Genomic DNA, 56,822 nt, shown 5'->3' with positions numbered 1-56,822 from the left:
GCCTTGACGCGCACCGATGATCCGTGCACGGGGAACGGGTCACGCAAGGCGAGGCGCAGGCGGTCGGCGGCGCCTTCCAGTTCGGCGTCGGCCTCACCATTGCTGACGATCAGCACCGCGAACTCGTCGCCGCCCACCCTGGCCAGGGTGTCGCGCTCGCCGATGCCGCGCGACAACCGCTCCCCCACCGCGCGCAACAACTCGTCGCCGGCGGCGTGGCCGAATCGGTCGTTGACCTCCTTGAAATCGTCGAGGTCCAGGAAGATCAACACGAACTTGCCACGTGCCATCGCCTCGTCGAGGCGCTTGGCGAATAGGGTCCGGTTCGGCAGTCCGGTGAGCGGATCATGATGCACCTGATGGGCAAGCCCGCGCTGCGCCCAGAACAGCCACTGGGTCAGCGAGCGCTCGGCGCGTGTCGCGACCACCTGGCGGCTGGCCACCAACACGACCATGGCGATGGTCAGGAATGCCGCGAGCGCGGACACCTCACGATCGATGTAGAGGTGGTAGGCGAACAGCACCGCCACACCAAGAAAACCCATATAGGGCAACAGCAGGTGCGGCCAGTCCTGGCGACGCAGCACGTCGACTTCGCGCGCCGGCGTCGTCGGCAGGAACGCAAACGCGGTGAGCACCGGGCCGACGATCAGTCCGATGCCGACCCAGAGTTCGGCCTCGATGCGGTCGACCGACCGCACGTAGGCCAGCATGCGGTTGGACACGCCCATCAGCAGCAGTCCACCGGCCAGCAGCATGTAATTGGTCCGGTTGGGCCTGCCGGCGTCGTAGATCATCGCGATCAGGACGATGACGCCGATGACGCCGATCTCGGCACCGATGAAGACGACGTCGAGCACCCGCATGGCCGGGCTGGCGGCCTCGAATCTGGTGCCCAGGTCGCTCATCGCGGCCAGGATGAGGAAGGCGACCGCGGCAATCACCCCGTCGAGCACGTTGGTGACCAGCGACTGCCGGAGCGGGCTGGCCGCGGGCGCGCGAATCCCGCCGCTGGATCGCGCCAGCAGGATCACCGAGGTGAAGACCAGCACGGGTAAGGCCAGGAAGATCGCGCGGGCCAGCATCGGCGCCCAGTCGGCGACGTGCACCTGCCACAAGGCTTGGCCGAGCACCCAGGTGAACAGCGCGAGCACAAACGACACTCGCCACCAGCGTTCGAGACCATGTTCCCGGGCCGCGGTGAGCACGCCGACGACAATGGCGCCGACACCAACGCTCACCTGCAGGATCAACTCGACACGATCGGCGACGGCGGCGCCGAACGGCGCGCAGGCATTGATGGCCGCGAGGATGACGACGCCCCCGAGGACGAGGGCACATAGACGCGAGCGTCGCACCGTCACCCGTCCTCCCGTGCGTCTTGACGCGTGGGCGAACTATATCCCTGTATTGCCCGCGAACCGGGGAAATGGGATCACGACGGAAACAACGCGCCGCAACCCGGCCGCAGGCGTGGGGTTCAGCGCATTCCCTTGGCGCGGCGGCCCAATTCGCGGATCACCTCGCGGTCGGCATCGCGTTTGGCGAGGTCCTGGCGCTTGTCGCGGGCCTCTTTACCGCGGGCCAGCGCCAGTTCGACCTTCACCTTGCCATCGACGAAGTACAGCGACAGCGGCACCAAGGTGAGGTTGCCGTCGCGGATCTTGCCGACCAGTGTGTCGATCTGACGGCGGTGCAGCAGCAGCTTGCGGTTGCGTCGCGGCGCGTGGTTGGTCCAGCTGCCGTGGTGATACTCGGCGATGTGCAGGTTGCGCAGCCAGATCTCACCATCGTCGACGGTGGCGAACGCGTCGACAAGGGAGGCCTGACCTTCGCGCAGGCTCTTGACCTCGGTGCCCACCAGCACTACGCCGGCCTCGAAGGTCTCCAGGATCGAATAGTTGTGCCGGGCCTTGCGATTGGTCGCAATGACGAAGTTGTTCGCCTTCTCGGCTTTGTCCGGTTTCTTGCTCTTGGTAGCCATCTTCTATCTTCGTACGTAGAGGCGCAGCGTCACGTACGCAGTGAGCCCGGCCATCGCCACACCCACGAACAGCAGGATCGGCGAGATATAAAGTATGTCCGCGAAGTCCAGTGGCGCAATCAAATTAGCCTGGGTGAACTGCGACAGCGCCTTCTCCAGGAACAGCGACCGCACCGTGAGCAGGCCGAGCAGCGCCAGCACCACGCCGATGAACGCGGCCAGCATCGCCTCCACGAGGAACGGCAGCTGGGTGTACCAGCGTGTCGCGCCGACCAGGCGCATGATGCCGATCTCGGTCCGCCGGGTGTACGCCGCAACCTGAACCATGTTGGCGATCAACAGGATCGCGCCGATCGCCTGCACCAGTGCCACCGCGAACGCCGCGTTGGACATGCCGTCGAGCAGCGCGAACAGCCGGTCGATCAGATCCTTCTGGTTCAGCACGTTGAGCACGCCGGGCTGGCCCTGCATCGCGCTGTCGAAATCGAGGTGTTGCTCGGGGTTCTCCAGCTTCACGATGAACGAGGCCGGGAACGCGTCCTTGCTGGCCACGTCCTTGAACGCCGGGATCTTCTTGATGGCGTCCTCGTAGGCATCAGCCTGGTTCAGGTAGCGCACCGAGCGGACGTCGTCGCGCGCGTCGATCTGCGCCCGCAGCGCCTTACACGGATCCTGATCGCATGTCGGATCGTTGGCCGAGACGTCGTTGGTGAGGAAGACCTGGCTTTCCACCCGGTCCAGATAGATGTCGCGAGACTGGTCGGCGACGCGCATCACCAGCAGACCCCCACCGAACAGGCCGATGGAGATGGCCGTGGTGAGGATCATGGCCACCGTCATGGTGACGTTGCGGCGAAGTCCGGTCCAGACCTCGTTGACCAAAAAGCCGAAGCGCACTAGCGATCCATTCCGTAGACACCGCGCTGTTCGTCGCGGATGAGCCGGCCCAGTTCCAGTTCGATGACGCGCTGACGCATCGAGTCCACGATGTGGTGATCGTGCGTGGCCATCAGAACGGTGGTGCCGGTGCGATTGATCCGCTCAAGCAGATCCATGATGTCCTTGCTGGTCTCCGGGTCCAGGTTGCCGGTCGGCTCATCGGCGATCAGCAGCAGGGGCCGGTTGACGAACGCCCTGGCGATCGCGACGCGCTGCTGTTCGCCACCGGAGAGTTCGTGCGGCAACCTTGCGGCCTTGCCGGACAGACCGACCATCTCCAGCACATCGGGCACGACGCGGTTGATCACGTCACCGCGCTTGCCGATCACCTCCAGCGCGAAGGCCACGTTCTCGAAGACCGTCTTCTGCTGCAGCAGCCGGAAGTCCTGGAAGACGCAACCGATCACCTGCCGCAGCTGCGGGATGTGCCGGTCGGCGAGCTTGTTGACGTGGAACTTGGAAACCCGGATATCGCCCTTGGACGGGTGCTCCGCGCCGAGCAGCAGGCGCATGAACGTCGACTTGCCCGAGCCGGACGGCCCGATCAGGAAGACGAACTCACCCTTGTCGATTTTGAGCGAGACGTCATCCAGTGCCGGGCGGGCAGAGGATTTGTACTGCTTGCTCACTTTGTCGAGGGTGATCATCACGGCACGCCAGTGTAGCGGGATCTCGACGTGTGTCAGTTCGGGCTGGGTGCGGGCGGTGGCGGTGTCGTCCCGGGGGCGGGAGCCGGACCGGGCAGCACCGGCAGCGTGATCGGCGGCAACAGGCCACCCGGACCGTCCGGATCGATCACCGTCGTGGTGGGTTGCCCATCTGTGGTCGGCTCACCGCTCGGCGTGGCCGGGTCATCGGGTCCAGGGGTGCCCGACGTCGTCGTGGGCGATGTCGTGGTGGTCGTGGGCTCCGGCGGCTCGGTGGTCGTCGGGGTCGTGGTGCTCGGGTAGGTCGTCTGCGGGCGTTCGTAGACCTGCGTGCGCGGCACCCAGGTGTAATCCGGGTCGGGCACGAACCCCGGCGGCACGGTCTGGGTGATCGGGGGCGGCTCCGGCGGCGGTTGATAGGTCTCGTAGAGCCATGCGGTGCAGAAGAACGCGACGATCAATCCCACCGTCGAGGTGCGCATCCGCCCGCCGAACATGTAGGTCGGCCAGCGCTTGTTGTCGTCACCGGTGGACCGGGTTACCAGTTTCACTGACTGCGGACCTCCGAGTTCGCGGCCAGCGGGGTGGACTCCGGCTTGGACACGATCCCGGCCCGGGCCAGCGCCGCGATGACCAACAGGCGCAATTGCCTGCCCACCTCGAACTGCTTACCGGGCAGGGTGCGCGCCACCATCCGCAGGTTCACGGTGTCCAGTTCCAGGCTTTCCACACCCATCAGCTGGGGCCGGTCCAGCAACAGCTCGCTCATGTGCGGGTCTTTCATCGCGTTCTCGCATACCCCGTGCAGCAGCTCGTTGACCGAGTTGAGGTCGGCGGTGGTCGGCACCGGGATGTCGACCACGGCGCGCGCCCAGTCCTTGGACAGGTTGAGCGATTTCATGATCTGGCCGTTGGGGATCGTGAAGACCTCACCGTCGCTGGTGCGCAACTTGGTCACTCGCAGGGTGACGTCCTCGACGGTGCCGGTGGCGTCGTTGGAGGCACCGAGGGTCAGCGTCACCAGGTCACCGAATCCGTACTGCTTCTCGGTGATGATGAAGAACCCCGACAGCAGGTCCTGCACGATGCGCTGCGCCCCGAAACCGAGTGCCGCACCGAGCACGGCGGCGGGCGCCACCAAGGATCCGACGGGGATGGCCAGGATGTCGGTGATCTGCAGCAGCACCACCACGCAGATCAGGGCGATGGTGACCCAGGAGATGACCGACGCGACGGCCTGCCGGTGCTTGGCCGTCTCGGTGCGCACCAGCGCGTCGCTCTCCCGGAAGTCGGCGTCGATCCGGCGCGTGATCCGCTGGGCGGCCCAGTTGACGAACCGCGCGATCAGGATGGCGGCGATGACCAACATGACGATGCGCAGACCGCGGGTGATGATCCACTCGCCGATCTCGCCGCGCCAGAAGTCATGCCAGCGGTCGGCCACTGACATCGCGAGAACCGTGCCGTTAGTCGTCGTCATCTTTCCTATTGCGCCATCGGATACCGGCTTCCAGGAAACCGTCGATATCGCCGTCGAGCACCGCGGCCGGACTTCCGACCTCGTATTCGGTGCGGAGGTCTTTCACCATTTGGTAGGGGTGCAGAACATAGGACCGCATCTGGTTACCCCAGGAGCTGCCGCTGTCACTCTTGAGTGCATCCATCTCGGCGCGCTCTTCCTGGCGCTTGCGTTCCAGCAGCTTGGCCTGCAACACGCGCATTGCCGACACCTTGTTCTGCAGCTGGGACTTCTCATTCTGACAGGTGACGACGATGCCGGTCGGGATGTGGGTCAACCGGACCGCGGAGTCGGTGGTGTTGACCGACTGCCCGCCGGGACCGCTGGAGCGGTACACGTCGACGCGGATATCGCCCTCGGGGATCTCGATGTGGTCCGTGGTTTCGGTGACGGGCAACACCTCGACCTCGGCGAAGGATGTCTGGCGGCGGCCCTGGTTGTCGAAGGGGCTGATCCGCACCAGACGGTGGGTGCCCTGCTCGACCGAGAGCGTTCCGTATGCGTACGGGGCGTGCACCGCGAAGGTGGCGCTCTTGATACCGGCCTCCTCCGCGTAGGAGGTGTCGAAGACCTCGACCGGGTACTTGTGCGCCTCGGCCCACCGGATGTACATCCGCATCAGCATCTCCGCCCAATCGGCGGCGTCGACACCACCGGCGCCGGAGCGGATGTTGACCAGCGCCTCGCGCTCGTCGTACTCGCCGGACAGCAGGGTACGGACCTCCATGGCCTCGATGTCCTCGCGCAGCTTGGCCAGTTCGGCATTGGCCTCTTCCAAGGCCTCGGTGCCGCCGGCCTCCCCACCCTCCTCGGCGGCCAGTTCGTAGAGCACCGGCAGGTCCTCGACGCGCTGGCGCAGCTCCTCGACGCGGCGCAATTCGTTCTGCGCGTGCGACAGCTCGCTGGTCACTTTCTGGGCGTGGGACTGGTCGTTCCACAGGGTGGGGTCGGCGGCCTCTGCTTCGAGTGTGACGATGCGGGCGCGCAGACCCTCGACATCGAGCACCCGCTCCACGGTCGTCAACGTGGTGTCGAGGGCGGCGATATCGGCAAGACGGTCTGGATCCACGATTGTTGAGGTTACCGGTCGGCTTCGCCCGACTCGGCCCTCGATCGGTGCTGCGCAGCTAGGCTCGGGTGCGCAAACCCCCTCCGGCATCGACGCGACAGCCCCTTGCGCGACGCCGGTCAGCCTCACGAAAAGGCCATGCATGCGCCCGTACCACGTGGCGATCGTCGGCTCTGGACCGTCCGGGTTCTTTGCCGCCGCATCGTTGTTGAAAGCCGGCCAGGACGGCCGCGACTTCCGTGTCGACATGATCGAGATGCTGCCGACCCCCTGGGGGCTGGTTCGCTCCGGTGTCGCGCCGGACCATCCGAAGATCAAGTCGATCAGCGCGCAGTTCGCCAAGACCGCCGAGGATCCGCGCTTCCGTTTCTTCGGCAATGTCGGCGTCGGCGAACACGTGCACGCCGCCGAGTTGGCCGAACGCTACGACGCGGTGATCTACGCCGTCGGCGCCCAGTCCGACCGGGTGCTCGGCATCCCCGGTGAGGACCTGCCCGGCAGCGTCTCCGCGGTCGATTTCGTCGGTTGGTACAACGGGCACCCGCATTTCGAGGAGACCGAACCCGACCTCGACGTCGAGCGCGCGGTGGTGATCGGCAACGGCAACGTGGCACTCGACGTCGCGCGGATCCTGATCAGTGAGCCGCAGATACTGGCCCAGACCGATATCGCCGACCACGCACTGGATCGGCTCGGAACCAGGGCCGTGCAGGAGGTGATCGTGGTGGGCAGGCGGGGCCCGCTGCAGGCGCCGTTCACGACCATGGAGTTGCGCGAGCTCGGGCACATGGAGCAGATGGCCGAGGTGGACGTCGTCGTCGAGCGCGCCGATTTCGACGGCATCACCGAGGCGGATCTGGCGGCCGCCGACAAGACCGTGCGCACCAACATCAAGGTGCTGCGCGAATATGCCGAGCTGCAGCCGGCAGGGGCACCGCGGCGGGTGGTGTTCCGCTTCGCGACCTCACCGGTGGAGCTCCGCGGCACCGACAAGGTCGAGTCGATCGTGTTGGGCCGCAATGAACTGGTCGACGAGGGCGGCCGGGTGGTGGCCAAGGACACCGGCGAGCGCGAGGAGTTACCGGTACAGCTGGTGGTGCGCGCGGTCGGCTACCGCGGTGTCGCCGTGGACGGGCTGCCGTTCGACGAACGTTCCGGGACCATCCCGCATGAGAACGGCCGCATCGCGGGCCGCGAGCACGAGTATGTGGTCGGCTGGATCAAGCGCGGACCGTCCGGGGTGATCGGCTCGAACAAGAAGGACTCCGCCGACACCGTCGAGACGCTGTTGGCCGATCTCGGTGAGCCGCGGTTCGACGATGGGCACGCCCAGGAGCTGCATGACTGGTTGCTGTCGCGACAGCCCCGACTGGTCACCGATGCGCACTGGGAACGCATCGATGCCCACGAGCGCGCGATCGGCGAGGCGCAGCACCGGCCGCGGGTGAAGGTCGCCAACGTCGAGAAGTTGCTGGGGATAGCGCACGGCTGACGCACGCGGTGTTTCAGGCTCCCCGGGCACCCGAGCAGTACCGGGTTGAATGCTTCGGACGAGATTCTGCTGACGGTTGCGCTCAGGCCTCGACGGGGCCGTGACGACAACCTTGAGGCCGATCTCGCCCGAGGCGCTTTATCGGACTGTCAGGGCTCGGCCCGTCGAGCCGCCGTTCACTCCCCCGGCGGCGGGGTGATCTTCTCGGCGGCGATGGTGAGGATGAGCCGGGTCTCGTCGGGATTACCGCTGAAGTAGGGGTAGGGAATGCCGAGGTACTTCTGCGAGATCTCGTGGATGCTCTCGTGTCCACCCTCGGTCGTCGTGACCGCGACGCGTCCGCGGATGGCATAAAAGCGCCGGATGTCGTCGGGGTCGGCGACATTGATCGCGATCCGCGGGTCGCGGGCGAGGTTGCGGTCCTTCTGTGAGCCGCCGACGATGTTGAGCACGATGTGCTCACCGTCGGTGTGCACCCATGTCTCGGTCAACTGAGGCGCGCCGTCGGGCATCAGCGTGGCCACGAAGCAGGGGCTCGGTTTACGCAGCAGGTCGAGCAGACCCTGCGGAAGCTGTTGCGACATGGGCACTCTCAGTTGGAGTTCGGATAATTGGGCGGCGGTGGCGGCTGATTCGGCGGTGGCGGTGGCGGATACTCCGGCGGTGGCGCATCCAGCGGAGCGAAACCCCACTTGTCCGGATTCTTGGGCGAGTAGACGACGTCGATGAGCTGACCGATGGTCGGCCACTGATCGACGTCGACGACCATCCGCTGATAGACCACATGTTCGTTGACCGTGGGCCCGTTGATCACCCCGCTGATCGTGACGAACTGCTCACCGACCTCATCGGGACGCGGGCTGACACCGGTGACCAGCAGCGTGCCCGGCGCCATGTTCGCGGCGCGTCCTCCACCGAATCCGGCCCCGCCGCCACCGGCGGCGGCACGCTTTTGGATCCACGGCCGCGCTATCAGGACCAGGGCACCCACCAACAGCAGGATCATCGCGAATTCGACCACGCCACCATGGTAGGCATGCGGGCATGACCGACGTCGCCGATGATCTCGCCCTCGCCCTGCAACTCGCCGATCAGGCCGACGCCCTGACCATGGACCGGTTCGGCGCCCTGGATCTCGCCGTCGAGACGAAACCTGATCTGACACCTGTCACCGATGCCGACAAGGGAGCAGAAGAAGCGCTGCGCGCCACGCTGACCGCCGCTCGCCCCGGTGATGGCATCTTCGGCGAAGAGTTCGGCGGCGCACCGGTTTCGACGGGACGGGTGTGGGTGCTGGACCCGATCGACGGGACCAAGAACTTCGTCAGGGGGGTGCCGGTGTGGTGCACCTTGATCGCCCTGATCTCCGACAGCGTGCCGGTCGTCGGCGTCATCAGCGCGCCGGCGTTGGGCAGGCGATGGTGGGCCGCGCACGGTCTCGGCGCGCATACGTCGTTCGGCGGCGGGCAGCGGCGCATCCAGGTCTCCGGGGTCAGGGAGCTGTCCTCGGCGAGCCTGTCCTATTCGGATCTGACGACCGGTTGGGACGACCGTCGGGAGCGGTTCGTCGCGTTGACCGACGAGGTGTGGCGGGTGCGCGCCTACGGGGATTTCTGGTCCTACTGCCTGGTCGCCGAGGGCGCGGTCGACATCGCCTGCGAACCCGAGGTGAAGGTCTGGGACATCGCTCCGCTGGACATTCTGATCCGGGAGGCCGGCGGAACGTTCAGCAGCCTGGACGGAGCGGCGGGGCCGCACGGCGGCAGTGCCCTGGCCACCAACGGTCACCTGCACGAGGCGGTGCGCGCACGCCTTTCCGTGTGACGTTGATAACAGCCATACGCTATCTTACTCTGGAGTAAGATAGCGTCACGACGCACGTTGCCCCAACCACGTGAGGCTGTGATGACAAATCTCGAATCCCGACCCAAGCGCACCGGCCCGGAAAGCGCCGTCGGACTCCAGAAACACAAGCGCACCGCGACCGATATCGGGATCGCCCTGCTCACCCCGCTGATGGGCCAGGAGTTCCTGGACCGCTACGGCCTGCGCGATCCGCTCAACAAGGGTCTGCGCTACGGCGTGAAGACGGCATTCTCGGCCGCCGGCGCAGGATCCCGCCAGTTCAAGCGCATCCAGAACATCGGCGGCTCCCCCACCCGGCTGGCAGCAAAGGAGTCGGACTACTTCGATCTGACCCCCGACGACGACCAGAAGATGATCGTCGAGACGGTGGCCGAGTTCGCCGAGGAGATCCTGCGACCGGCGGCCCACGACGCCGACGCCGCGGCCAACTATCCCCCTGATCTGATCGCCAAGGCGGCCGAGATCGGCGTGACGTCGTTGAGCATCCCGGAGAGTTTCGACGGGATCGCCGAGCACCGCAGCACCGTCACCGCGGCACTGGTCGCCGAGGCCCTGGCCTACGGGGACATGGGACTGGCACTGCCCATCCTGGCTCCGGCCGGCGTCGCATCGGCCCTGACCCATTGGGGCAGCGCCGAGCAGCAGGCGACCTACCTGCCCGAGTTCGCCGGCGAGAAGGTTCCCCAAGCATGCCTGGCGATCGCCGAACCGCACGCCCTCTTCGATCCCACCGCACTGAAGACGACGGCGGTGCGGACCCCGGGCGGATACCGGCTGTCCGGGGTGAAGTCGCTGGTTCCCGCCGCGGCCGACGCCGAGCTGTTCATCATCGCGGCCGCGCTGAACGGCAAGCCCGCGCTGTTCATCGTCGAATCCTCCAGTGCGGGGGTCACGGTCGAGGCCGACCCGTCGATGGGTATCCGGGCCGCGGCGCTGGGCCGTATCGCACTCGACGACGTCGCCGTTCCGCTGCACAACCGGCTCGGCGAGGACGGCGCATCCGATCAGGACTACTCGGAAGCCATCGCGTACTCCCGGTTGGGTTGGGCCGCATTGGCTGTCGGCACCTCGCACGCGGTGCTCGATTACGTCATCCCGTACATCAAGGAGCGCGAAGCGTTCGGCGAGCCGATCGCCCACCGGCAGGCCGTCGCCTTCATGACCGCCAATATCGCCATCGAGCTCGACGGTCTGCGGCTTATCACCTGGCGCGGTGCCGCCCGGGCCGAGCAGGGACTGACCTTCGCTCGGGAAGCGGCCCTGGCCAAGCGAATTGCCACCGACAAGGGTATGCAGATCGGCCTGGACGGGGTGCAGCTGCTCGGTGGCCACGGCTACACCAAGGAACACCCGGTCGAACGCTGGTACCGCGATCTGCGGGCACTCGGCGTCGCCGAGGGTGTCGTCGTCCTGTAGCAGCCGGGTTCCCTAGAAAGGTCTTGTCATGGCAATCAATCTGGAAATGCCGCGCAAACTGCGGGCAGTCATCGAAAAGGGACATCAGGGTGCCGCCGAGATGCTGCGCCCCATCTCCCGCAAGTACGACCTCGCCGAGCACGCCTACCCGGTCGAGCTCGACACGCTGGCCACGCTGTTCGAAGGAATCTCGGCGGCCAAGACCATCTCCTTCGCAGGCGCCGATGGCGTGGGCGGCGGTGACGTCGACGGCAAGTCGAATATCAACGGCGCCAACATGTCCGCACTGGTGAACGCGCTCGAGGTGTCCTGGGGTGACGTCGCGCTACTGCTGTCGATTCCCTTCCAGGGTCTGGGCAACGCCGCGATCTCCAGTGTGGCGACCAAGGAGCAGCTCGAGCGACTCGGCAAGGTGTGGGCCGCGATGGCGATCACCGAGCCGGGCTTCGGCTCCGATTCGGCCGCGGTGACCACCACCGCGGTGCTCGACGGCGACGAGTATGTGATCAACGGCGAGAAGATCTATGTCACGGCCGGATCGCGGGCCAGCCATATCGTGGTGTGGGCAACGGTCGACAAGTCGTTGGGCCGCGCCGCGATCAAGTCGTTCATCGTTCCCCGTGAACATCCTGGCGTCACCGTCGAACGGCTCGAGCACAAGCTCGGCATCAAGGCCTCCGATACCGCGGCAATCCGCTTCGAGAATGCCCGGATCCCCAAGGAGAACCTGCTTGGTGATCCGGAAGTCAAGGTGGACAAGGGTTTCGGCGGGGTCATGGAGACCTTCGACAACACCCGGCCGATCGTGGCGGCGATGGCCGTCGGCGTGGCGCGCGCCGCGTTGGAGGAACTGCGGGTCATCCTCACCGAGGCGGGCATCGAGATCTCCTACGACAAGCCCGCACACGCCCAGAGCGCACCGGCCGCCGAGTTCCTCCGCATGGAGGCCGAGTGGGAGGCCGGCTATCTGCTGACCGTGCGGTCGGCATGGCAGGCCGACAACAAGATCCCGAACTCCAAAGAGGCCTCCATGGGTAAGGCCAAGGCCGCCCGGGTCGGCAGTGACATCACGTTGAAGGCTGTCGAGATGGCCGGCACGGTCGGTTACTCCGAACAGTCGCTGCTGGAGAAGTGGGCTCGTGACTCGAAGATCCTGGACATCTTCGAGGGCACCCAGCAGATCCAGCAACTGGTGGTGGCCCGCCGTCTGCTGGGGCTCTCCTCTGCCGAATTGAAGTAGTCCGTCTGGCAAATATGAGTAGCGCACTACTCTAAGTGGCGGCACTCAGGTCCCGCAGACTTCGAGTATGGCGATCGTTGGCGAGCGGGCGGTGGTGCTGGGAGGGAGCATCGCCGGCCTGCTCGCCGCGCGCGTCCTCGCCGAGCACTACCGGAGCGTCACCATCGTCGAACGCGATGACCTGACCGAGGACCCGGACGCCCGCCGCGGCGTATCGCATTTTCGCTACGGCCGGGTCTTGCCGCCCGCGGCCACCGTGCTACTCGCTGAACTGTTTCCGGGGTTCGAGGACGATCTCGCCGCTGAGGGTGTCCCCTCGTTACGCGGCGATACCCTCACCCGACTGCACATCCACTTCGGCGGGCACCTCCTGGCCCAGCACCGCGATATCCACCGCCCCGACGCGGCGACACTGCACTTCCCCAGTTCGGGGTTGGTCGAGCGCACCATCCGCAGGCGGGTCCAGGCCATGGGAAATGTGACCATCCTCGATGATCGACTTGTCATCGGGTTGGCCGGCACCGACGATGCATCGGGTATCACGGGTGTCGAGGTTGCGCACGGCCGGACAGCGTCCGTGCTGGACGCCGACCTCGTCGTCGATGCCACCGGCCGTGCGTCACGCACGCCCGTGCTCCTCGAACAACTGGGCTACAGCAGGCCGCCCGAAGACGATGTCATCGTCAAACTGGCCTACGCCAGCCAGCGCCTGCAGATGCCCTCCGACGCCATCCCCGAGCGGATGGTGGCGTTCTTTCCGGAACCCGAGCGACCATCGATGTGGTCACTGGTCGGCCATGAGAAGAACACCTGGACGCTCACCGTCGGCTCGGTGGCGGGCCACCCACCGCCGGCCGGCCGCCCGGAGATGCTCGCCATCGGTGATGGCCTGGTACCCGATCGGGTGCTGGCGGCGGTGCGCGCCGCGACCCCGGTCGGGGAAGCGGTGCACTTCCGGGTGCCGTCGAACAGGTGGCGTCGTTATGACAAGCTCAGGCGCTTCCCGCGTGGCCTGCTGGTGATCGGCGACGCGATCTGCAGTGTCAACCCGATCTATGGACAGGGTCTGACCTTGTCGGCCATCGAGGCGACCATCCTGCGCGATTGCCTGCGCTACGGCGACGACGATCTGGGGCGGCGGTTCTTCCGCGCGTGCACCCCGAGGTTGCGGATGGCATGGCGTATCGCGGTCGGTTCGGACCTGGCGCTGCCGGAGGTCGAGGGGCATCGCCGGCTCTGGGTGCGCGTGGCCCGGCCCTACCTGGCTGCCGTATCGGCGGCCGCCGAAATCGATCCACACGTCGCCGTGGAGCTGATCAAGGTGACCGGAATGCTGGATTCACCCAGCCAACTCATGCGGCCCGCGTTCGTGCGCCGGGTCGTACGCGCCAACCGGACTCGGCGCGGGTCGCGATCTGAGGGGAATCGCGACCCGCGCCGCACTCAGCTCGTCCAGCAGGGGCGATAAGACGGGGGTACCGGGGGGAACCCCTGGGGGGGAAAAAGGAAATCCCCCCGAGGCCGCAGGGCCTCGGGGGGATTTTCGCTTTCATTACCTGGTTCAGGCGCCCAGGACGCGCTGCAGATCAGGCTTCATGGCCTGCAGCTCCCGGCCCCAGTACGCCCAGTTGTGCGTGCCGTTGTCCGGGAAGTTGAACACACCGTTGGCGCCACCCGCGGCCAGGTAGTTGTCACGGAAGGTGATGTTGGTGCGGATGGTCAGATCCTCGAGGAAGGTTGCGGGCAGGTCGCCGCCACCGAGCTCGTTGGGCTTGCCGTTACCGCAGTAGACCCAGAGGCGGGTGTTGTTGGCCACCAGGGTCGGGATGTTGACCATCGGGTCGTTGCGCTTCCAACCGCTGTTGGGATCCTGGGTCTTACCCCACATGTCGTCGGCCTTGAAGCCGCCGGCGTCACCCATCGCGATGTTGATCAGGAACGGCCACCAGCCCTCGGAGGGGTTCAGGAAGCCCGACATGGAGGCGGCGTAGATGAACTGCTGGGGGTGCCAGGTGGCCAGGTTCAGCGCGGCCGAACCGGCCATCGACAGACCGACCGCGGCGCTGCCGGTGGGCTTGACGGCCTTGTTGGCCTGCAGGTAGGCCGGGAGCTCCTGGGTCAGGAAGGTCTCCCACTTGTAGGTGACGGTCGGACCCTTGTTACGGGCCGGTGCGTACCAGTCGGCGTAGAAGCTGGACTGGCCACCGACGGGCATGACGACCGACAGACCGGAGTCCAGGTACCACTCGAAGGCCTGGGTGTTGATGTCCCAGCCGCTGAAGTCCTCCTGCGCACGCAGGCCGTCCAGCAGGTAGACCGCGGGCGAGTTCTCGCCACCGCTCTGGAACTGGATCTTGATATCGCGGCCCATTCCGGCCGAGGGCACCATCAGGTACTCAACCGGCAGTCCGGGGCGGGAGAAGGCACCGGCGGTGGCCGTCTCACCCGCTACAGCGATCGCGCCAGGCACGACCAGCGCGGCCGCAGCTGCGGCCCCGATCCGGCGCATCCACCGGCCAACAACGTTCTGCATGTATTTCTTCCCAACTCTAATTGTTCACGGTCCCGCCCGACCCTCGGTGCTGTGTGCCCAACACCCAGAGATACCGCAGTGCTCCCTTGCACTGCGGTATCCGTGTCCGCTCGCATTGACTCCGATTGGATTGCGGAGCGGACCGAGAATTCAGTTGTCGCGACTTGCAGTAAAACATGCAGCCAGCACGTACAGAAAGTCAGGTAGTCGGCGCGCCGTCGTAGGCTGCCGGTCATGACGACCGCTCCGAAGCCGTCCGGCAGCCGCCTGACCACGGATGACTGGCTTCAGGCCGGCTACACGATCCTCGCTGAGGACGGTCTCAAATCTCTCAAAATAGATGCGCTGTGTCGACGCCTCGGCGTGACCAAGGGCAGCTTCTATTGGCACTTCCACGACATGGCGGGCTACCGGGCCGCGCTCATCGAGTCCTGGGGCGATCTGCGTGATGACGATCGGAGCCGAATCGAGACTGTCGACGAGCTGCCCCCGCGAGACCGGCTGGTCCAGATGATGGCGTCCCTGGTCAGTCCGCGGCACTGGACCCTGGAGCGGGCCATGCGCGAGTGGGCCCGCACCGACGAGGCCGTCGCCGACAGCGTGCGTGCCGCCGACCGACGCATCCTGGCCGCGGTGCGCAGAGCGTTCGAGGACCTCGGCTTCGACGCCGACGATGCAGATCTGCGCGCCAACGCCACCTTCGCCGCGGGTATCGGCTTTCTGCACCTGTTGGGCCACGCCCCCGACAGCCGATTGTCCGAGAAGAGCGAGCGGTTTCTCGACCTGATGGTGGCCCACTGACCATCTCCGTACCAAAAGGTATGGTAAGTTTTCGGCATGACGACGATCGAGGCGCGCGGCGTGATCACCGATGAGTTCGTGGCGGCTTTGGCCGAGCGCGCCGAGGAGGCCGAGACCCTGCGCCGGCTGCCCGAGGCCACGGTGGCCGACCTGACCGCCTCCGGATTCACCGAATTGTTGGTCCCAGCGGCCTACGGCGGCCTGCAGGCGCCGTTCCCGGCCCTGCTCGACCCGGTTCGCCGGATGGCCCACGGTTGCACCTCCAGCGCGTGGACCATCGGCTTCCTGACCCTGCACAACTGGATGCTCGCGCTGTTCGGCGAGCAGGCCCAGCAGGAGGCGTTCGCCGACCGCCCGTTCCTGGCCCCGGCCCCGCTCGCGCCGACCGGCCGGGGCGTTCCCGTCGACGGCGGCATCCGGCTGACCGGCCGCTGGTCCTGGGCCACCGGCGTGATGCACGCCAATTGGATCATCGTGTGCGCGCTGTGCGGGCCGGATGACGGCCTGTTCCCGGCGCTGGCACTGCTTCCGGCCGGCGATATCACCGTCGAGGACGTCTGGCACACCGACGGCATGCGGGCGACGGGCTCCAACGACGCCATGGTCACCGATGTGTTCGTGCCCGAGCACCGACTGGTGCGGGTCACCGACATCTATGCCGGCACCGCACCCGGCGCGGGACTGCACGACAGCGCCACCTACCGCTGGCCGATGGTGCCCGCCTTGGCCCTGCTGTCGGCGATGCCCGCCCTCGGCAGCGCCGAACGCGTGACCGAGACCTACGCCCAGCGCCTGGCCGAGCGCGTGCTGGCCTACGAGGGCGTCATGCAGAAGGACAAACCGATCGCACAGGCCCGCCTGGCGGGCGCACAGGTGCGCCTTCGCGCCCTGCGCGGACTGCTCGCCGACACCGTCGGCGAGATCGAGACGGTTGTGGCGGCGGGTGACAGCGTCGACAAGCCGGTTCGCGCGCAGGCCCGGTTGGCGGCGGCGCACATCGTTGCGGAGTCCAAGGCCGTGATCACCGATCTGATGGGCGCAGGCGGCGCGAGCATCCACTTCCTGTCCAGCCCCATGCAGCGTTTCAAGCGCGATGTGGACGTGCTGTCCGGCCACGTCGTCTTCGATTACGACACCGCGCGGGAGCTGGCCGGCGCCCTGAGCCTCGGCATGAAGATCCCCCGTACCTCGATGATCTAGGCAGCGGTGGTGTCCAGCATGAACACCCTCTGGATCGAGGGCAGCCCGAAGGGCGATGATGCACTGTCCTCTCAGCTTGCCGAAGCATTCCTGGAAGGCACTCGTTACCAACGCTTCTCGGTATGGGATGAGGATCTGCTGAGATTCGGCCACGATGCGGCGGTGGCCAAGTTCGCTCCACTGTTCGGCGAAAGCGTCACCGCGCAACAGCAGGACATCTGGCAGCAGGTGCTCGACGAGATCGAGCGGGTGCGCAGTTTCGACCGGCTGGTGATCTCGTCACCGATGTGGAACTGGCACATACCCCATGCGCTGAAGGCCTGGATCGACATCATCGTGCAGCCGATCGCCAGCTTCACCCTCGACGCCGGAGGGCGACATGTCGGCACCCTCGGCGACGGGAAGCCGGTGCAGCTCATCCTGACCCGTAGCAGCGCCTACGACGGACGACATCCCGAGCTGAACGATTTCCAGCGCCCGTATCTTGAGTATGTATTCGGCATGCTCGGCTACCGGGTTCAGACGCTCGTGATCGAGCCCACAACCCGCTGGACGCCCGAAGAGCGGGCACAGATGCGCACCGAGGCAATCGAATTGGCTCGCCGGGCCGGACATCACCACTGACCAGCGTCGATCGTCGCAAATCCGAGCTTCCCACCGTCGGCACGTAGCATTACCGCGACCCTCTGACACTCGGCGGACGACACGCGACGCCGATCGACGGCACCGATATGAGATAGCGACATGAGCGACGAGACATCTGCGGGCGAGGCCATCGCGCTCGCCGACCCGCAGGAGCCACCGAAGCCGCGCGCACCGGCCACCCCGGCCGGAGAGGATGGCGCGACCACTCCGGGTGGGCCCGTCATGGTTCTGGTGGGCGTGAGCGCGTTCATCACGTACAAGGTGTGGCGATATCGGCGCCGGCGGGCGCACCGCCGCTAGCGGTACGCCTGCATCCGAAGCACAGACAGCGGGATTCCTGGCCGCCGGCGATTTCGACTCCCACAGAGCCTTGCATCGGATCGAAACCAAAAGTAATGTCACTTTCAGTTTTTCCGGGTCGATATCCGAGGAGCACCATGGAATCCTTTGTCCACCTTCGTAAAGGCAAGACGCCCAAGCGTGTGCACGCCGATCTGGACGGTCTCAAAGACGATGAACTCGGCCGCGGCGGCTTTGTCGGCCGCACCGCCAACATGTACCGGCGCAACGACCCGACCGCGTACCGCACAGTGGGGCCCCTGCGCCCCACCGATGTACTGTCCTCGGAGCTCAAGCCCAGCGATGCCGCCGATGCCCACGGGGGTCCGCTGCTGATGTTCAGCAATGCCGACTGCCAGGTACTGCTGAGCCGGCGCACCGAACCGATGCCGTTCTTCGTGCGTTATGTCGATGGCGATCTGCTGCTGTTCGTGCACAAGGGCGCCGGACTGCTGGAGACCGAGTTCGGCCCACTGCGCTACCGCGAGGGCGACTGGGTCTACATCCCCAAGGCGTGCACCTTCCGGCAGGTGCCCGATGAAGAATCGACCTGGCTCATGATCCAGGCCACCGACGACTTCCGGGTGCCCCCGGCAGGCACGCTGGGCAGGCACTTCCCGTTCGACCCCGCGCAGGTGACCATTCCCGAGCCCTGCCCCATCGACGATGACGGCAGAGACGAATACGAGGTGCGGCTCATCCACTCACCGGTCGAGGGGGTGAGCTCCACTTCTTTGTTCTATCAACATAATCCGCTCGACGTCGAGGGGTGGCGCGGGGACAACTTCCCGTTCACGTTCAACATCGAGGACTACACCGTCATCACCTCCGAGAGTGTGCACCTCCCTCCTACGGTGCATCTGTTCATGCAGGCAACCGGGGTGTACGTGATGAACTTCCTGCCCAAGCCCGCCGAAAGCGTCCCTGGCACCGAACGCACTCCGTGGTATCACCGCAACGTCGACTACGACGAGATCGCGTTCTTCCACTCCGGTTCGCTCTACGGCATCCCGATGCCGCCCGGACTGGTTTCGCATGCGCCGCAAGGAGTTCACCACGGTGCACCCGAAAAGGCACGCGAGCGTGCCCGCCGCAAGTTCGACGACTACGACCGGGTGGACTGGTCGGTGATCGCCATCGACACCCGGCGCCGACTCATCCCGTCCGCGGCGATCCTCACCAACGACCTGGGGCAGCACTGATGAGCGCCTGCGCGAAGAAGAAACAGCACTGATGAGCGCCTGCACGAAGAAGAAAGAGCACTGATGAGCAGCACCGAAGCACCCGCGAAGTTCGAGTATGACCGCATCCCGTATCTGGTTGCCTACCAGAACAATTCCAGTGTCCGCGACGTCTACGGCGGCGTCGCCGAACTGGTCGTCCTGGAGAGCTATCTGCTCAGGCCCAAGAACAAGCCTTCCGACACCGTGCTGGTCTTCATGCACCCGATCGGGGGCGGCGCCTATCTGCCGATGATCAATGCGCTTGCTCGCGCGGGTCACCACGTCATCTACTGCAACAGCCGTTTCCGCGGCACCGATTCGGCGTTGCTCATGGAGAAAGTCGTCGAAGACCTCGGCGAGTGCATCAAGGATGCCAAGAACCGCCTGGGCTACTCGCGCGTCGTGCTGGCCGGATGGAGCGGCGGCGGTTCGCTGTCGGTGTTCTACCAACAGCAGGCGCAGCACCCGACCGTGACCGCGAGCCCGTCCGGTGACGGACCGGACCTCACCAAGCTCGGTCTCATTCCCGCCGACGCCATCATGCTGCTGGCCGCGCACATCAGTCGGCACGGCACCATGACCGAATGGATGGATGCCTCCATCCTCGACGAGAACGACCCATCCAAGCGGGACCCCGAACTCGACCTCTACAACCCGGCCAACCCGAACCAGCCGCCCTACACGAGCGAGTTCCTCGACCGCTACCACGCGGCACAGATCGCCAGAAACCGCCGGATCACGAAGTGGGTCAAAGAAAAGCTGGCAGAGTTGAAGGCCGCCGGGCGTCCCGATGACGAGTACGCATTCGTCGTACACGGCACCATGGCCGACCCGCGCTGGCTGGACCCGACCGTGGATCCCAACGAACGCACCCCGGGGCAGTGCTATCTGGGCGATCCTCAGGTGGTGAACATGAGCCCGGTGGGACTGGCCCGGTTCTGCACGCTGCGCAGCTGGCTGTCACAGTGGAGTTATGACGACGCCAACGGCGACGCGGTCAAGGCCGGCCCCGATATCGCGGTGCCGACCTTGGTGATCGGCAACCTGGCCGATGATGCCTGCACGCCCAGCCACACCAGAAGGCTGTTCGAGGCGATCGGGCACCCCGATAAGGAAATGCACGAGATCCACGGTGCCAACCACTACTACTCCGGCCCCGATCAGCGCGGAACCCTGCGCGAGGCGGTCGCCATCTGCACCGATTGGCTACACCGCCACGGGTTGTCGAGCTGATGGTCACCGGACCGCTGGACGGTATCCGGGTACTCGAACTCGGGACGCTGATCTCGGGGCCGTTCGCCGCGCGCCTGCTCGGTGACATGGGGGCCGAGGTCATCAAGATCGAACTGCCGACCACCCCGGACCCGTTGCGCACCTGGGGACAGGCCGAGCTGGACGGGCACCACTTCTTCTGGACGGTGCACGCCCGCAACAAGAAAGCCATCACCCTCGACCTGCGCACCGGCCGCGGCCGAGAGCTCTTCCTGGAACTGGTCGACCGCGCCGATGTGATCGTGGAGAACTTCCGCCCCGGCACCCTGGAGAAATGGGACCTCGGCTACGAGGTGCTCAAGGAACGCAACAAGGGCATCATCCTGGTGCGGGTCTCCGGCTACGGCCAGACCGGACCGGACGCCGGCAAGGCCGGCTACGCCTCGGTGGCCGAGGCGGCCAGCGGTCTGCGCCACATGAACGGCTTCCCGGGTGGACCGCCGCCACGGCTGGCGCTGTCGCTCGGCGACAGCCTGGCAGGCATGTTCGCCGCGCAAGGCGCCCTGGCCGCACTGTATCGGCGCACGGTCACCGGTGAAGGCCAGATCGTCGACACCGCGTTGACCGAAAGCTGCCTGGCCGTCCAGGAATCCACCATCCCGGACTACGACGTGGGCGGTGTCGTCCGCGGCCCGTCGGGCACCCGGCTGGAAGGCATTGCGCCGTCGAACATCTACCAGAGCGCCAACGGCAGCTGGGTGGTGATCGCCGCCAACCAGGACACCGTCTTCCGCCGCTTGTGTACCGCGATGGGTCAACCCGAATTGGCCACCGACGACCGATTCGTCGACCACGTTGCGCGCGGCCGAAATCAGGACGAACTCGATGCCATCATCGGTGCGTGGGCGGCATGTCGCGAACCCGACGACATCATCGACACGCTGTCGAAGGCCGGGGTGATCAGCGGACCGATCAACACCGTCGCCGAGGTGGTCGAGGATCCGCAGCTGCGGGCCCGCGGCATGATCGCCGACCACTGGGATGAGCGCATCGGGCGCTTCGTCAAGGGGCCGGGCATCGTGCCGGTGCTCTCGGAGTCGCCGGGCTCGATCCGCAACGCCGGGTCGTCTCGTCCCGGCCAACACAACGACGAGGTCTACACCGGCCTGCTGGGACTCAGCGCCGAGGAACTCGACGCCTTACGCACCGAGGGGGTGCTGTGACGATGAACCTGCCCGCCAAGGTCGATATCCGCGAGGTCTGCCTGCGCGACGGCCTGCAGATCGAGGCGCCGATCTCGTTGTCGGCCAAGGTCGAATTGCTGGACGCGATCGTCGCCACCGGAGTGCGGGAAGTGGAGGCGACTGCGTTCGTCTCACCGTCGAAGGTGCCCGCTCTTGCCGACGCTGCCGAACTGGCCCAGGAATTACACCGGTACAGGGCATCTCACGATGTCGAGTTCTCGGCACTGGTGGCCAGCCCGAACGGGGCCAAGCGCGCCATCGCGGCCGGACTGGACTCCATCGAGTACGTGGTGTCGGCATCCGATGCGCACAGCCGCGCGAATGTGGGACGCGATACCGCGGAGGCGACCACGGCGATCGCCGATGTCACCCGGATCGCCCACGACAGCGGGGCACGCGTCGAAGTCATCATCGCGACGGCCTGGGACTGCCCCTTCGACGGCCCGACCGATCCGCAACGAGTCCTCGACATCGCCGCGGCCGCCGTCGAACTCGGGGTGGACCGCATCGCCATCGCCGACACCATCGGCACCACCACCCCGCTGCGGGTGAGCACCCTGATCGAGGCCATCCGCCCGATCGTCGACGGGCTGCCACTGGGTGCACACTTCCACAACACCCGCGGGGCGGGGCTGGCCAGCGCGTTCGCGGCCGTGCAGGCCGGCATCACCCGCCTCGACGCGTCAATAGGCGGCCTCGGCGGCTGCCCGTTCGCGCCGGGGGCCAGCGGCAACATCGCCACCGAGGATCTGGTCTATCTGCTTCGCGACAGCAATATCGACACCGACGTCGACCTCGACGCGGCCATCGCCGCGGCGCGGATTGCCCAGCGCGCCGTCGGTCACGACCTGCCCAGTGCGCTGCTGCGCGCCGGCGATCGAATCGCGGGCTGAGATGGCGCACCCGTCCGCGGCATCGGACCCATCGTCCTCGCTGACGGCCAAGGGTCGCCAGACCCGCGAGGCGATCGAGCTGGCGGCGCGGAAACTGTTCGCCGAGCGCGGTTTCCATGGCACCACGCTGGCCGATATCACCTCCGCCGCCGGTAAGTCCGCTGCGGTGTTCTACCGCTACTTCGACGACAAGGAGGATCTGCTGGCCTCGCTGGCCCAGTCGTTCCTGCACGATATCGTCGAACCGTCCGGCACCAAGGTCCCGCTGCCGGACTCCCCCGCCGACACGGACTATTTCCACACCGTGGTGACCGGATACTGGAACCTGTTCAAGCGCAATATCGGCATCATGATCGCCGTCGCCCAGCTCGCCGCCACCCAACCCCGATTTGCCGAGGTGCAGTACCAGTTCCGGCGCTTCGGGATGGATCTGGTGGCCGAATCGGTACGCCGCGCCCGTGAGCAGGGTTACGCCCAAGACCTGGAGCCCGAACACATCGCGGCGGCGATCGCGCTGCTGTTCGAGAACTTCACCGTCGTCGTGGTGGGAAATCCCGGCACCGCGCTACAGATCAGCGATGACGACGCCATCACCACCCTGTCGACCATTTGGAAGAAAACCCTGTACGGCAACTGAATCGAGAGAGATCAACGTGGATTTCGCGCTACCGGAACATCTTCCCGCCCTGCTCCAGGAGATGGACGCCTTCATCGAGGCCGAGATCAAGCCGCTGGAACGCGAGAACATGCAGTACTTCGACCGTCGGCGTGAGTTCGCCCGCACCGATCTCGACAACGGTGGTGTCCCCCGCCGCGAGTGGGAAGATCTGCTCGACGAGATGCGCCGGCGCGCCGACGCCGCAGGCTGGCTGCGCTATGGGCTGCCCGAGGAATTCGGTGGTCGCGGCGGCTCCAACCTGGACATGGCCGTCATCAGGGAACACTTGGCGCACAAGGGATTGGGACTGCACAACGACCTGCAGGACGAGTCCTCGATCGTCGGCAACTTCCCACAGGTCATCATGATGAGCCGGTTCGGCACCGAGGCGCAGAAGGCCGAGTGGATCGAAGCACTGCTGACCGGCACCCGATCGATGGCCTTCGGCCTGACCGAACCCGACCACGGCAGCGACGCGACCTGGCTGGAGACCACCGCCGTCCGCGACGGGGACGATTGGGTGATCAACGGCGCCAAGCGGTGGAACACCGGCGTGCACCGGGCGACCCATGACCTGATCTTCGCCCGCACATCCGGCGAGTCGGGGTCGGCGGTGGGTATCACCGCGTTCCTCGTCCCGACCGACACCCCGGGTTTCAGCGTGCCGTACTACTGGTGGACGTTCAACATGCCCAGCGACCACGGCGAGGTCGAACTCGATGATGTCCGGGTGCCGTCCCGTGCGGTCCTCGGCGAGGTCGACCACGGCCTGGAGGTCGGCCAGACCTTCCTGCACGAGAACAGGATTCGACAGGCCGCCAGCAGCCTCGGGGCGGCTCAGTACTGTATCGACCGCGCCGCCGCCTACGCCGGGGAACGCATCGTGTTCGGCAAGCCGCTGTCGGTGAACCAGGCCGTGCAGTGGCCGTTGGCCGAGCTGCAGACCGAGGCACAGATGGTGCGTCTGCTGGTGTATTACGCCGCCTGGCACCTGGATCGCGACCACCACATGGAGGTCTCCGACAAGGTGTCGATGGCCAATTACCGTGCCAATCGCCTGGTGTGCGAGGCGGCCGACCGCGCCATGCAGATCCACGGCGGCATCGGCTACAGCCGGCACGAGCCGTTCGAACACATCTATCGCCACCACCGCCGCTACCGGATCACCGAGGGGGCCGAGGAGATCCAGATCCGCCGGGTCGCCCAGCGCATGTTGAAATTCGGCCGCAAGTGAGCGCGCAGCCCGAGGAGTCACTGGCCGAGCGACTGGCCGCGGTGCTCGGCGCCGACCGCATCACCGACCTGCGGGTACTCACCGGCGGCGCGAGCCGGGCAACCTGGGCGTTCAACGCCGATGACCGCGCCCTCATCCTGCGCACCGGCCCGCCCGACGATGTGCACGCCGGCATGGAACTGGAAGCGGCCGCTCTGCGGCGCGCCGCGGAGGCCGGCGCGCCCGTCGCGGCGGTCCTCGCCGCCGACAACGCCGGTGCGGTATTGGGAACTCCCTATCTGATCTGCGATTTCATCGGCGGCGAGACGATCGTGCGCAGGATCCAGCGCAGCCTCGACGCGCGGGCCCGCGCGCGCCTGTTGGACCAGTGCGCGCAGGCACTTGCCGCCATCCACCGCGCAGACCCGGACGGAATCGGACTGCCGATCACCGACCCGCTCGACGAATGGCGGGCCCAGCTCGACGAGATGGGCGATACCACTGCGGTATTCGAGTATGCCTTCCGGTGGCTCGAACGGAACCGCCCGGTCCGCACACCCCCGGTGCTGGTGCACGGGGATTTCCGGATGGGCAACCTGATCGTCGACGACGGCGGGCTGGCCGCCGTGCTGGATTGGGAGCTCACCCACATCGGCGAGGCACTGGACGATCTCGCCTGGTTCTGCATCCGGGCCTGGCGCTTCGGCGCCCCGCGCGAACTCGCTGCCGGCGGGCTCGGCAGCATCGAGGACTTCGTCACCGCCTACGAGGCCGCGGGCGGCGCGGCGGTCGACCGTGCGGCGCTGCGCTGGTGGCTGGTCGCCGCCACCTTGCGCTGGGGAGTCATCTGCCGCTATCAGTTCGAGCGGCATCGATCGGGGCAGACCCGATCGGTCGAGCTCGCGGCGATCGGACGCCGGGTGTGCGAAACCGAGTACGACCTGCTCACCCTGTTGGAGGCAGCATGACCGATCTGCACTACCGGCCCACCGCCGCCGAACTCGTCGCCGCGGTCGCGGAGTTCCTGGAGGGTGAGGTACGCGCGGCGACGGGGCCGGACAGTCGACTCGCCGACGCGGGTGCGGTCAACTTCCACGCTCGGGTGGCGGCCAATGTCCTGCGCACCGTCGAACGGGAGTTGCTCGATACCGAGCCCGCGCCGGATCTGCTGGGGTTCGCCGACGAGGCGAGCTTGGCCGCGGCCATCCGGGAAGGGGATCTCGACGGCCGGGACGCCGACGTGCTGCCGGTGCTGCACGCCCTGGTGGCACGCCGGCTGGCCGTGGCCCATCCGGGCTACGACACCGAATGAGGACACCTGATGACGACGCCGAATCGGTCTGCCGTGCGTTCAGAGCCGTCGTACCCTGGCCAGCCAGGCCGGCTCGTCGACCACCGTCCCCGTGGGCAGCCCCAGCAGCGGCGCGTGCGACTCTCCCACCACCCCGCGGTAGGTGCTGGTGTTCAGCGACTCCACGTCCCACCCGTCGGTGAAAGCCGTCCGGAGCACCTGTTCGCCGACCTGCGGTCCGAAGCCTCGGCCGGCATCCGAGAGCGCCAGCAGGTGCAGATGACCGCCGGGAGTCAGCGCCCGGTGCAGGGCGCGGACGTAGCGGGCGCGGTCGGTGGCGTCGAAGATGTGGAACAACGCGCTGTCGAGGATGGTGTCGTAGACACCGTCGAGGCTGAATGCGTCACCGACCTCGAAGCGCGCGTCCACCCCGCGGGCGGCGGCGTTGGCCCTGGCCTGCTCGATGGCATGCGGCGCGAAATCGATACCCAGCACGTCATAACCCAGTCGGGTCAGCATGATGGTGTGCTCCCCGAGCCCACAGCCGATGTCGAGTATCGGACTGCGCAGCGCTGCGGTGCGTTCCAGGGCCACCATGGCCGGTTGAGGCTCACCGATCACCCAAGGCGCGGTGTGTGTTTCGTAGGCGGTGTCGAATCGTTGTCTCATGCTGTCAGTGTTCAACCTGAAGAATAGTTGAGGTCAAGAGATATGAGCGCAGCCGTTGCGGACCGTCTGTTCGACGCCATCGAACGCGGCGACTACCCGCAGATCGAGGCGTTGTGGGCCGAGGACGTCCTGGTCTGGCACAGCGGCGATGCCGCCGACAACGATCGCGTGCAGGCCTTGAAAGTCATCCGCTGGTTCCTGAGAACGACGGCCGCCCGACGTTACGAGGTCCTCGATCGCCAGTTCTTCGACGGCGGTTTCGTACAGCAGCACATCCTGCACGCCGACGCCAGCGATGGCGCTTCGATCCATTTACGGGTATGCATCGTTATCAAGGTGAGTACCGACGGGCTGATCACCCGGATCGACGAGTACTTCGACCCCGCAGAGATGGCGCCGTTGCTGGGCAACTGAGGGAGCACAGATGGACCTGCAGGACTGGGCTGGTCGTTGGCGATTGGATGCCGAGCGCACCACCATCACCACGCACAGCCCCACCTTCTGGGGATTTGTCCACGTCAAGAGCGAGTTCGACGCTGTGGACGGCGACGCGCAGGTCGACGGCGACAAGCTGACCGGCACGCTGCGCATCGACGCGGCGTCGGTGCGCACCGGCATCAAGCGCCGCGACGCCCATCTGCGGTCTCCCGACTTCTTCGATGTCGAGGCCTTCCCCACCGTGGAGATCGTGGCGGAGTCCGGCGAGGTCACCTCGCCGTCCTGGGTCACGCTGCACGTGCGCCTGACCGTGAAGGGCCACGAATCCGAACTCGACCTGCCGGTACATGTCCGCAATCTGGGCGGTGGCGCGGTTCAGCTGAGCACGACGGCCACGCTCAACCGGCGAAATCTGGGAGTAGACGGCAACTTGATGGGCATGATGGGCGACGCGGCAGGCGTCGAAGCGGCCGCGGTGTTCGTCCGGCAGCCGTAGCATCGGCGGTGTGGCCGACCCCGATGCCCAGCTGCGGATTCTGGTGTACAGCTCCAACAACCGGACCAGAGCGCAGGTGCGTTCTGCGCTCGGCCGGCGGATCCACCCGGACCTGCCCGAACTGAGCTATCTGGAGGTGGCGACCGCCCCGATGGTGCTCACCCGGGTTGCCGAGGGTGGTCTGCACTTGCTGATTCTCGACGGTGAGGCGACACCGACCGGCGGGATGGGGCTTGCCAAGCAGCTGAAGGACGAGATCGAAGCATGCCCGCCGGTTCTCGTGCTGACCGGGCGCCGTGATGATGCCTGGCTGGCGTCCTGGTCACGCGCCGAGGCGGCGGTGTCCCATCCGATCGACCCGATCAGACTCGGCGAAGCAGCTGCCGGCCTACTCCGGCCCACATCGTAGATCCATCACGAAACACGCTGCGGCCGTTCCTTGTTCACCATCCTCGCCGGTGAGGGCGGGCGACCGTAGCTGATGTGCGAAATCCTATCGGAAATGCGGCGCCTCGACCGTTGAGGTGTCTAAGCTGTGTTCTAGCTCACATCGAAACTCCCCCGAGAGAGCGGCACAGACATGAACGTCTACACACCGATTCTGGTGCTCGGGACGATCGCGGCGGCTTTCGCCATCGTCTCGGTGGGTATCGCCACGTTCATCGGCCCGCGCCGCTACAACCGGGCCAAACTCGAGGCCTACGAGTGCGGGATCGAACCACTGCTTCCCGCCGCGGACGCCGAGATCGCGACGGGACAGCGATTCCCGATCAAGTACTACCTGACGGCCATGCTGTTCATCATCTTCGATATCGAGATCGTGTTTCTGTACCCCTGGGCGGTGTCTTTCGACTCGTTGGGCCTGTTCGCAATGGTCGAGATGCTGCTGTTCATGCTCACGGTGTTCGTGGCCTACGCCTATGTCTGGCGGCGAGGTGGTCTGTCATGGGACTAGAAGAACAGCTGCCGGGCGGCATCCTGCTGTCCACCGTGGAGAAGGTGGCCGGCTATGTCCGCAAGGGCTCACTGTGGCCGGCGACGTTCGGCCTGGCGTGCTGCGCCATCGAGATGATGGCGACCGCCGGCCCGCGCTTCGACATCGCGCGGTTCGGCATGGAGCGGTTCTCGGCGACCCCGCGGCAGGCGGACCTGATGATCGTCGCCGGCCGGGTCAGCCAGAAGATGGCCCCGGTCCTGCGCCAGGTGTATGACCAGATGGCCGAACCGAAATGGGTTCTGGCGATGGGTGTCTGCGCGTCCTCGGGCGGGATGTTCAACAACTACGCGGTCGTCCAGGGCGTCGACCACGTGGTCCCGGTGGACATCTATCTGCCGGGGTGCCCACCCCGGCCGGAAATGCTGCTCAATGCGATCCTGAAACTGCACGCCAAGATCGCCGAGATGCCGCTCGGGGTGAATCGCGCCGAGGCCGTGGCCGCCGCCGAGCAGGCCGCGCTGGCATCCCCGACGACCATCGAACTGACGGGGCTGCTGCGATGAGCGACGCTTGCGGAGCGAACAGACAGATGACATGCGAGACCCGAGCCTGCGAGGGAATCGCATGACCGAACAGCAGGACCAGGAGGTGATCGGAACCCGGCGCGGCATGTTCGGTGTCAGCGGCACCGGCGACACCTCCGGCTACGGCCGGCTGGTCCGCGAGGTCGCGCTGCCGGGCAGCTCCCCGCGCCCCTACGGCGACTACTTCGACGACGTGGTCGACACTCTGATCGCGACATTGGGCGGCGACAGGTTCACCGATGCCGTCGAACGCGTCGTGGTGTTCCGCGGTGAGCTCACCCTCGACGTGCGCCGTGCACACCTGCTGACCGTCGCCCAGACCCTGCGGGACGACCCGGCTCTGCGCTTCGAACTCTGCCTCGGGGTCTCGGGGGTGCACTTCCCCGGTGAGCAGGACCGCGAACTGCACGCCGTCTATCCACTGATGTCGATCACCCACAACCGCAGGATTCGGCTGGAGGTGACCGCACCCGACGCCGATCCCCATGTGCCGTCGCTGTTCTCGGTCTATCCGACGACCGATTGGCATGAGCGTGAGACCTACGACTTCTTCGGCATCATCTTCGACGGGCACCCCTCGCTGACGCGCATCGAGATGCCCGACGACTGGGTAGGGCATCCGCAGCGCAAGGACTATCCGTTGGGCGGCATCCCCGTCGAGTACCACGGGGCGCAGATACCGCCGCCCGACCAGCGGAGGTCCTACAACTGATGACGATAGAGACAGATCCGCCCGTCGTGATGGTCGGCGGCCAGGACTGGGATGCGGTCGTGGCCGCGGCACGTGAGCACGCCGGCGAGCGCATCGTGGTCAACATGGGTCCACAACACCCGTCCACGCACGGGGTGCTGCGCCTGATCCTGGAGATCGAGGGCGAGACGATCACCGAGGCCCGCTGCGGTATCGGCTACCTGCACACCGGAATCGAGAAGAACCTCGAATACCGCACCTGGACACAGGGTGTCACCTTCGTGACCCGGATGGACTATCTGTCCCCGTTCTTCAACGAGACGGCCTACTGCCTGGGAGTCGAAAAGCTCCTCGGCGTCACCGACGACATCCCCGAACGCGCCAGCATCATCCGGGTGATGCTCATGGAACTCAACCGGATCTCCAGCCATCTCGTCGCACTGGCCACCGGCGGCATGGAACTGGGCGCGATGTCGGCCATGTTCTTCGGTTTCCGCGGGCGCGAGGAGATCCTGTCGCTGTTCGAGACCATCACCGGACTGCGGATGAACCACGCCTATATCCGGCCCGGCGGATTGGCCGCCGATCTGCCCGATGAGGCCATGCCGCAGCTGCGCCGACTGCTGGAGGTCCTGCCCGATCAGTTGCGCGACCTGGAGAAGATGCTGCGCGAGAACTACATCTGGAAGGCCCGCAGCAAGGGTATCGGCTACTTGGACCTGACCGGCTGCATGGCCCTCGGCGTCACCGGTCCGGTGCTGCGCTCCACGGGGTTGCCGCACGATCTGCGCCGCGCCCAGCCGTACTGCGGTTATGAGACCTACGACTTCGACGTCTGCACCGACGACGGTTGTGATGCCTACGGCCGCTATCTGATCCGCGTGGACGAGATGAAGCAGTCGCTGAAGATCGTCGAGCAGTGCGTGTCGCGGCTGCGGCCCGGTCCGGTGATGCTCACCGACAAGAAGCTCGCCTGGCCCGCCGACCTGGAGCTCGGCCCGGACGGCCTCGGTAACTCGCCCGCTCATATCGCCAAGATCATGGGCTCCTCCATGGAGGCGCTGATCCACCATTTCAAGCTGGTGACCGAGGGTATCCGGGTGCCGCCCGGTCAGGTGTACGTCGCGGTCGAATCACCGCGCGGTGAGCTGGGTGTGCACATGGTCAGCGATGGCGGAACCCGGCCCTACCGGGTGCATTACCGCGACCCGTCGTTCACCAATCTGCAGGCGGTGGCCGCGATGTGCGAAGGCGGCATGGTCGCCGATGCGATATCCGCGGTGGCCTCGATCGACCCGGTGATGGGAGGCGTGGACAGGTGACAGCCATCGATCTCACTCTCGGCCAGCGACCCGACGAGGCAGGCCCCCCGATCGGCGCCGGGCCCACGTCCTATTCCGAGGAGGTGACGGCCCGCCTGTCCGCCGATGCCGCCCAGATCATCGCGCGCTACCCGGTGGCCCGTTCGGCCCTGCTGCCCCTGCTTCATCTGGTGCAGTCCGAGGACGGTTACCTCACCCCCGCCGGTATCGCCTTCTGCGCAGGACAACTCGCCCTGACACCGGCCGAGGTGACCGCGGTCGCCACGTTCTATTCGATGTACCGGCGCACCCCCACCGGGAAGTATCTGGTCGGGGTGTGCACCAACACCCTGTGCGCGGTGATGGGCGGTGACGCGATTCTGGAGATCTTGCAGGATCACCTCGGCGTCCACGCCGGGCAGAGCACCGCGGATGGGTCGATCACTCTCGAGCACATCGAGTGCAATGCGGCATGTGACTTCGCACCCGTCATCATGGTGAACTGGGAGTTTTTCGACAACCAAACACCCTCCACGGCATGTGATCTCGTCGACGCCCTCCGTTCCGGCGCCCAGGTGACACCCAGCCGCGGCGCGCCGCTGTGCACGTTCACCGACACCGCGCGCATCCTCGCCGGATTTCCCGACGAGCGTCCCGGTGCCAACGACGGCGTCCCGGGGCAGGCAACGCTGGCGGGCCTGCGCATCGCCCGCGAACGCGGCATGACCGCACCGGAGTCGGGCACACCAGCCTTGGTACAGAAACCGGACGACGAACGCCTCACCGAGGAATCGGTGCGCGATCAGCCCGCACCGGCACCGTCGGAAGACCTGCCGCCCAGGAACGGGGACCGTCGGTGACCCTGGCTCCGGTACTCAGCGCGCACTGGGATGATGCCGACTCCTGGACGATGGCCGGCTACCGTCGCCGTGGCGGCTACAAGGCCATGCGCACGGCCTTGTCGATGGATCCCGACGCACTCATCGCGATGGTCAAGGAGGCCGGACTACGCGGTCGCGGTGGGGCCGGATTCCCCACCGGACAGAAGTGGTCGTTCATCAACCAGGACGACCCCAAGCCCAAGTACCTGGTGATCAATGCCGACGAGTCCGAACCCGGTACGTGCAAGGACATTCCGCTGCTGATGGCCAACCCGCACGCACTCGTCGAGGGCGCGATCATCGCCGCGCACGCCATCCGCGCCGAACACGCATTCATCTACCTGCGCGGCGAGGTGGTACCGGTGCTGCGCCGGCTGCAGGGTGCGGTCGCCGAGGCCTACGACGCCGGTTACTTGGGAGCAGGACTCGAGCTGGTGGTGCATGCCGGGGCGGGTGCCTACATCTGCGGCGAGGAAACCGCCCTGTTGGACTCGCTGGAGGGCCGGCGCGGCCAGCCACGGTTGCGGCCGCCCTTCCCCGCCGTCGCGGGTCTCTACGCGTGCCCGACGGTGGTCAACAATGTCGAATCGATCGCGAGTGTGCCCGCCGTCGTCGCCGGCGGGGTCGACTGGTTCCGTTCGATGGGTTCGGACAAGTCCCCCGGTTTCACCCTGTACTCGCTGTCCGGACATGTCACGCAACCGGGTCAGTACGAGGCGCCGCTGGGTATCACGCTGCGCGAACTGCTCGATTACGCGGGCGGGGTGCGGGCCGGCCACGAACTGAAGTTCTGGACCCCGGGCGGGTCGTCGACACCACTACTGACCGCCGAACACCTCGATGTGCCAATGGATTACGAGGGAGTGGCCGGTGTCGGGTCGATGCTGGGCACCAAGGCGTTGCAGATCTTCGACGAGACCACCTGTGTGGTGCGCGCGGTCCGGCGGTGGACGCAGTTCTACGCCCACGAGTCCTGCGGGAAGTGCACACCGTGCCGGGAGGGCACGTACTGGCTGACCCAGATCTACGAACGGCTGGAGACGGGACGCGCCACGGCCACCGATATCGACACGCTGCTCGACGTCTCCGATGCCATTCTCGGCAAGTCGTTCTGCGCACTCGGTGACGGTGCCGCCAGCCCGATCATCTCCTCGATCAAGTACTTCCGCGACGAATACCTGGCCCATCTGGGCTCGGGCTGCCCGTTCGACCCGCACGCGTCGACGCTGTTCGCCACGGCGGAGGCCGGCGCATGAGGGTTCCGTTCTCCCCGCGAGCAGACGCAAAACTGCCCTTTCGAGGCCGAAAAGGGGCAGTTTTGCGTCTGCTCGCCGAGACGAAGGGGGCACGGGCATGACGCTTGCCGGACCTGCCAACGACACCACCTCCGTGGAGATGGTGTCGCTGACCATCGACGGTCACCAGGTCAGCGTGCCGAAGGGCACGTTGCTCATCCGGGCCGCCGAGCTGATGGGCATCCAGATCCCCCGCTTCTGCGATCACCCGCTGCTGGACCCGGTCGGGGCGTGCCGGCAATGCCTCGTGGAGGTCGAGGGGCAGCGCAAACCGTTGGCGTCCTGTACGGCGACGGTCACCCCGGACATGGTGGTGCGCACCCAGCTGACCTCCAAAATCGCCGACAAGGCGCAGCACGGCGTGATGGAACTGCTGCTGATCAATCATCCGCTGGACTGCCCGGTATGCGACAAGGGTGGCGAGTGCCCGCTGCAGAACCAGGCGATGTCGCACGGGCGTGCGGACTCCCGGTTCACCGATGTGAAACGGACCTACCCGAAACCCATCAACCTCTCCGCACAGGTGCTGCTGGACCGCGAGCGTTGTGTGCTCTGTGCACGGTGCACCCGGTTCTCCGACCAGATCGCCGGCGACCCGTTCATCGAGTTGTTGGAACGCGGTGCGCTGCAACAGGTCGGCATCGCCGAGGGTGAAGCGTTCGACTCGTACTTCTCCGGCAACACCGTGCAGATCTGTCCGGTAGGTGCGCTCACCGGGACCGCCTACCGATTCCGCGCCCGGCCGTTCGACCTGGTGTCCTCGGCCAGCGTCTGTGAACACTGCGCCTCGGGTTGTGCGCAGCGCACCGATCATCGCCGCGGAAAAGTGCTGCGCCGGTTGGCCGGTGACGATCCCGAGGTCAACGAGGAGTGGAACTGCGACAAGGGCCGCTGGGCCTTCACCTACGCCACCCAGGGCGATCGGATCACCACCCCGCTGCTGCGTGATCCCGACGGCAGCCAACGCCCGGCCTCCTGGTCGGAGGCGATCGCCGTGGCGGTGCGCGGCCTGACCGCCGCCGCCGGCAACGCCGGGGTGCTGGTCGGCGGTCGGTCCACCATGGAGGACGCCTGGGCCTACGCCAAGTTCGCCCGGATCATGCTGGGCACCAACGATATCGACTTCCGAATCCGGCAGCATTCGACCGAGGAGGCCGACTTCCTGGCCCACGCCGTCGCCGGCAGACCACAGGCGGTCGGCTACGCCGATATCGAGTCGGCGCCGGCGGTGCTGTTGGTCGGGTTCGAGCCCGAAGAAGAGTCACCGATCGTCTTCCTTCGGCTGCGTAAGGCATTCCGCAAGCGTGGACTGCCGGTGACCGCGATCGCACCGTTCGCCACCCGCGGGCTCACCAAGATGGGCGGCGCGCTCGTCATGACGGAGCCGGGCACCGAGGCCGCCGCGCTGGCCGGCATGCACGACGCCCTGCCCGCGGGCACACTCATCCTCGCCGGCGAGCGGCTGGCCACGGCACCAGGGGCCTGTTCGGCACTCTGCGCGCTGGCCGAGGCGACGGGTTCGCGGATCGCGTGGATCCCGCGCCGCGCCGGGGATCGCGGCGCGCTGGAGGTCGGCGCGACACCGAATCTGCTGCCCGGCGGGCGGCCCCTCGCCGATGACCGGGCCCGCGCCGAGGTGGCTGCCGCCTGGAACGTCGAGGACCTGCCCGTGGGCGTGGGCCGCGATACCGATGCCATTCTGGCCGCCGCCGCATCGGGAACACTGCAGGCAATGCTGATCGGCGGTGTCGACATCGACGATCTGCCCGATCCGGAGCAGGCGGCCGCGGCGATCGACGCCGCGCCGTTCGTCGTCAGCCTCGAATTGCGGCACTCCCCCGTGACCGACCGAGCCGATGTGGTCTTCCCCATCGCGCCGGTCGCCGAGAAATCGGGCACCTTCGTCAACTGGGAGGGTAGGCAGCGGCCGTTCGAGGCGTCGTTACCGCCGTCTGCCACCTCGGACATGCGCGTGCTGGCGGCACTGGCCGACGAGGTCGGTGTCGATCTGAACCTGGCCGACACCGCAACCGTCCGCGCCGATATCGACCGGTTGGGCCCATGGGCCGGATCTCGGCCGCCCGCTCCGCGGGTGATCCAGCCCGATCCGGTCGAGCCGGGTCCCGGTCAGGCGGTGCTGACCGGCTGGCGAATGCTGCTCGACGGCGGCCGGCTGCAGGTCGGTGAACCTCATCTGGCGGGCACCGCCCGCCCGGCCGTGGCCCGACTGTCGGCGGTCACCGCCGCCGAGATCGGCTGCGCCGAAGGCGATCCGGTGCGGATCTCCACCGACCGGGGCGCCGTGGATCTGCCGGTCACGATCACCGAGATGCCCGATCGGGTGGTGTGGGTGCCCCTGAACGCGGCGGGCGCGCCGGTCTACCGCACCCTCGAAGCGCCACTGGGTGGCATCGTCGGGATCGAGGCCGGATGACCTACCCGACGCTAGACTCCTTCGGCCACGACCCGTGGTGGTTGATGCTCGCGAAATGCCTTGCGATCTTCGTCTTCCTGCTGCTCACCGTCCTTGTGGCCATCCTGGTCGAACGAAAGGTGCTCGGCCGCATGCAGATGCGGTTCGGCCCCAACCGGGTCGGTCCGTTCGGGCTGTTGCAGAGCCTGGCCGACGGTATCAAGCTGGCCCTCAAGGAGGGGCTGATCCCGGCCGGTGTGGACAAGCCGATCTATCTGATGGCACCGGTCATCTCGGTGATCCCGGCGATCATGGCGTTCGCCGTCATCCCGATGGGCGGCGAGGTGTCGGTCTTCGGGCACACCACCGCATTGCAGCTGACCGATCTGCCGGTGGCGGTGCTCTACGTGCTGGCCGTCACCTCGATCGGTGTCTACGGCATCGTGCTGGCCGGCTGGGCTTCCGGATCGACCTACCCGTTGCTGGGTGGCCTGCGCTCCAGCGCCCAGGTGGTGTCCTACGAGATCGCGATGGCGCTGTCCTTCGTGGCGGTGTTCCTGTACGCGGGCACGATGTCGACCTCGGGAATCGTTGCCGCCCAGCACAGCACCTGGTTCGTCGTGTTGCTGCTGCCGTCGTTCCTGATCTACGTGACCTCGATGGTCGGCGAGACCAACCGGGCCCCGTTCGACCTGCCCGAGGCCGAGGGTGAACTGGTCGGCGGTTTCCACACCGAGTACTCCTCACTGAAGTTCGCGATGTTCATGCTGGCCGAGTACGTCAACATGACGACCGTGTCGGCGCTGGCCGCCACGATGTTCCTCGGCGGGTGGCAGGCACCGCTGCCGTTCAGCCTGATCGAGGGTGCCAACACCGGGTGGTGGCCGCTGCTGTGGTTCATCGCAAAGGTGTGGGGCTTCCTGTTCCTGTTCATGTGGCTGCGGGCCACCCTGCCCCGGATGCGGTACGACCAGTTCATGACGCTGGGGTGGAAGGTGCTCATTCCGCTGTCGCTGGGCTGGATCGTGGTCGTCTCGGTCACCAAGACCCTGCGCAACCAGGGCGCCCCGGCCTGGACGACGGCAGCGGTCAGCGGTGCGGCGATCGCCGCACTGGCCATCGTGGTGATGATCCGGCGCGCTGTGCGTCGGCGCGCCATCCCCCACTTCACGCTGCCCACCGATCCCGAAGCCGTGAGTTCCTTCCCGATTCCCCCCATTCCGAGTCCGCCGCGCACGCAACCGAAGGAGTACTCCGATGTCCAAGGTCGGTGACGCACTTGCCGGATTCGGTGTCACGTTCAAGGCGATGCTGCACAAGCCGATCACCGAGCAGTACCCGGAGAAACCCGGGCCGGTCGCTCCGCGTTATCACGGCCGGCATCAGCTGAACCGGTACGCCGACGGTCTGGAGAAGTGCATCGGCTGCGAGCTGTGTGCCTGGGCATGTCCGGCCGATGCCATCTTCGTCGAGGGCGCCGACAACACCGCCGAGCAACGCTTCTCCCCCGGCGAACGGTACGGACGCGTCTATCAGATCAACTATCTGCGCTGCATCGGCTGCGGGTTGTGCATCGAGGCCTGCCCCACCCGGGCGCTGACCATGACCAACGATTACGAGATGGCCGATGACAATCGCGCCGACCTGATCTACGGCAAGGACAAGTTGCTCGCCCCGCTGACGGCGGACATGACCGCGCCGCCGCACGCCATGGCCGAGGGCAGCACCGATGAGGACTACTACCGCGGCAACATCCGCGCCGACGGACTGGCGCGACCATCGGAGGCGACCCGATGACGGCGACCTCGACCGGTGAGGCAGTGGTGTTCTGGGTGCTCGGCGCGCTGGCGCTGGCGGCGGCGATCGGTGTGGTGGCCGCGCCGAAGGCGGTGTACTCCGCGTTGTTCCTCGCCGTCACGATGATCAACCTGGCGGTGCTCTACATCGCCCAGGACGCGGTGTTCCTCGGCGTCGTGCAGATCGTCGTCTACACCGGCGCGGTGATGATGCTCTTCCTGTTCGTGCTGATGCTCATCGGTGTGGACTCCTCGGAATCACTGGCGGAAACCCTGCGCGGGCAGCGCGTTGCAGCCATCGTCGCCGGGCTGGGTTTCGGGGTCCTGTTGACCGGCAGCATCGGCAGCGCTTCGGTGGGCGGGACCGCGGGTGGCTTCACCGGACTGGCCGAAGCGAACGCCGGAGGCAACGTCGAGGGGCTGGCGGTGCTGATCTTCACCCGCTACGTCTGGGCTTTCGAGCTGACCAGCGCGCTGCTCATCACCGCCGCCGTCGGTGCGATGCTGCTGGCCCACCGGGAACGCTTCGACCGGCGCAAGACGCAACGCGAGCTGGCCACCGAGCGGTTCGCACCCGGCGGGCATCCGACACCGCGGCCCAACCCCGGTGTGTATGCCCGGCACAACGCCGTCGACGTGCCCGCCCGGCTGCCCGACGGCACCGCCGCACCCAGCTCGGTCAGTTCGGTGCTCATCCCGCGAAACAGCACACCGCGGGGGCATGAATCGTGAACCCGGCGAACTACCTGTATTTATCGGCGCTCATCTTCACCATCGGAGCCGCCGGAGTCTTGTTGCGCCGCAACGCCATCGTGATGTTCATGTGTGTCGAGCTGATGCTGAATGCGGCGAATCTGGCATTCGTCACCTTTGCCAGGATGCACGGCAACCTCGACGGTCAGGTCGTCGCGTTCTTCGTGATGGTGGTTGCCGCCTGTGAGGTGGTCGTCGGCCTGGCGATCATCATGGCGATCTTCCGGGCCCGTCAGTCCGCCTCGGTGGACGCGGCCAGTCTGCTGAAGAACTGATATGGGCTCGCTGAGCTGGCTGCTGATCGCGCTGCCGTTGGCGGGTTCGGCGGTGCTGCTGCTCGGCGGCCGCGCCACCGACCGGTGGGGCCACCTGTTCGGATGCGCCACCGCCCTCGGATCTTTCGTCCTGGGTGTGCTGCTGTTCGTGGATCTGCTCGGGCGGGCCGCCGAGGACCGCACCGTCACGCAGACGCTGTTCACGTGGGTGCCGGTCGGACAGCTGCGGGTGGATTTCGGGTTGCAGGTCGACGCGCTCTCGATCTGTTTCGTACTGCTGATCACCGGGGTCGGCTCGTTGATCCACCTGTACTCGGTGGGCTATATGAGGGCGGACGTCGGTCGTCGGCGCTTTTTTGCCTACCTCAACCTGTTCCTGGCGGCGATGCTGCTGCTGGTGCTCGCCGACAACTTCCTGGGCCTCTACATGGGCTGGGAGGGCGTCGGGCTGGCGTCCTACCTGCTGATCGGCTTCTGGTCACACAAGCCGAGCGCGGCGACCGCGGCCAAGAAGGCATTCGTGGTCAACCGGGTCGGTGACATCGGCTTGGCGGTGGCGCTGATGGTGATGTTCTCCTCGGCCGGAACCGTCTCCTACGCCGGGGTTTTCGATGCGGCCACCCGGATGCCCGAGAGCACACTGACCGCCATCGGATTACTGCTACTGCTCGCGGCGTGTGGCAAATCGGCCCAGGTGCCGCTGCAGTCCTGGCTCGGTGATGCGATGGAGGGTCCGACGCCGGTGTCGGCGCTCATCCACGCCGCCACCATGGTCACCGCCGGGGTGTATCTGATCGTGCGCTCGGGGCCGGTGTTCAACCTGGCGCCCGGCGCGCAGGTCGCGGTCACCATCGTCGGCGCGGTCACGCTGCTGTTCGGCGCGGTGATCGGTTGTGCCAAGGACGATATCAAGAAGGCACTGGCGGCCTCGACGATGAGCCAGATCGGTTACATGGTGCTGGCCGCCGGCCTCGGCCCGGCCGGTTATGCGGTGGCCATCATGCACCTGATCACCCACGGCTTCTTCAAGGCCGGGCTGTTCCTCGGTGCCGGATCGGTGATGCACGGGATGAACGACGAGACCGATATGCGCCGGTTCGGCGGGCTTCGCTCGGTCATGCCGATCACGTTCGTCACGTTCGGCCTCGGTTATCTCGCCATCATCGGTGTTCCTCCGTTCGCCGGGTTCTTCTCCAAGGACGCCATCATCGAAACCGCTTTCGGGGCAGGCGGAGTCAAAGGAATCCTGCTCGGCGGAGCGGCCCTGCTGGGCGCCGGGATCACCGCGTTCTACATGACCAGGGTCATGTTGATGACGTTCTTCGGCCGGCGGCGCTGGGATGAGCACACCACCCACCCGCACGAGTCGCCGGCGGTCATGACCGCCCCGATGATCGTCCTGGCGCTCGGATCGGTCGGCGCCGGTGCGGTGCTCGCGGTCGGCGGTGGGTTGGCGGACTGGCTGGAGCCCGTGGTCGGGGTGCACGAGACGCACCACATCATGCCGGTATGGGCGATGACGGCCATCATCCTGACGGTGGTGGCGATCGGCGTCGGGATCGCCTACCGCATGTACGCCACCCAGCAGGTTCCCGAGACCGCGCCGTCCGGTTCGGCGCTGACCGTCGCCGCCCGCAACGACCTCTACGGCGATGCATTCAACGAACGGTTCCTGATGCGTCCCGGCAGGCAGGTGACCGTGGGTCTGGTCGAGATCGACGAGGACATCGTCGAGGGCGCCACCCGCGGCCTGGCCACCGTCATCGTCGACGCCTCCCAACGGTTGCGGGGATGGCAGACCGGGTTCGCCCGGTCGTATGCACTGTCCATGCTGGCCGGCACGGTCCTGGTGATCGGGGCGATACTGATGGTGAGGATCTGGTGACCGGGGTCGGCTGGCTGACCGCACTGTGGGCGGTGCCGATGATCGGGGCCGCGATCGTCATCCTGCTGCCCTCCAAGGTGTTCGCCCGGTGGGCCGCACTCGCGGTGTCCCTGGCCGTCCTGGCCGTCGCGGTGCTGCTGGCCGTCACGTTCGACCCGGCCGGGCCGCAATTCCAGTTCGTCGAAGATCATCCCTGGATCCCGAGCTTCGGCACCGGCTACATCCTGGGCCTGGACGGTATCGCGCTGGCCCTCGTGGTGCTCACGGCGGTGTTGGTACCGCTACTGATCGTGGCGGGCTGGAACGACGGTCATGCTGATCGCGCCCGGTCCACCCAGTCCTATCTGGCCCTGACGCTGGCCGTCGAAGCCATGGTGCTCATCTCGTTGGTGGCGCTCGACGTGTTGCTGTTCTACGTGTTCTTCGAAGCCATGCTCATTCCGATGTACTTCTTGATCGGCGGGTTCGGCGGAGCACGCCGCGGTGCCGCCGCCGTGAAGTTCCTGTTGTACAACCTGTTCGGCGGGCTCATCATGCTGGCCGCGGTGATCGGGCTCTACGTCGTCACCCTGGAAGAACTCGGTGGCACCTTCGATTTCCGCGCGATCGTCGCTGCCGTGCAGAGCGGTCAGCTCGCCGTCGATCCCGCATTGCTCAACGCTCTGTTCCTCGGCTTCATGTTCGCCTTCGCCGTCAAGGCACCGCTGTGGCCGTTCCACCGGTGGCTGCCCGATGCCGCCGTCGAGTCCACCCCGGCGACTGCGGTGCTGATGATGGCCGTCGTCGACAAGGTCGGTACGTTCGGCATGCTGCGGTACTGCCTGCAGCTGTTTCCCGATGCCACCAAGACGTTCCAACCGGTGATCATCACGCTGGCCGTCATCGGCATCATCTACGGTGCCGTCGTCGCGATCGGACAGACCGATGTGATGCGGCTGATCGCCTACACGTCGATATCGCACTTCGGGTTCATCATCCTCGGCATCTTCGTGCTGACCAGCCAGGGTCAGGCAGGGTCCACGCTGTACATGGTCAACCACGGCATCTCCACCGCCGCCCTGTTCCTGATCGCCGGATTCCTGGTGTCGCGCAGGGGGTCCCGGTTCATCGCGGATTACGGCGGGATCCAGAAGGTGGCTCCGGTGCTGGCAGGCACATTCCTGGTCGCGGGCCTGGCCACCCTGTCGCTGCCGGGGCTCGGCCCGTTCATCAGTGAGTTCCTGGTGCTGATCGGCACATTCAGCCGGTTCCCGGTGCTGGCGGTCATCGCCGCACTGGCGCTGGTGCTGTCGGCGATCTACATCCTGTGGGCCTACCAGCGGATGATGACCGGGCCGGTGACACGCGGTAACGAGTCACTACGCGACCTGGTCCCCCGCGAACTGATCGTGGCGGCCCCGCTGATCGTGCTGCTGCTCGTGCTGGGCATCTATCCCAAGCCTGCGCTCGATGTCATCAATCCCGCCGTCACCCACACGCTGACCACGATCGACGTGCAGGATCCGAGGCCCGCCACCCCGGAAGGAGACGGCCGATGAACGTCGAGGCGCCGCACATCGAATACGGGCAACTGGCACCGCTTCTGATCATCCTCGGCGTCGCGGTGGCAGGCATCCTGGTGGAAGCCTTCGTCCCCCGTCGCCATCGCTACAGCACCCAACTCGTGCTGGCGCTGGGCGGGCAGATCGCCGCGCTGGTCGCGGTGGTGTCGGTGACGGCCGGGTTGGGATCCTCGACGGGCAACAGTGCCGCAGTGGGCTCGCTGGCCGTCGACCGGCCGGCCCTGTTCGTGCAGGGACTGTTGCTGTTGATCGGCATCCTCGGTGTGCTGCTGGCCGCCGAGCGCCGCATCCCCGCCTCGGCAGGCGGCGGACTGGACGGTTTCACCCCGCAGGCCGCCGCGGTACCGGGAAGTGTGGCCGAGAAGGTCGCCGCCAAAGCCGTTGTGGCGCAGACCGAGATCTTCCCGCTGATGATGTTGGCGTTGGCAGGCATGATGATCTTCGGTGCCGCCGACGACCTGTTGACGATGTTCGTGGCCCTGGAGGTGTTGTCGCTGCCGCTGTACCTGATGTGCGGGCTGGCCCGACGGCGGCGGTTGGTCTCACAGGAGGCCGCGCTCAAGTACTTCCTGCTCGGCGCGTTCGCCTCGGCGTTCTTCCTGTACGGAATCGCGTTGTTGTACGGCTATGCCGGCGGCTTCGGACTCGACGATATCGCCACCGCGATCGCCGGCGCCGGCCCGCAGCCCGCGGGCGGACCGGCGTTGGCCCTGGCGGGTGCCGGACTGCTGGCGGTCGGCATCCTGTTCAAAGTCGGTGCCGTTCCTTTTCATTCGTGGATCCCGGATGTGTACCAGGGCGCCCCGACGCCGGTGACGGCGTTCATGGCGGCGGCGACCAAGATCGCGGCGTTCGGCGCGATGTTGCGCATCTTCTACGTCGCGCTGCCGGGCTTGGCAGCCGATTGGCGGCCGATGATGTGGATCATCGCGATCATCACCATGGTGGTCGGCACGCTCACCGCCGTCACCCAGAGCGACGTCAAGCGCATGTTGGCCTACTCGGCGGTGGCGCACACCGGGTTCATCCTCACCGGTGTCATCGCGCTCGACGATGCCGGGGTGTCGGCGACGCTGTTCTATCTGTTCGCCTACGGTTTCAGCACCCTCGGTGCGTTCGCGCTGGCCGGGCTGGTGCGCCGTGCCGATGGCGAGGAGGAGACCGCACTGGCGCAATGGGCCGGGCTCGGCCGGCGGTATCCGGTGGTCGGCGTGGTGTTCTCACTGTTCCTGTTGGCCTTCGCAGGTATCCCGCTGACCAGTGGATTCGTCAGCAAGTTCGCGGTGTTCAAGGCCGCGGCCCAGGGCGGGGCCGGTGCGTTGGTGATCATCGGCGTGATCGCCAGCGCGGTGGCCGCCTATTTCTATGTGCGGGTGATCGTGCTGATGTTCTTCACCGATCCGCCCGCGGATGCGCCCGAGGTGGTGGCACCGAGTGTGTTCACCACGGGCGCGGTGACGGTGACCGCGGCGGTCACGTTCGCCCTCGGTGCGCTCCCCCAACCACTGCTGGACCTGGTGAACGACGCGCAACAGTTCGTGCGCTAACTCACCGCGTCGCGTACCCGCCCGGCGATCAACTCGTACATGCCGCGGGTGACGTCGGCTGCGTCGCTCATGATGTTGTACCCGTGGTCGACATCGGGCACCTCGACATAGTCGACCAGCGCTGCGACCGCGTCGAGACTCTTGGCATATTCTGCGGCTTCGTCGCGCAACCGGTCGTACTCACAGGCGATCACCAGTGCCGGTGCGATACCGGCGATCTCGTCGGCGTTGTCGCCCCATGCCGGTGAGGCCAGCGGGTCACGGCGGCGCTGCCGGTCGGGGATGTAGGCGGTGTCGAAGACCTCACCCATCCACGGTTTCATGATCGCCTGGCCGCCCCGTGGGGATCTCTTATGCCCGGTCGCGGTCACCAGGTCCAGGGGCGCGTAGTGCAACACCTGCAGGGCGATGGGCGGGCCGCCGTGGACGAGGCTCAGCCGGGATACCGACGCGGACAGGTTGCCCCCCGCGCTCTGGCCGCCCACGCACAGCCGCCCTCCCGGCCAGCCCCGTTCGTCGGCACCGGCCCATGTCACGACGTCGTAGAGCTGCTCGACGGCGACCGGGAAGCGGTGATCGGGGGCCAGCAGGTAGTCGGGGTTGACGACGACGACGTTGGCGCGGGTGGCCAGGAACCGGCACCAGGGGTCGTCCTGCTCGCGGTGTCCGACGACGAACCCGCCGCCGTGGATGTTGACGTACACGCCGTCCGGATCACCCTCGGGACGGTAGATGTCGGCCTCGGTGTCGCCGTGCCGGGTCGGGATGGCGACCGTGCTGACCCGTGCCGGGATATCGGCAAACCGCACGGCCTGCTTGGGGCTCGGCTTCACGACCCGCGAGAACAACCGGGCCAAGGTGTCGGCGATCAAGGGGGTCGACAACACGGACACGACGAGGCACACCTTTCAACAGATGACGTCAAACATCCTGTACGTCTCGACCATACGCATGGCACCGGCGACGTGGGTGTCGCGCATCGCGGCCCGTCGGCGCGATGGGTCGGGGATCACAGGACGATGCCGTTGACCACGATGGCCGTGGTCTGCTGCACCCATTGATCATCGAGATCCTGTCCCGGGGTGAGCAGCATGCGCAACAGCGTGGCGCCACCGATCAATTCGATGAGCCGTTGCGGATCGACGCTCTCGAGCACCTCACCGCGCTCGACGGCGTGCATCAGACGCAATCGGACCACCTCGAACAGTCCGGTGAACCGACTCATCACGCGGTCGCTGAGGTCGGGATCGGCGGCCATGTCCGCGATCAGGCCGGGTAGCGCCGCCCGCACGACCGGACTGGTGAACACCGCGCCCGCCGCCGCGATCATCGCTCGCACGTCGGAGGCGATATCACCCTCGGGCATGTTCAGGGCGGTGGGCGCCGTCGGGAACGCCGCCTCGTGCACCAATTCGGCCTTGCTGGACCACCGCCTGTACAAGGCCGTCTTGGTCGTTGCCGCCCGCTCCGCGACCGCCGCCATGGTCAGGTTGGCGTAGCCGATCTCGACGAGCAGGTCCACTGTCGCCGACAGGATGGCGGCATCGATCCGCGGATCGCGGGGCCGCCCGGCACCCTTGTCAACCGATGGCAAGTCTGATTTCATAACGCTACCCAGCGTATCGTAATTCGGAACGGAAGGAAGCATCGTGGCCAATGACCCGGCTGTCGAGGACGTCAGCCGCCTGCAGCGCTCCACCCGCGATACCAGCACGCTGCCCGATGTCCTGTCGCGCTGGCTGGCAACCCAGGTACCCGAGCGTCCGGCACCGCAGGTCGTCATCGAAAGCGGCGTCGACGCCAACGGGATGTCGTCGGAGACCATCCTGCTGACCGCGCGCTGGGGCCAGGAAACGCTCCCCCTGGTCGCCCGCGTGGCCCCCACCGCGGCCGATGTGCCCGTCTTCTCCTCCTACCGGCTGGACCATCAGTTCGACCTCATGCGGCTCGTCGGCGAACTCACCGACGTCCCGGTGCCCACGGTGCGATGGATCGATGTCGGCGGCGAGGTGCTGGGCACCCCGTTCTTCCTGATGGACCGTGTGCCCGGCGACGTCCCGCCCGATGTCATGCCCTACACCTTCGGGGGCAACTGGTTCGCCGACGCGCCGCAGGCACGCCGCCGCGAACTGCAGGACGCCACGGTCGAGGTATTGGCGAAACTGCACGCGATACCGGATGCCGCACAGCGCTTCTCCTTCCTCTCCGAGGCCGACCCACCGGCCGATTCGGCACTGCGTCGCCATTTCGGCTGGCTCAGGCAATGGTACGAGTTCGCCGTCGCCGATATCGGCCGCTCCCCCCTTGTCGAGCAGGCGCTGACGTGGCTCGACGAGAACTTCCCGACCGATGCCGCGTCCGGTACACCGGTGCTGGTGTGGGGCGACTCGAGGGTCGGCAATGTGCTGTACGCGGACTTCCGGCCGGTGGCCGTGCTCGACTGGGAGATGGCGACCGTGGGCCCGCGCGAACTCGATGTCTCGTGGTTGATCTTCGCGCACATGGTCTTCCAGGAGCTCGCCGGACTTGCCGGACTTGCCGGTTTACCGGATGTGCTGAGGGAGGACGATGTGCGCGCCACCTACGAGCGGCTGACCGGGGTGACGCTCGGTGATCTGCGCTGGTTCTACATCTACTCCGCCGTGATCTGGTGCTGCGTCTTCATGCGCACCACCGCGCGCCGGATCCATTTCGGGGAGATGGACGCTCCCGACGACGTCGAGTCGACGTTCTACCACGCTTCCCTGCTACGACGACTGCTCGAGGAGAACTGATGCTCGGACCGATGGATGAGTTCCCGATTCACCAAGTGCCGCAACCGATCGCCTGGCCGGGATCATCGGATCGCAACTTCTACGACCGGTCCTATTTCAACGCACACGACCGGACCGGGGACATCTTTCTCATCTCCGGCATCGGCTACTACCCGAACCTCGGCGTCAAGGACGCCTTCGTCCTGATCCGCCGCGGCGACACCCAGACCGCGGTGCACCTGTCCGACGCCATCGACCAGGATCGCCTGCATCAACATGTCAACTCCTACCGGGTCGACGTCGCCGAGCCGTTGCAACAGTTGCGGATCACCATGGACGAGACCGAGGGAATCGCTGTCGATCTCACCTGGAACGGCCTGTGCGACGTGGTGCAGGAACAGCCGCACCTGATGCGCCAGGGCAACCGGGTGACCCTGAATGCCCAGCGTTTTGCCCAGTTGGGTTCGTGGAGCGGGCATCTCGACATCGACGGCGAGCGCATCACGGTCGATCCGGCCACCTGGATCGGTTCCCGCGACCGGTCCTGGGGCATCCGTCCGATCGGTGAAGCCGAACCCGCGGGCCGGCCCGCCGACCCGCCGTTCGAGGGCATGTGGTGGCTCTACGTACCGATGGCCTTCGACGAGTTCTCCATCGTCATGATCATCCAGGAGGCGCCCGACGGGTTCCGCTCCCTCAATGATTGCACCAGGGTGTTCAAGGACGGCCGAGTCGAGCAGCTCGGCTGGCCGCAGGTCAGGATCCACTACCGTTCCGGCACGCGCATCCCCACCGGGGCCACCATCTCCACGACGACGGCCACCGGCGCGGAACTACGTTTCGACGTGGAATCCAGACTGCCGGTGCCCATTCACGTCGGCGGCGGCTACGGCGGTGATCCGGATTGGATTCACGGCGTGTGGAAGGGCGAGAACTTCACCGAGCGCCGAACATACGATATGACCGATCCCGCGATCATCGGTCGATCCGGCTTCGGTGTTATCGACCACGTCGGGCGGGCAGTGTGCACCGAAGGCGGAACCACCAGCGAGGGGTGGGGTCTGTTCGAACACGGCGCGTTGGGCCGCCACGACCCGTCCGGATTCGCCGACTGGCTCACCGTTGCCCCGTAGATCCGGGGCATGAGTCAGGCCACCCAGAACAACACCGCGGCCGCGACCCCTTCGACCAGGCAGTAGAACCAGTTGGGGTAGAAGGCGGTCCGGTCACCCACCGCCGCGGAGATGATCCGACCCACGGCCATTCCGGCCAACGCCACGCCCACCGTCAGCAGGATGCCCGCGCGGACGACATCGGGCGCGGACAACGCGTAGCCCAGCACGCCCGCGATCGCGATGCCGAACCCGCCGTACACGGCGCGCACCTCGGCCCGCTGGACATCGGTGTTCACGGCAAAACCGAAGGGGCGCAACAGTGCCGCGGGGGCGGCCAGCGCATACAGCCCCATTCCGGCCATGAACACGCCGACCGACACGATGACGACAGCTGTCACGGTAACCTCCTGATCGATGGTGAGGAGTCCAGCATGTCAGCGCGTGAGGGGACCGAGCTTCCACAAACCTGCTATCCGGCGGTGTGGATCTGGCCGGGGCAGGCGCTGTACTCCGGTCCCGCGTTGGGCCTCGACCCGCACTCGGGGTCGGTGTGGTGTCTGGCCGTCGGCGTGGATGGGCCACTGACCGTCGAGATCGGTGGACATCGGGTCACCGCGCGCACCGCGCTCATCCCACCGCGGCTGACCCACCATCTGACGATGACGGGACCGCTGGTGTCCTGTTATCTGGATCCGGCCGCTCGACGAAGCGCGGCCTGCCGCAGCCAGTTCCGTGACGTCGTCCACGGTATCGGCATCGGGCACAGATCAGAACAGCTGCTGCTCTCCCCGCCCCGTAACGACCGCGACGCCCGACGCTGGCTCGACAACGCTGCTCCCGAGGAACTACGCACGGTGGATCCGCGCATGGAACTGGCCGCCAAACAGATTCGTGACGATCCCGCCGACGCCGCACCGGCCGCGGAGCTCGCCGCCGCCGCCGGCCTCTCCGAATCCCGCTTCCTGCATCTGTTCTCCGCCGAGATCGGTACCAGCCTGCGTCGGTACCGGATGTGGTGCCGGCTGATGCGCGCCGGCACCGAACTCGCGGCGGGGGCCAACCTCACCACCGCAGCCGTCGAGGCCGGGTTCGCCGGCTCGTCGCATCTGTCCGACCGCTTCAAGTCCACGTTCGGACTATCGGCCACCCAGCTGCTGGCCACCGGCCTGGCAATCCGGACCCCGTGAGTCAGGCGCCCACTTCGGCGGGCGCGACAGCGGCCGCGGGACGCGAACCCGATTGCACCCGACCGAAAGTCATCGACTCCTCGATCCGGTCGAACCGGTGCTCAAAGGAGTCCAGCGCGTAGTTGTGCCGCACCTTCCACGGCCTGCGAGTGCCCGACTTCGGCAGCGCATGCAGAGCGCGGGCCACGTAACCAGCCGCCAGGTCGAAGGTCGGCTTTTCGGGCATGTCCACCGACCCCAGGTGCGGGTAGGCGTGGGTGTAGCCCTTCTCGTCCATATAGGCGAGCAGCCTGGCCACCGCACGCGCGGTCATATCGGCCCGCAACGTCCACGAGGCGTTGGTGTAGCCGATACACCACGCCATGTTCGGAACATCTTCGAGCAGATACTCCTTGTAGACGAACCGGTCGGTCGGATCGATGAGCGCACCGTCGACGCTGATCTGTATCCCACCGAGTGCCAGGAGCTGCAGCCCGGTGGCGGTGACGATGATGTCGGCGTCGATACGATCACCGGACTTCAGCACGATCCCGTCGGCGTCGACATGATCGATGTGGTCGGTCACCACATCGGCCCGGCCCGCGCTGATGTCTTCGAACAGGTCACCGTCACGCACCAGGCACATCCGCTGGTCCCACGGGTCGTAGCGCGGCTTGAAATGAACGTCTACCGGGTAGCCGCTCGGCAGCGCACCGATGGTGGTCTGCCGGATCAGCTTGCGTCCCAGCTTCGGCATGCTGCGGAAGAACACGTAGATGAAGTAGTGCATCCACGCATTGCGGAATCGCACCACCTGGTGGGCGATCCTGCGCGGCAACATCCGCCGGACCGCCTCGGTGGGCTTGGGCACCGCGGGCATGGACATCATGTAGGTCGGCGAACGCTGCAGCATCGTGACGTGACCCGCCGTGGCCGACAGCGCGGGCACCAGACTGATGGCGGTGGCGCCGCTGCCGATCACCACGATGCGCTTACCGGCGTGATCGAGATCCTCCGGCCAAAACTGCGGGTGCACCACCGTGCCCGCGAATTTCTCGATACCAGGGAACTCCGGGGTGTAGGGCTCGTCGTAGTTGTAGTAGCCGGTGCCAAAGAACAGGAACCGGCATCGATGAGTGACCGTGGCGCCGTCGCGTTCGGCGCGCACGGTCCAGGTGTCGGTCGAGGAATCCCAGTCGGCCGAGGACACCCGTGTGCCGAACCGGATGTGCCGGTCGATACCGAACTTTCGGGCCGTGGCGACCAGGTAGTCGCGGATATCGGCGCCCTCGGCAACGTGATCGCGACCGGTCCACGGCTCGTACGGGAAGCTCAGCGTGAAGATATCGCTGTCGGAACGAATCCCCGGATAACGGAACAGGTCCCAGGTGCCGCCGATGCCTTCGCGCCGCTCCAGGATGGTGTAGCTCAGGTTCGGGTTGCGCTCACGGATGCGGTAGGCCGCGTTGATCCCGGAGATGCCCGCCCCGATGATCAGGACATCGCTGAACTCGGCTTCTGCAGCCTCGGCACGCTCGGCCATCGGACAACCTCCTCGTGGTCCTCTCCCGTACCAACCACCATAGGACCTCAGGTGCGCAATGCGTCAACGATCTGGGCCAATGAGTCGGTCTCGATGGGTCCCGGCTGGTAGATGCAGATCCGGTCGGAGATGCCCGCCACCCGGTCCCGGATATGGTCGGCAATCTCGGTCGGGGTACCGCATGCCGCAATGGTGTGCAGCACCTCGTCATCGATCAGCGATCCCATCTCGGCCCATTTGCCCTGCTTGGACAGGGCATTGAGCTCGGGCTGCAAATCTCCCCAACCGTGGATGTCCAGGACGGGTCGATAGGCCGGCGTCGATCCGTAGAACGCCAGCAACTGCCGGGTCGCGCGGTGGTCGTCGTCGGTGTCGGAGGCCACCGAGACGATGATCTCGGGGACGACGGCCAGATCGGCACGGGTGCGCCCGGCGGCGGCCAGACCCTTGTCGACCGCGGCCATGGTGACCTCGTGCAGAAACTTCTTGTTGCCGAAGGGCATCACCAGCAGCCCGTCGGCGTGCTGAGCGGTGGCCCTGGTCAGCCGGGGCCCGAGCGCGCCGACATAGATCGGCGGGGGTCCGTACGGGTTGTCCCGCGGGGTGAAGGTCGGCGTCATCAGCGTGTGCCGGTAGAACTCGCCGCGGAAATCCAACCGCTCACCGGTCTGCCAGGTGCTGAAGATAGCTCGGAGCGCGCCGACGAGTTCGACCATCCGTTCCACCGGCCGGTCGAAGTCCGCACCGAACCGCTTCTCGATCTGCGTGCGGATCTGGGTGCCCAGCCCGAGGGTGAACCGCCCCTGGGTCAGGATCTGGTGATCGATGGCCTGGTGTGCCAGGTGAATCGGATTGCGCGGAAAGGCGATTGCCACATTCGTCATCAGGTCCAGCCCGCCGACCGTCGACGCCAAGGTAAGCGGGGCGAACACATCGTGGGGCCCCTCGAAGGTGAACACACCGCTGGCCCCGGCATCGCGCAACTCGCGAGCGCGCTCGGCAGCTCCGGACAGTCCATGCAGTGCAGTCATCACCTTCACAGGCCGTCACACTAATGCGATTTCGGAGCGAAAATGCAGGCAACGCCCACCTTGGCGCGCCGAGACGGCACACTGGGTGCCGTGACCGATGTGATCGTGGTGGGGGCGGGGTTCGCTGGTCTGTCGGCAGCGCGCGAGTTGACCGGACTCGGCCACGACGTGCTGGTGCTGGAGGGCCGTGACCGCGTCGGCGGGCGCTCCTACACCGCGACCGTGGCCGGCGTGCCGGTCGACCTGGGTGCCACCTTCGTGGGGCCCACCCAGGACGCCGTGCGGGAACTGGCCGCCGAACTGGGCTGTTCGACGGTGCCGACATACAGCCGCGGTAAGAACCTGATCCACTGGCACGGCACGGTGCGGTCCTACCGCAGCACCATCCCGAAACTGTCGCTGATCGAGCTTCTCGATGTCTCCCGTATCCAATGGCGCTTCGACCGGTTGTCCCGTCTCATCCCGGTCACCGACACCTGGTCGGCGCCGGCGGCGGCCCGGCTGGACCAGAAGAGCCTGGAGGGCTGGCTGCGCGCCGTGCACGCAAGCGCCTCGACACGCAACCTGATGGCCATCATGTCCCGCGTCACCTGGGGCGCTGAGCCCGACGAGGTCTCCATGCTGCACGCCGTGCGCTATGTCAAGGCCGCAGGCGGGCTGGCGCGGATGCTCGACGTCAAGGGTGGTGCGCAGCAAGACCACTTCCCGGCGGGAACCCAGCCGATCGCCGTGCGGATGGCCGCGGACCTGGGCGAACGGGTTCTGACATCGGCTCCGGTACATGGTGTTTCACGCACGGAAGACGGATACGTTGTCGAATCCGGGCGCGGCACGCACACGGCACGGGCGGTGATCATCGCGATTCCGCCCGCCCATCGCGGTGTGATCGACTTCGAGCCGGCACTGCCCGCCGGACATGCCGAGCTCATCCCGACCTGGCCGCAGGGCAATCTGAGCAAGGCCTACGCCGCCTACGAGACCCCATTCTGGCGCACAGCCGGGTGCTCGGGAGAGTCACTGTCCGATGAGGGACCGGTGTTCATCACCTTCGATGTCAGCCCGGGAGACCAGGGTCCCGGCGTGCTGTTGGGTTTCGCCTCGGCACGCACCTTCGACCCGCTCTCCCCTGCCGCGCGCCGCGAGCAGGCTCTGCGATGCTTCGTGACGTTGTTCGGCGACAAGGCCGCCCGACCCATCGACTATCTCGACCATTGTTGGAGCGCCGAGCCGTTCGCCCCGGGCGGTCCCACTGCGGCCGTACCGCCGGGATCCTGGACCGCGCACGGTGCGCATCTGCGCACACCGGTCGGCGGGATCTTCTGGGCGGGAACCGAAACCGCCGACGAATGGACCGGCTTCCTCGACGGCGCGGTCCGCTCGGGCCGGCGCGCCGCCGCCGAGGCCACCACCTACCTCACGAGCATCACGAGCTGATGCGTTGCCTGCCGACACCTTCGGCGAGTGAGCGCAGCCGGCGGTTCACCTCTGCCGGGCATTCCAGTATCGCGCAGTGTCCACCGGGCAGTTCCACGAACTCGGCGAGCTGGGGAGCATTGTCGGCGATGTGCCGCGAGGCATTGATGGGCAACAACCGGTCCTGCGTGCTCCCGATGACCAAGGTCGGCACCTGCAGATTCGACAACGAGATATGTTGCGCGCCAAGACCGTCGACCAGCACCCTGGCCCATCCGCCGCGCCCGGCGGGTGGGGTGGTGGCGAACAGCCGGTACACCAGCTCGCCCACCTCCGGCTCGGCGGCGGCACCGACGGCCAGATAGCCGACGAAACGCCTGTTGGCCCGGTCGGCGAGTTTGGGTACGGGTGTGGCGCCGAAGGTCTTGAGAAGAGAGCCCGCGGTCCGCACGCGGGTGGCGGCCAACGCGGCAGGTACCCTGGCCAGCTGGACATCGCGCAGCAGATCTCCGGTGCTGGTGTTGATCAGGGCCACGGCGTCGGCGCACTGGGCGACGCGGCGCGGATAGCGTTGCGACCACGAGGTGATCGCGATCCCACCCATCGAGTGCCCGGCGATGACGGCGCGCTCGCCCGGCGCGAGAGCGGCATCGAGCACCGAGTCCAGATCGGCAGCCAGGTGATTGAGGCTGTACCCGTTGCGCCGGCGCGGGGTCTCGCTGCGACCATGCCCGCGGTGGTCGTAGGCGATGACGCGGTAATCACCGGCCAGGTCGGCTATCTGATGTGCCCATACCTCGATGGCACAGGTGATTCCGTGCGCCAGCACGATCGGATAGCCGTCATCGGGGCCGAATACCCGGGCGTGCAGGCGGGTTCCGTCGGCCGAGCGCACCGTCAGCGGGCGTCCCTCGGGAAGGTCGGGCAGCGTCACGGTGGCTCCAATCCTCGGCATCGTTGCCTGAGACGGGAGCGTAACCCCCGCTTTCGGTCGGTACGGGCTTTACGTGACCAGTACCGGTTTGACGACGGTCGCAGACTTGGCCGCAGACCAGGCGGACGCGAAGTCGTCGAACGCGAAAGTGCTCACCAGCACCTCCAGCGGCAACCTGCCCTCGTGATACCAGCGGGCGAGCTGCGGGATGAAGACCTGCGGGTCGCTGTCCCCCTCGACCACGCCGCGCACCGTCAGACCCTTGCCCATGATCAGTGTCACCGGCAGCTCCGCAGTCGGCGCGCCCAGACCGACAAGGGCCAATGTGCCGCGCGCGGCGAGCACCCCGACCGCTGCGGAGATCACCTCCGGTCGGGCCGTGGTGTCGACCGCACCGGCGACTCCCCCGGTCATCCGGATGATCTCGGCGGCGGCATCGGTGGACGTCGGGTCGATGGTCGCGGTGGCGCCGAGTTCGGCGGCCAGTGCCCGTCGCTCGCTTACCGGGTCGACGGCGATGATCGTCTCGGCGCCCGCGATCCGCGCACCCATGACCGCAGACAGCCCGACCGCGCCCGCCCCGAACACCACCACACTCGGCGCGGCGCCAAGGACGTTGAGCACCGCACCGACACCGGTCTGCACACTGCAGCCCAGCGGGGCGGCCAGGGCCGGGTCCATGCCTGCGGGCAACGCCACGGCATTGCGGCTGCCCGCGATCGCGTGGGACGCGAAACTGGACTGGCCGAAGAACCCCGCGGCGATGGGGGCCCCGCCCAGCCGCAGCGGGCTCGTCTCGTCGCGGCGGCTCCCGCGCATGTTGAGGTTGGTGGACTGATCGCAATAGGCGGGCCGATCGGCAACACAGTTGCCGCACCGGCCACAGCTGGCGAAGGTCAGCACCACCTGCTCACCGGGGCGCGCCGCGGCCTGCGGACCGGTGGCGAGCACGGTGCCCGCACCCTCGTGACCGAACACCATCGGGGTCTTGGTGCACCAGGACGCCATGGTGATATCGGTGTGGCAGATGCCGACGGCATCGATGCGCACCAACACCTCGTCGCCCACCGGATCGCGGAGTTCGATATCGGTGAGCTGCGGTTCCTGGCCCGGCTCCAGAAGCACCGCGGCACGTGCCTTGATCACTTGACGCATGTTAAATGGTCAGTCATGCGCGCAATACAGATACCCCGACTGGACGGGCCCGAGGCCGCCGAACTGGTCGAGATCGCCGAACCGGATTCCGACGGGGTGGTGATCGACGTGCACGCCGCGGGAGTGGCATTTCCCGACGCATTGCAGACCCGCGGGCTCTACCAGCACAAGGCGGAGCTGCCCTACATTCCCGGCGCCGAGGTCGCCGGCGTGGTGCGCAGCGCTCCGCAGGAGTCCGGGTTCGGCGCCGGGGATCGGGTGGCCGGACTGTGCATGCTCACCGGCGGGATGGCCGAGGTGGTGACGTTGCCGCCGGACCGGGTGTTCGCGTTGCCGGACAACGTCAGCTTCGAGGCCGGCGCCGGCATCCTGTTCAACGATCTGACGGTGCACTGCGCCCTGCGCACGAGGGGCAGACTCACCGAGGGCGAGACGGTGCTGGTGCACGGTGCCGCCGGCGGGATCGGCACCTCGGCGCTGCGGCTGGCGCCCGCGTTCGGGGCCGCGCGCACCATCGCGGTCGTCAGCACCGAGGCCAAGGGCGATATCGCCCGAGCCGCCGGGGCGACCGATGTGGTGCTGGTCGACGGCTTCAAGGACGCGGTCAAGGAACTCACCGGCGGCCGTGGGGTCGATATCGTCCTCGACCCGGTCGGCGGTGACCGGTTCACCGACTCGTTGCGGTCGCTGGCCCCGGCGGGCCGACTGCTGGTGGTCGGATTCACCGGCGGCGAGATTCCCACGGTCCGGGTGAACAGGTTGCTACTCAACAACGTCGACACCATCGGTGTCGGCTGGGGCGCATGGGCGACGACACATCCCGGTTACCTTGCCAAGCAGTGGACCGAATTGGCACCGTTGTTGGCCTCCGGAGCGATCAGCGCTCCCGCACCCGTGGTGTTCCCCTTCGAACAGGCCGGCGCGGCGATCGCCTCGCTGGAGAACCGGACCGCCGTCGGCAAGGTGGTACTCAAAATCCGTTGACGCGGTGTCCATTCACGATGGGCAGGATAAGCCGGGACCGCGTGCCGATCTCGTGGGTGGTGGGTACCAATCGCGATGCCGTCCACACCGACTCGCCGGTGCCCGGGTTCCTGGCAAATCGCGGATACGAGCCGCCGGCAATGGACAGCCGGATCCGCGACCCCGCCGCGAACCGGTGTGCGATCGGGTCGAGATCCAGCCTGAGCACCCCGCTGTCGGTGGGGGTCCGGGTGGTGTAGCCGTCGCTGACATTGCGGGAACGGCCGTCGACACCGACCTCACTGATCCGCACCGCGACGTCACACCAGCCGGTGTCGGTGCGATGGTCCAACTCGACCGCGGGAGTGCCGATCACCTCCACGGGGCGGTCGAGCACCGCCCCGGTGAAGGTGATGACGTCATTGCGGGCCGCCAGCGCCGAATCCTCGCGGTAGCCCCGTGGTGCGAACAACAACCGGCCCCCGATGGTCGGAGTCGGGTCGGCCGGGTCGTAGACGAACCGGGCGGCCGGCCCGTCCACCGGCTGCGGTGTCAGCGCGGCCCGCGGACCCAGCCACCACAGTTGCTCGTCGGACGGCGGCGGCCAGGATGACAGGTCACGCCAGCCGTCTCCGGTGACGAATACCCGGACACCGTCGAACCGCGCACCGGCCAACCAGCTCAACGATTCTCGCAAGACGTCCCCGCCGCCGTCCCCGTGGGTCCATGGGCCGACGATCAGCGTCGGGCCGGCACCACCATCACGGAGTCGGCGGTACTGTTCGACGGTCTGGGTGAGGAAGACGTCCTGCCAGCCGCTCACCAACAGCACCGGGGTGCGGGTGCGCTGCAATGCGCGGCCGAGCCGGGCGGGCCGCCAGTACGAATCGGAGACGTCCGGGGTGCGCAGCCACGACTCATGCCACGGCGCACGATCCTTCAGGATCTTCGCACCGGCGTCGCGCAGCGGTACGGTCCGCAACGGTCGGCGCAACCTGCGCGGCATCGTCAGCATCCGGATGATGGTGCGCAGCGTCCCCCCGTCTTCCTGGGTGGCGACCTGATAGCTCCAGGTCAGGAAGTCGGCGAGTGCGAATGAACCGGTGCCCCAGCCGGATTCGGCAAAATCGTGCGGAGCCATGCCGATTACCGAGGTGTCCAGCTCCGGGGGCGGGTCCACCAACAGCGCCCACTGGGTGTAGCCGAGATAGGAGGACCCGACAGTGAACAGTCGCCCACCGAACCAGGGCTGGTCGCGCAGCCAGGTCAGCGTGTCCGCGGCATCATCGGACTCCGCATGCCCGGGGTGGAAGTCGCCACCGGAGCCGAAAGTTCCTCGGACGCTTTGCATCACCACCTGATATCCGCGCTGGGCGTAGACCGCGGCGGTCACGGTGGCGGGAAGGTTGGTGCGACCGTAGGGGGTGCGGATCAGCACCGTGCCCGCGGGTTCTGCGCCGAGGACGAGGGGGAGGTAGAGGTCGGTCAGCAGGTCGACACCGTCACGCATGGGGACCGCGATGTCGCGGTCCACCCGGTAGCCGGTGGTCGCCCGCGCCAGCCGCCACCGCGCACTCACCAGGCGGGTGGCCAGCCGTACGAGTGGACCGGGTGGGGTGGGTCGAGTGGAAGCCATCGCCGACCATTGTGTCCGAATCGTCGCCATAATCGTTCGTCGCGGCCACGATCAGTGACTACCGTCGGGGTATGCGCAGCAGTTTGTCCCGTGGAGTCCTCGCCGTATCCGTGGCGGGGGCGGCCGCACTGCTGGGCGCGCCCGCGGCCGGCGCCGACGAGAACAC

Annotated in this window: 59 protein-coding genes (2 of these 59 cut by a window edge); 40 read left to right on the top strand and 19 right to left on the bottom strand. The window is 66.8% G+C overall.

Translation table 11 applies throughout. From position 1 onward, the window contains the following. The 7 genes from G154_RS22485 to prfB form a co-directional block, all read right to left on the bottom strand. A protein-coding gene (locus tag G154_RS22485) for a bifunctional diguanylate cyclase/phosphodiesterase (RefSeq protein WP_023985509.1) crosses the window boundary here: on the bottom strand, window positions 1-1,364 show its 5' portion. Its footprint begins 910 nt before the window's first position; the window shows 1,364 of its 2,274 coding nt (coding positions 1-1,364); the start codon lies at window positions 1,362-1,364; its stop codon lies off the left edge, out of view. 116 nt (window positions 1,365-1,480) lie between these two features. Further along, on the bottom strand, window positions 1,481-1,984 hold the full coding sequence (smpB, locus tag G154_RS22480; RefSeq protein WP_019514438.1) for an SsrA-binding protein SmpB: 504 nt from the start codon (window positions 1,982-1,984) through the stop codon (window positions 1,481-1,483). Between the two features lie 3 nt (window positions 1,985-1,987). After that, window positions 1,988-2,881 carry a permease-like cell division protein FtsX gene (gene ftsX, locus G154_RS22475; protein ID WP_019514437.1) on the bottom strand — a complete coding sequence of 298 codons (894 nt, stop codon included), beginning with the start codon at window positions 2,879-2,881 and terminating at the stop codon, window positions 1,988-1,990. Then, the gene (gene ftsE, locus G154_RS22470; RefSeq protein WP_019514436.1) at window positions 2,881-3,570 is read right to left on the bottom strand and encodes a cell division ATP-binding protein FtsE; all 690 of its coding nucleotides are present in this window, start codon (window positions 3,568-3,570) and stop codon (window positions 2,881-2,883) included. The genes ftsX and ftsE overlap by 1 nt, the downstream gene beginning before the upstream one ends. Window positions 3,571-3,605: 35 nt before the next feature. Then, complete coding sequence (locus tag G154_RS22465; protein ID WP_045546499.1) at window positions 3,606-4,067, bottom strand: hypothetical protein; 462 nt, start codon at window positions 4,065-4,067, stop codon at window positions 3,606-3,608. A gap of 50 nt (window positions 4,068-4,117) precedes the next feature. Then, on the bottom strand, window positions 4,118-5,050 hold the full coding sequence (locus tag G154_RS22460) for a mechanosensitive ion channel family protein (protein WP_023985508.1): 933 nt from the start codon (window positions 5,048-5,050) through the stop codon (window positions 4,118-4,120). Further along, a complete protein-coding gene (gene prfB / locus G154_RS22455) occupies window positions 5,037-6,158 on the bottom strand; it encodes a peptide chain release factor 2 (protein ID WP_019514433.1) in 1,122 nt (373 codons plus the stop codon). Before prfB ends, G154_RS22460 begins: the two co-directional genes overlap by 14 nt. A 142-nt stretch (window positions 6,159-6,300) precedes the next feature. On the opposite strand from prfB, the gene G154_RS22450 reads away from it, so the two are divergent. Next, on the top strand, window positions 6,301-7,650 hold the full coding sequence (locus G154_RS22450) for an FAD-dependent oxidoreductase (protein WP_019514432.1): 1,350 nt from the start codon (window positions 6,301-6,303) through the stop codon (window positions 7,648-7,650). A 176-nt stretch (window positions 7,651-7,826) separates the two neighbouring features. On the opposite strand, the gene G154_RS22445 is transcribed toward G154_RS22450, so the two are convergent. Together G154_RS22445 and G154_RS22440 are read right to left on the bottom strand one after the other, a co-directional pair. Next, complete coding sequence (locus tag G154_RS22445) at window positions 7,827-8,234, bottom strand: PPOX class F420-dependent oxidoreductase (RefSeq protein ID WP_019514431.1); 408 nt, start codon at window positions 8,232-8,234, stop codon at window positions 7,827-7,829. Between the two features lie 8 nt (window positions 8,235-8,242). Next, window positions 8,243-8,671 (bottom strand): hypothetical protein, encoded by a 429-nt coding sequence (locus G154_RS22440; RefSeq protein WP_019514430.1) that lies wholly within the window; start codon window positions 8,669-8,671, stop codon window positions 8,243-8,245. Window positions 8,672-8,694: 23 nt separating this feature from the next. Between G154_RS22440 and hisN the strand changes: the two genes are divergently transcribed. The 4 genes from hisN (at window position 8,695) to G154_RS22420 (ending at window position 13,640) form a co-directional block, all read left to right on the top strand. Then, window positions 8,695-9,474, top strand: a complete 780-nt coding sequence (hisN, locus tag G154_RS22435; RefSeq protein WP_019514429.1) for a histidinol-phosphatase — start codon at window positions 8,695-8,697, stop codon at window positions 9,472-9,474. Window positions 9,475-9,555: 81 nt separating this feature from the next. Then, window positions 9,556-10,932, top strand: a complete 1,377-nt coding sequence (locus tag G154_RS22430) for an acyl-CoA dehydrogenase family protein (protein ID WP_019514428.1) — start codon at window positions 9,556-9,558, stop codon at window positions 10,930-10,932. 28 nt (window positions 10,933-10,960) lie between these two features. Further along, window positions 10,961-12,172, top strand: coding sequence for an acyl-CoA dehydrogenase family protein (locus G154_RS22425; protein ID WP_019514427.1), 1,212 nt, complete (start codon window positions 10,961-10,963; stop codon window positions 12,170-12,172). 67 nt (window positions 12,173-12,239) lie between these two features. Continuing rightward, window positions 12,240-13,640 (top strand): NAD(P)/FAD-dependent oxidoreductase, encoded by a 1,401-nt coding sequence (locus G154_RS22420; RefSeq protein ID WP_019514426.1) that lies wholly within the window; start codon window positions 12,240-12,242, stop codon window positions 13,638-13,640. A 93-nt stretch (window positions 13,641-13,733) separates the two neighbouring features. On the opposite strand, the gene G154_RS22415 is transcribed toward G154_RS22420, so the two are convergent. Further along, window positions 13,734-14,705 carry an esterase family protein gene (locus tag G154_RS22415; RefSeq protein ID WP_031601408.1) on the bottom strand — a complete coding sequence of 324 codons (972 nt, stop codon included), beginning with the start codon at window positions 14,703-14,705 and terminating at the stop codon, window positions 13,734-13,736. Between the two features lie 234 nt (window positions 14,706-14,939). Between G154_RS22415 and G154_RS22410 the strand changes: the two genes are divergently transcribed. From G154_RS22410 to G154_RS27215, 12 genes are all read left to right on the top strand, one after another. Further along, window positions 14,940-15,506, top strand: coding sequence for a TetR/AcrR family transcriptional regulator (locus G154_RS22410; RefSeq protein WP_019514424.1), 567 nt, complete (start codon window positions 14,940-14,942; stop codon window positions 15,504-15,506). 36 nt (window positions 15,507-15,542) lie between these two features. Next, complete coding sequence (locus G154_RS22405; protein ID WP_019514423.1) at window positions 15,543-16,706, top strand: acyl-CoA dehydrogenase family protein; 1,164 nt, start codon at window positions 15,543-15,545, stop codon at window positions 16,704-16,706. Between the two features lie 18 nt (window positions 16,707-16,724). After that, window positions 16,725-17,330, top strand: a complete 606-nt coding sequence (locus G154_RS22400; RefSeq protein WP_019514422.1) for an NAD(P)H-dependent oxidoreductase — start codon at window positions 16,725-16,727, stop codon at window positions 17,328-17,330. Window positions 17,331-17,450: 120 nt separating this feature from the next. After that, complete coding sequence (locus G154_RS22395) at window positions 17,451-17,651, top strand: hypothetical protein (RefSeq protein ID WP_019514421.1); 201 nt, start codon at window positions 17,451-17,453, stop codon at window positions 17,649-17,651. Between the two features lie 137 nt (window positions 17,652-17,788). Then, on the top strand, window positions 17,789-18,892 hold the full coding sequence (locus G154_RS22390) for a homogentisate 1,2-dioxygenase (RefSeq protein WP_019514420.1): 1,104 nt from the start codon (window positions 17,789-17,791) through the stop codon (window positions 18,890-18,892). A 63-nt stretch (window positions 18,893-18,955) separates the two neighbouring features. Continuing rightward, window positions 18,956-20,146 (top strand): S9 family peptidase, encoded by a 1,191-nt coding sequence (locus G154_RS22385; RefSeq protein ID WP_019514419.1) that lies wholly within the window; start codon window positions 18,956-18,958, stop codon window positions 20,144-20,146. Next, window positions 20,146-21,348, top strand: coding sequence for a CaiB/BaiF CoA-transferase family protein (locus G154_RS22380; protein ID WP_019514418.1), 1,203 nt, complete (start codon window positions 20,146-20,148; stop codon window positions 21,346-21,348). Before G154_RS22385 ends, G154_RS22380 begins: the two co-directional genes overlap by 1 nt. Window positions 21,349-21,350: 2 nt before the next feature. Continuing rightward, on the top strand, window positions 21,351-22,262 hold the full coding sequence (locus G154_RS22375) for a hydroxymethylglutaryl-CoA lyase (RefSeq protein ID WP_023985505.1): 912 nt from the start codon (window positions 21,351-21,353) through the stop codon (window positions 22,260-22,262). Between the two features lies 1 nt (window position 22,263). Next, a complete protein-coding gene (locus tag G154_RS22370) occupies window positions 22,264-22,899 on the top strand; it encodes a TetR/AcrR family transcriptional regulator (protein WP_023985504.1) in 636 nt (211 codons plus the stop codon). Window positions 22,900-22,915: 16 nt separating this feature from the next. Further along, entirely contained in the window at window positions 22,916-24,154 is a 1,239-nt protein-coding gene (locus G154_RS22365) for an acyl-CoA dehydrogenase family protein (protein ID WP_019514415.1), read from the top strand. Next, a complete protein-coding gene (locus G154_RS22360; protein WP_019514414.1) occupies window positions 24,151-25,101 on the top strand; it encodes a phosphotransferase family protein in 951 nt (316 codons plus the stop codon). The genes G154_RS22365 and G154_RS22360 overlap by 4 nt, the downstream gene beginning before the upstream one ends. Continuing rightward, window positions 25,098-25,445: a DUF6285 domain-containing protein gene (locus G154_RS27215; RefSeq protein ID WP_019514413.1), complete on the top strand. Its 348-nt coding sequence runs from the start codon at window positions 25,098-25,100 to the stop codon at window positions 25,443-25,445. Before G154_RS22360 ends, G154_RS27215 begins: the two co-directional genes overlap by 4 nt. Window positions 25,446-25,484: 39 nt before the next feature. On the opposite strand, the gene G154_RS22350 is transcribed toward G154_RS27215, so the two are convergent. Next, the gene (locus G154_RS22350; RefSeq protein ID WP_019514412.1) at window positions 25,485-26,093 is read right to left on the bottom strand and encodes a class I SAM-dependent methyltransferase; all 609 of its coding nucleotides are present in this window, start codon (window positions 26,091-26,093) and stop codon (window positions 25,485-25,487) included. Between the two features lie 42 nt (window positions 26,094-26,135). Between G154_RS22350 and G154_RS22345 the strand changes: the two genes are divergently transcribed. From G154_RS22345 to nuoN, 17 genes are all read left to right on the top strand, one after another. Next, window positions 26,136-26,507, top strand: coding sequence for a nuclear transport factor 2 family protein (locus tag G154_RS22345; protein ID WP_019514411.1), 372 nt, complete (start codon window positions 26,136-26,138; stop codon window positions 26,505-26,507). Window positions 26,508-26,517: 10 nt separating this feature from the next. Further along, window positions 26,518-27,027, top strand: coding sequence for a YceI family protein (locus G154_RS22340; RefSeq protein ID WP_019514410.1), 510 nt, complete (start codon window positions 26,518-26,520; stop codon window positions 27,025-27,027). Window positions 27,028-27,037: 10 nt separating this feature from the next. Further along, window positions 27,038-27,436, top strand: coding sequence for a hypothetical protein (locus G154_RS22335; RefSeq protein ID WP_019514409.1), 399 nt, complete (start codon window positions 27,038-27,040; stop codon window positions 27,434-27,436). Between the two features lie 171 nt (window positions 27,437-27,607). Next, window positions 27,608-27,982 carry an NADH-quinone oxidoreductase subunit A gene (locus tag G154_RS22330; protein ID WP_019514408.1) on the top strand — a complete coding sequence of 125 codons (375 nt, stop codon included), beginning with the start codon at window positions 27,608-27,610 and terminating at the stop codon, window positions 27,980-27,982. Next, complete coding sequence (locus G154_RS22325) at window positions 27,973-28,527, top strand: NADH-quinone oxidoreductase subunit B family protein (RefSeq protein ID WP_019514407.1); 555 nt, start codon at window positions 27,973-27,975, stop codon at window positions 28,525-28,527. Before G154_RS22330 ends, G154_RS22325 begins: the two co-directional genes overlap by 10 nt. 31 nt (window positions 28,528-28,558) lie before the next feature. Then, window positions 28,559-29,260, top strand: a complete 702-nt coding sequence (locus G154_RS22320; RefSeq protein ID WP_081650085.1) for an NADH-quinone oxidoreductase subunit C — start codon at window positions 28,559-28,561, stop codon at window positions 29,258-29,260. After that, entirely contained in the window at window positions 29,260-30,561 is a 1,302-nt protein-coding gene (nuoD, locus tag G154_RS22315) for an NADH dehydrogenase (quinone) subunit D (protein WP_023985502.1), read from the top strand. The genes G154_RS22320 and nuoD overlap by 1 nt, the downstream gene beginning before the upstream one ends. Then, a complete protein-coding gene (gene nuoE, locus G154_RS22310) occupies window positions 30,558-31,400 on the top strand; it encodes an NADH-quinone oxidoreductase subunit NuoE (protein WP_019514404.1) in 843 nt (280 codons plus the stop codon). The genes nuoD and nuoE overlap by 4 nt, the downstream gene beginning before the upstream one ends. After that, window positions 31,397-32,677 (top strand): NADH-quinone oxidoreductase subunit NuoF, encoded by a 1,281-nt coding sequence (gene nuoF / locus G154_RS22305; RefSeq protein ID WP_019514403.1) that lies wholly within the window; start codon window positions 31,397-31,399, stop codon window positions 32,675-32,677. The genes nuoE and nuoF overlap by 4 nt, the downstream gene beginning before the upstream one ends. Window positions 32,678-32,774: 97 nt before the next feature. Beyond that, window positions 32,775-35,150 (top strand): NADH-quinone oxidoreductase subunit G, encoded by a 2,376-nt coding sequence (locus G154_RS22300; RefSeq protein WP_019514402.1) that lies wholly within the window; start codon window positions 32,775-32,777, stop codon window positions 35,148-35,150. Next, window positions 35,147-36,403 (top strand): NADH-quinone oxidoreductase subunit NuoH, encoded by a 1,257-nt coding sequence (nuoH, locus tag G154_RS22295; protein WP_019514401.1) that lies wholly within the window; start codon window positions 35,147-35,149, stop codon window positions 36,401-36,403. Before G154_RS22300 ends, nuoH begins: the two co-directional genes overlap by 4 nt. Continuing rightward, window positions 36,387-36,926 carry an NADH-quinone oxidoreductase subunit NuoI gene (gene nuoI / locus G154_RS22290; protein ID WP_019514400.1) on the top strand — a complete coding sequence of 180 codons (540 nt, stop codon included), beginning with the start codon at window positions 36,387-36,389 and terminating at the stop codon, window positions 36,924-36,926. Before nuoH ends, nuoI begins: the two co-directional genes overlap by 17 nt. After that, window positions 36,923-37,657 (top strand): NADH-quinone oxidoreductase subunit J, encoded by a 735-nt coding sequence (locus G154_RS22285; protein WP_019514399.1) that lies wholly within the window; start codon window positions 36,923-36,925, stop codon window positions 37,655-37,657. The genes nuoI and G154_RS22285 overlap by 4 nt, the downstream gene beginning before the upstream one ends. Then, window positions 37,654-37,953, top strand: coding sequence for an NADH-quinone oxidoreductase subunit NuoK (gene nuoK, locus G154_RS22280; protein WP_019514398.1), 300 nt, complete (start codon window positions 37,654-37,656; stop codon window positions 37,951-37,953). The genes G154_RS22285 and nuoK overlap by 4 nt, the downstream gene beginning before the upstream one ends. A gap of 1 nt (window position 37,954) precedes the next feature. Then, window positions 37,955-39,838 (top strand): NADH-quinone oxidoreductase subunit L, encoded by a 1,884-nt coding sequence (gene nuoL / locus G154_RS22275; protein WP_019514397.1) that lies wholly within the window; start codon window positions 37,955-37,957, stop codon window positions 39,836-39,838. Further along, window positions 39,835-41,376: an NADH-quinone oxidoreductase subunit M gene (locus tag G154_RS22270; protein ID WP_019514396.1), complete on the top strand. Its 1,542-nt coding sequence runs from the start codon at window positions 39,835-39,837 to the stop codon at window positions 41,374-41,376. Before nuoL ends, G154_RS22270 begins: the two co-directional genes overlap by 4 nt. After that, window positions 41,373-42,947 (top strand): NADH-quinone oxidoreductase subunit NuoN, encoded by a 1,575-nt coding sequence (gene nuoN / locus G154_RS22265; RefSeq protein WP_019514395.1) that lies wholly within the window; start codon window positions 41,373-41,375, stop codon window positions 42,945-42,947. The genes G154_RS22270 and nuoN overlap by 4 nt, the downstream gene beginning before the upstream one ends. On the opposite strand, the gene G154_RS22260 is transcribed toward nuoN, so the two are convergent. Further along, window positions 42,944-43,840, bottom strand: a complete 897-nt coding sequence (locus G154_RS22260) for an alpha/beta hydrolase (protein ID WP_019514394.1) — start codon at window positions 43,838-43,840, stop codon at window positions 42,944-42,946. The genes nuoN and G154_RS22260 overlap by 4 nt on opposite strands. 116 nt (window positions 43,841-43,956) lie before the next feature. Further along, complete coding sequence (locus G154_RS22255) at window positions 43,957-44,553, bottom strand: TetR/AcrR family transcriptional regulator (protein WP_019514392.1); 597 nt, start codon at window positions 44,551-44,553, stop codon at window positions 43,957-43,959. A gap of 43 nt (window positions 44,554-44,596) precedes the next feature. Here G154_RS22255 and G154_RS22250 point away from each other — a divergent pair, with 43 nt between their 5' ends. Next, window positions 44,597-45,721, top strand: a complete 1,125-nt coding sequence (locus G154_RS22250) for a phosphotransferase family protein (RefSeq protein ID WP_019514391.1) — start codon at window positions 44,597-44,599, stop codon at window positions 45,719-45,721. Further along, on the top strand, window positions 45,721-46,833 hold the full coding sequence (locus tag G154_RS22245; RefSeq protein WP_019514390.1) for a hypothetical protein: 1,113 nt from the start codon (window positions 45,721-45,723) through the stop codon (window positions 46,831-46,833). Before G154_RS22250 ends, G154_RS22245 begins: the two co-directional genes overlap by 1 nt. 14 nt (window positions 46,834-46,847) lie before the next feature. Here the strand turns inward: G154_RS22245 and G154_RS22240 are convergent, their stop codons facing one another. Then, window positions 46,848-47,213, bottom strand: coding sequence for a DUF4345 family protein (locus G154_RS22240; protein WP_019514389.1), 366 nt, complete (start codon window positions 47,211-47,213; stop codon window positions 46,848-46,850). 33 nt (window positions 47,214-47,246) lie between these two features. On the opposite strand from G154_RS22240, the gene G154_RS22235 reads away from it, so the two are divergent. Then, window positions 47,247-48,002 carry a helix-turn-helix domain-containing protein gene (locus tag G154_RS22235; RefSeq protein WP_019514388.1) on the top strand — a complete coding sequence of 252 codons (756 nt, stop codon included), beginning with the start codon at window positions 47,247-47,249 and terminating at the stop codon, window positions 48,000-48,002. A 1-nt stretch (window position 48,003) separates the two neighbouring features. On the opposite strand, the gene G154_RS22230 is transcribed toward G154_RS22235, so the two are convergent. After that, window positions 48,004-49,524 (bottom strand): NAD(P)/FAD-dependent oxidoreductase, encoded by a 1,521-nt coding sequence (locus tag G154_RS22230; RefSeq protein ID WP_019514387.1) that lies wholly within the window; start codon window positions 49,522-49,524, stop codon window positions 48,004-48,006. 47 nt (window positions 49,525-49,571) lie between these two features. Further along, entirely contained in the window at window positions 49,572-50,555 is a 984-nt protein-coding gene (locus tag G154_RS22225) for a TIGR03617 family F420-dependent LLM class oxidoreductase (protein ID WP_023985500.1), read from the bottom strand. A 90-nt stretch (window positions 50,556-50,645) separates the two neighbouring features. On the opposite strand from G154_RS22225, the gene G154_RS22220 reads away from it, so the two are divergent. Next, window positions 50,646-51,989, top strand: coding sequence for a flavin monoamine oxidase family protein (locus G154_RS22220; protein WP_023985499.1), 1,344 nt, complete (start codon window positions 50,646-50,648; stop codon window positions 51,987-51,989). Here the strand turns inward: G154_RS22220 and G154_RS22215 are convergent. Then, window positions 51,979-52,923: an alpha/beta fold hydrolase gene (locus G154_RS22215; protein ID WP_045546486.1), complete on the bottom strand. Its 945-nt coding sequence runs from the start codon at window positions 52,921-52,923 to the stop codon at window positions 51,979-51,981. The genes G154_RS22220 and G154_RS22215 overlap by 11 nt on opposite strands. A gap of 48 nt (window positions 52,924-52,971) precedes the next feature. After that, complete coding sequence (locus tag G154_RS22210) at window positions 52,972-54,057, bottom strand: NAD(P)-dependent alcohol dehydrogenase (RefSeq protein WP_187697577.1); 1,086 nt, start codon at window positions 54,055-54,057, stop codon at window positions 52,972-52,974. 15 nt (window positions 54,058-54,072) lie between these two features. Between G154_RS22210 and G154_RS22205 the strand changes: the two genes are divergently transcribed. Beyond that, on the top strand, window positions 54,073-55,041 hold the full coding sequence (locus tag G154_RS22205) for an NADPH:quinone oxidoreductase family protein (RefSeq protein WP_019514382.1): 969 nt from the start codon (window positions 54,073-54,075) through the stop codon (window positions 55,039-55,041). On the opposite strand, the gene G154_RS22200 is transcribed toward G154_RS22205, so the two are convergent. Further along, entirely contained in the window at window positions 55,028-56,656 is a 1,629-nt protein-coding gene (locus G154_RS22200; protein WP_019514381.1) for a CocE/NonD family hydrolase, read from the bottom strand. The two genes, G154_RS22205 and G154_RS22200, sit on opposite strands and share 14 nt — an antisense overlap. A gap of 71 nt (window positions 56,657-56,727) precedes the next feature. Here G154_RS22200 and G154_RS22195 point away from each other — a divergent pair, with 71 nt between their 5' ends. Next, window positions 56,728-56,822 carry the 5' portion of a DUF732 domain-containing protein gene (locus G154_RS22195; protein WP_019514380.1) on the top strand. The gene runs 235 nt beyond the window's last position, so 95 of the gene's 330 nt are visible here — the first part of the coding sequence; its start codon is at window positions 56,728-56,730; its stop codon lies beyond the right edge, outside the window.

Source organism: Mycobacterium sp. VKM Ac-1816D (assembly GCF_000416385.1).
In the GTDB taxonomy this organism is placed as follows: Bacteria; Actinomycetota; Actinomycetes; order Mycobacteriales; family Mycobacteriaceae; genus Mycobacterium; species Mycobacterium neoaurum_A.
The sequence above is the reverse complement of the archived record's forward strand: the minus strand, read 5'-3'. Positions and strand labels throughout refer to the sequence as shown.

Bases quoted from the DNA above. Each gene is read 5' to 3' on its own strand.
- smpB (WP_019514438.1), bottom strand. From the start codon at position 1,984: ATGGCTACCAAGAGCAAGAAACCGGACAAAGCCGAGAAGGCGAACAAC.
- G154_RS22330 (WP_019514408.1), top strand. From the start codon at position 27,608: ATGAACGTCTACACACCGATTCTGGTGCTCGGGACGATCGCGGCGGCT.
- G154_RS22400 (WP_019514422.1), top strand. From the start codon at position 16,725: ATGAACACCCTCTGGATCGAGGGCAGCCCGAAGGGCGATGATGCACTG.
- G154_RS22325 (WP_019514407.1), top strand. From the start codon at position 27,973: ATGGGACTAGAAGAACAGCTGCCGGGCGGCATCCTGCTGTCCACCGTG.
- G154_RS22350 (WP_019514412.1), bottom strand. From the start codon at position 26,093: ATGAGACAACGATTCGACACCGCCTACGAAACACACACCGCGCCTTGG.
- G154_RS22205 (WP_019514382.1), top strand. From the start codon at position 54,073: ATGCGCGCAATACAGATACCCCGACTGGACGGGCCCGAGGCCGCCGAA.
- G154_RS22245 (WP_019514390.1), top strand. From the start codon at position 45,721: ATGCTCGGACCGATGGATGAGTTCCCGATTCACCAAGTGCCGCAACCG.
- nuoI (WP_019514400.1), top strand. From the start codon at position 36,387: ATGTCCAAGGTCGGTGACGCACTTGCCGGATTCGGTGTCACGTTCAAG.
- G154_RS22255 (WP_019514392.1), bottom strand. From the start codon at position 44,553: ATGAAATCAGACTTGCCATCGGTTGACAAGGGTGCCGGGCGGCCCCGC.
- nuoH (WP_019514401.1), top strand. From the start codon at position 35,147: ATGACCTACCCGACGCTAGACTCCTTCGGCCACGACCCGTGGTGGTTG.
- G154_RS22200 (WP_019514381.1), bottom strand. From the start codon at position 56,656: ATGGCTTCCACTCGACCCACCCCACCCGGTCCACTCGTACGGCTGGCC.
- G154_RS22300 (WP_019514402.1), top strand. From the start codon at position 32,775: ATGACGCTTGCCGGACCTGCCAACGACACCACCTCCGTGGAGATGGTG.
- G154_RS22395 (WP_019514421.1), top strand. From the start codon at position 17,451: ATGAGCGACGAGACATCTGCGGGCGAGGCCATCGCGCTCGCCGACCCG.
- G154_RS22405 (WP_019514423.1), top strand. From the start codon at position 15,543: ATGACGACGATCGAGGCGCGCGGCGTGATCACCGATGAGTTCGTGGCG.
- G154_RS22230 (WP_019514387.1), bottom strand. From the start codon at position 49,524: ATGGCCGAGCGTGCCGAGGCTGCAGAAGCCGAGTTCAGCGATGTCCTG.
- G154_RS22450 (WP_019514432.1), top strand. From the start codon at position 6,301: ATGCGCCCGTACCACGTGGCGATCGTCGGCTCTGGACCGTCCGGGTTC.
- G154_RS22420 (WP_019514426.1), top strand. From the start codon at position 12,240: ATGGCGATCGTTGGCGAGCGGGCGGTGGTGCTGGGAGGGAGCATCGCC.
- G154_RS22430 (WP_019514428.1), top strand. From the start codon at position 9,556: ATGACAAATCTCGAATCCCGACCCAAGCGCACCGGCCCGGAAAGCGCC.
- G154_RS22465 (WP_045546499.1), bottom strand. From the start codon at position 4,067: ATGTTCGGCGGGCGGATGCGCACCTCGACGGTGGGATTGATCGTCGCG.
- hisN (WP_019514429.1), top strand. From the start codon at position 8,695: ATGACCGACGTCGCCGATGATCTCGCCCTCGCCCTGCAACTCGCCGAT.
- G154_RS22210 (WP_187697577.1), bottom strand. From the start codon at position 54,057: ATGCGTCAAGTGATCAAGGCACGTGCCGCGGTGCTTCTGGAGCCGGGC.
- G154_RS22380 (WP_019514418.1), top strand. From the start codon at position 20,146: ATGGTCACCGGACCGCTGGACGGTATCCGGGTACTCGAACTCGGGACG.
- G154_RS22425 (WP_019514427.1), top strand. From the start codon at position 10,961: ATGGCAATCAATCTGGAAATGCCGCGCAAACTGCGGGCAGTCATCGAA.
- G154_RS22445 (WP_019514431.1), bottom strand. From the start codon at position 8,234: ATGTCGCAACAGCTTCCGCAGGGTCTGCTCGACCTGCTGCGTAAACCG.
- ftsE (WP_019514436.1), bottom strand. From the start codon at position 3,570: ATGATCACCCTCGACAAAGTGAGCAAGCAGTACAAATCCTCTGCCCGC.
- G154_RS22460 (WP_023985508.1), bottom strand. From the start codon at position 5,050: ATGACGACGACTAACGGCACGGTTCTCGCGATGTCAGTGGCCGACCGC.
- G154_RS22320 (WP_081650085.1), top strand. From the start codon at position 28,559: ATGCGAGACCCGAGCCTGCGAGGGAATCGCATGACCGAACAGCAGGAC.
- G154_RS22385 (WP_019514419.1), top strand. From the start codon at position 18,956: ATGAGCAGCACCGAAGCACCCGCGAAGTTCGAGTATGACCGCATCCCG.
- G154_RS22390 (WP_019514420.1), top strand. From the start codon at position 17,789: ATGGAATCCTTTGTCCACCTTCGTAAAGGCAAGACGCCCAAGCGTGTG.
- G154_RS22340 (WP_019514410.1), top strand. From the start codon at position 26,518: ATGGACCTGCAGGACTGGGCTGGTCGTTGGCGATTGGATGCCGAGCGC.
- G154_RS22225 (WP_023985500.1), bottom strand. From the start codon at position 50,555: ATGACTGCACTGCATGGACTGTCCGGAGCTGCCGAGCGCGCTCGCGAG.
- G154_RS27215 (WP_019514413.1), top strand. From the start codon at position 25,098: ATGACCGATCTGCACTACCGGCCCACCGCCGCCGAACTCGTCGCCGCG.
- G154_RS22235 (WP_019514388.1), top strand. From the start codon at position 47,247: ATGTCAGCGCGTGAGGGGACCGAGCTTCCACAAACCTGCTATCCGGCG.
- nuoL (WP_019514397.1), top strand. From the start codon at position 37,955: ATGGGCTCGCTGAGCTGGCTGCTGATCGCGCTGCCGTTGGCGGGTTCG.
- G154_RS22370 (WP_023985504.1), top strand. From the start codon at position 22,264: ATGGCGCACCCGTCCGCGGCATCGGACCCATCGTCCTCGCTGACGGCC.
- G154_RS22345 (WP_019514411.1), top strand. From the start codon at position 26,136: ATGAGCGCAGCCGTTGCGGACCGTCTGTTCGACGCCATCGAACGCGGC.
- G154_RS22215 (WP_045546486.1), bottom strand. From the start codon at position 52,923: ATGCCGAGGATTGGAGCCACCGTGACGCTGCCCGACCTTCCCGAGGGA.
- nuoN (WP_019514395.1), top strand. From the start codon at position 41,373: ATGAACGTCGAGGCGCCGCACATCGAATACGGGCAACTGGCACCGCTT.
- G154_RS22410 (WP_019514424.1), top strand. From the start codon at position 14,940: ATGACGACCGCTCCGAAGCCGTCCGGCAGCCGCCTGACCACGGATGAC.
- G154_RS22285 (WP_019514399.1), top strand. From the start codon at position 36,923: ATGACGGCGACCTCGACCGGTGAGGCAGTGGTGTTCTGGGTGCTCGGC.
- G154_RS22375 (WP_023985505.1), top strand. From the start codon at position 21,351: ATGAACCTGCCCGCCAAGGTCGATATCCGCGAGGTCTGCCTGCGCGAC.
- nuoD (WP_023985502.1), top strand. From the start codon at position 29,260: ATGACGATAGAGACAGATCCGCCCGTCGTGATGGTCGGCGGCCAGGAC.
- G154_RS22415 (WP_031601408.1), bottom strand. From the start codon at position 14,705: ATGCAGAACGTTGTTGGCCGGTGGATGCGCCGGATCGGGGCCGCAGCT.